At 72.1% G+C, this 56,706-nt stretch carries 52 protein-coding genes and 1 pseudogene (2 of these 53 cut by a window edge); 19 read left to right on the top strand and 34 right to left on the bottom strand.

All coding sequences use genetic code 11. The features are described 5' to 3' along the window. A protein-coding gene (locus tag P8A18_RS28165) for a DUF2637 domain-containing protein (RefSeq protein ID WP_306058943.1) crosses the window boundary here: on the top strand, positions 1-466 show its 3' end. 614 nt of this gene lie to the left of the window's left edge; 466 of the gene's 1,080 nt are visible here — the last part of the coding sequence; its start codon lies beyond the left edge, outside the window; it ends in the stop codon at positions 464-466. A gap of 51 nt (positions 467-517) precedes the next feature. On the opposite strand, the gene P8A18_RS28160 is transcribed toward P8A18_RS28165, so the two are convergent. Together P8A18_RS28160 and P8A18_RS28155 are read right to left on the bottom strand one after the other, a co-directional pair. Then, positions 518-883 (bottom strand): ATP-binding protein, encoded by a 366-nt coding sequence (locus P8A18_RS28160; RefSeq protein ID WP_026250209.1) that lies wholly within the window; start codon positions 881-883, stop codon positions 518-520. A 156-nt stretch (positions 884-1,039) separates the two neighbouring features. Beyond that, positions 1,040-2,962, bottom strand: coding sequence for a serine/threonine-protein kinase (locus P8A18_RS28155; protein WP_306058941.1), 1,923 nt, complete (start codon positions 2,960-2,962; stop codon positions 1,040-1,042). Between the two features lie 220 nt (positions 2,963-3,182). Here P8A18_RS28155 and P8A18_RS28150 point away from each other — a divergent pair, with 220 nt between their 5' ends. The 3 genes from P8A18_RS28150 (at position 3,183) to P8A18_RS28140 (ending at position 4,790) form a co-directional block, all read left to right on the top strand. Next, complete coding sequence (locus P8A18_RS28150; protein ID WP_306058939.1) at positions 3,183-3,773, top strand: TetR/AcrR family transcriptional regulator; 591 nt, start codon at positions 3,183-3,185, stop codon at positions 3,771-3,773. Positions 3,774-3,925: 152 nt separating this feature from the next. Further along, positions 3,926-4,318 (top strand): guanyl-specific ribonuclease, encoded by a 393-nt coding sequence (locus tag P8A18_RS28145; RefSeq protein ID WP_306058937.1) that lies wholly within the window; start codon positions 3,926-3,928, stop codon positions 4,316-4,318. 82 nt (positions 4,319-4,400) lie between these two features. Then, positions 4,401-4,790, top strand: coding sequence for a barstar family protein (locus P8A18_RS28140; protein ID WP_306058935.1), 390 nt, complete (start codon positions 4,401-4,403; stop codon positions 4,788-4,790). Between the two features lie 16 nt (positions 4,791-4,806). On the opposite strand, the gene P8A18_RS28135 is transcribed toward P8A18_RS28140, so the two are convergent. The 10 genes from P8A18_RS28135 to P8A18_RS28090 form a co-directional block, all read right to left on the bottom strand. Further along, a complete protein-coding gene (locus tag P8A18_RS28135) occupies positions 4,807-7,221 on the bottom strand; it encodes a M9 family metallopeptidase (RefSeq protein ID WP_306058933.1) in 2,415 nt (804 codons plus the stop codon). A gap of 396 nt (positions 7,222-7,617) precedes the next feature. Next, positions 7,618-8,346 carry a GntR family transcriptional regulator gene (locus tag P8A18_RS28130; RefSeq protein ID WP_306058931.1) on the bottom strand — a complete coding sequence of 243 codons (729 nt, stop codon included), beginning with the start codon at positions 8,344-8,346 and terminating at the stop codon, positions 7,618-7,620. A gap of 69 nt (positions 8,347-8,415) precedes the next feature. Then, on the bottom strand, positions 8,416-9,420 hold the full coding sequence (locus P8A18_RS28125; RefSeq protein WP_306058929.1) for a proline racemase family protein: 1,005 nt from the start codon (positions 9,418-9,420) through the stop codon (positions 8,416-8,418). Positions 9,421-9,462: 42 nt separating this feature from the next. After that, positions 9,463-10,371: a dihydrodipicolinate synthase family protein gene (locus tag P8A18_RS28120; protein ID WP_306058927.1), complete on the bottom strand. Its 909-nt coding sequence runs from the start codon at positions 10,369-10,371 to the stop codon at positions 9,463-9,465. A 47-nt stretch (positions 10,372-10,418) separates the two neighbouring features. Further along, positions 10,419-11,858 carry an FAD/NAD(P)-dependent oxidoreductase gene (locus tag P8A18_RS28115; RefSeq protein ID WP_306058925.1) on the bottom strand — a complete coding sequence of 480 codons (1,440 nt, stop codon included), beginning with the start codon at positions 11,856-11,858 and terminating at the stop codon, positions 10,419-10,421. Continuing rightward, positions 11,839-12,177: a (2Fe-2S)-binding protein gene (locus tag P8A18_RS28110; RefSeq protein ID WP_306058923.1), complete on the bottom strand. Its 339-nt coding sequence runs from the start codon at positions 12,175-12,177 to the stop codon at positions 11,839-11,841. The genes P8A18_RS28115 and P8A18_RS28110 overlap by 20 nt, the downstream gene beginning before the upstream one ends. Positions 12,178-12,307: 130 nt before the next feature. Next, positions 12,308-13,555 (bottom strand): NAD(P)/FAD-dependent oxidoreductase, encoded by a 1,248-nt coding sequence (locus tag P8A18_RS28105; protein WP_306058921.1) that lies wholly within the window; start codon positions 13,553-13,555, stop codon positions 12,308-12,310. A 175-nt stretch (positions 13,556-13,730) separates the two neighbouring features. Further along, on the bottom strand, positions 13,731-16,286 hold the full coding sequence (locus P8A18_RS28100) for a phosphatidylinositol-specific phospholipase C domain-containing protein (protein WP_306058919.1): 2,556 nt from the start codon (positions 16,284-16,286) through the stop codon (positions 13,731-13,733). A 108-nt stretch (positions 16,287-16,394) separates the two neighbouring features. After that, positions 16,395-18,137, bottom strand: a complete 1,743-nt coding sequence (locus tag P8A18_RS28095) for a pyruvate dehydrogenase (protein ID WP_306058917.1) — start codon at positions 18,135-18,137, stop codon at positions 16,395-16,397. Between the two features lie 113 nt (positions 18,138-18,250). Further along, complete coding sequence (locus P8A18_RS28090; RefSeq protein ID WP_306058915.1) at positions 18,251-20,017, bottom strand: protein phosphatase 2C domain-containing protein; 1,767 nt, start codon at positions 20,015-20,017, stop codon at positions 18,251-18,253. A 371-nt stretch (positions 20,018-20,388) separates the two neighbouring features. Between P8A18_RS28090 and P8A18_RS28085 the strand changes: the two genes are divergently transcribed. Then, positions 20,389-21,390, top strand: coding sequence for a helix-turn-helix transcriptional regulator (locus tag P8A18_RS28085; RefSeq protein WP_306058913.1), 1,002 nt, complete (start codon positions 20,389-20,391; stop codon positions 21,388-21,390). 80 nt (positions 21,391-21,470) lie between these two features. After that, on the top strand, positions 21,471-21,953 hold the full coding sequence (locus P8A18_RS28080; protein ID WP_306058911.1) for a DUF456 domain-containing protein: 483 nt from the start codon (positions 21,471-21,473) through the stop codon (positions 21,951-21,953). On the opposite strand, the gene P8A18_RS28075 is transcribed toward P8A18_RS28080, so the two are convergent. After that, complete coding sequence (locus P8A18_RS28075) at positions 21,878-23,308, bottom strand: DNA-3-methyladenine glycosylase 2 family protein (protein WP_306061195.1); 1,431 nt, start codon at positions 23,306-23,308, stop codon at positions 21,878-21,880. The two genes, P8A18_RS28080 and P8A18_RS28075, sit on opposite strands and share 76 nt — an antisense overlap. Positions 23,309-23,397: 89 nt before the next feature. Further along, positions 23,398-24,579, bottom strand: coding sequence for a ribosome small subunit-dependent GTPase A (gene rsgA, locus P8A18_RS28070; protein ID WP_306058909.1), 1,182 nt, complete (start codon positions 24,577-24,579; stop codon positions 23,398-23,400). Between the two features lie 332 nt (positions 24,580-24,911). Here rsgA and P8A18_RS28065 point away from each other — a divergent pair, with 332 nt between their 5' ends. Next, positions 24,912-25,412, top strand: coding sequence for a DUF5949 family protein (locus P8A18_RS28065; RefSeq protein ID WP_018554721.1), 501 nt, complete (start codon positions 24,912-24,914; stop codon positions 25,410-25,412). Between the two features lie 141 nt (positions 25,413-25,553). On the opposite strand, the gene P8A18_RS28060 is transcribed toward P8A18_RS28065, so the two are convergent. The 6 genes from P8A18_RS28060 to P8A18_RS28035 all read right to left on the bottom strand — a co-directional run bounded on the left by P8A18_RS28060 (position 25,554) and on the right by P8A18_RS28035 (position 28,504). Continuing rightward, positions 25,554-25,964: a rodlin gene (locus P8A18_RS28060; protein WP_306058907.1), complete on the bottom strand. Its 411-nt coding sequence runs from the start codon at positions 25,962-25,964 to the stop codon at positions 25,554-25,556. A 119-nt stretch (positions 25,965-26,083) separates the two neighbouring features. Next, positions 26,084-26,263 (bottom strand): hypothetical protein, encoded by a 180-nt coding sequence (locus tag P8A18_RS28055; protein WP_306058905.1) that lies wholly within the window; start codon positions 26,261-26,263, stop codon positions 26,084-26,086. A 221-nt stretch (positions 26,264-26,484) separates the two neighbouring features. Then, complete coding sequence (locus tag P8A18_RS28050; RefSeq protein WP_136205654.1) at positions 26,485-26,895, bottom strand: rodlin; 411 nt, start codon at positions 26,893-26,895, stop codon at positions 26,485-26,487. Positions 26,896-27,061: 166 nt separating this feature from the next. Continuing rightward, complete coding sequence (locus tag P8A18_RS28045) at positions 27,062-27,352, bottom strand: hypothetical protein (RefSeq protein ID WP_018554725.1); 291 nt, start codon at positions 27,350-27,352, stop codon at positions 27,062-27,064. Between the two features lie 227 nt (positions 27,353-27,579). Further along, on the bottom strand, positions 27,580-27,813 hold the full coding sequence (locus P8A18_RS28040; protein WP_371933724.1) for a chaplin: 234 nt from the start codon (positions 27,811-27,813) through the stop codon (positions 27,580-27,582). A gap of 289 nt (positions 27,814-28,102) precedes the next feature. Next, positions 28,103-28,504 (bottom strand): rodlin, encoded by a 402-nt coding sequence (locus tag P8A18_RS28035; protein ID WP_306058902.1) that lies wholly within the window; start codon positions 28,502-28,504, stop codon positions 28,103-28,105. A gap of 382 nt (positions 28,505-28,886) precedes the next feature. On the opposite strand from P8A18_RS28035, the gene P8A18_RS28030 reads away from it, so the two are divergent. Next, positions 28,887-29,714, top strand: a complete 828-nt coding sequence (locus P8A18_RS28030) for a chaplin family protein (RefSeq protein WP_306061191.1) — start codon at positions 28,887-28,889, stop codon at positions 29,712-29,714. An 88-nt stretch (positions 29,715-29,802) separates the two neighbouring features. On the opposite strand, the gene P8A18_RS28025 is transcribed toward P8A18_RS28030, so the two are convergent. The 5 genes from P8A18_RS28025 to P8A18_RS28005 all read right to left on the bottom strand — a co-directional run bounded on the left by P8A18_RS28025 (position 29,803) and on the right by P8A18_RS28005 (position 36,396). Beyond that, a complete protein-coding gene (locus P8A18_RS28025; protein WP_306058900.1) occupies positions 29,803-30,738 on the bottom strand; it encodes a dihydrodipicolinate synthase family protein in 936 nt (311 codons plus the stop codon). Next, positions 30,735-31,742, bottom strand: a complete 1,008-nt coding sequence (locus P8A18_RS28020) for an oligopeptide/dipeptide ABC transporter ATP-binding protein (protein ID WP_306058898.1) — start codon at positions 31,740-31,742, stop codon at positions 30,735-30,737. The genes P8A18_RS28025 and P8A18_RS28020 overlap by 4 nt, the downstream gene beginning before the upstream one ends. Further along, the gene (locus P8A18_RS28015) at positions 31,739-33,712 is read right to left on the bottom strand and encodes a dipeptide/oligopeptide/nickel ABC transporter permease/ATP-binding protein (protein ID WP_306058896.1); all 1,974 of its coding nucleotides are present in this window, start codon (positions 33,710-33,712) and stop codon (positions 31,739-31,741) included. The genes P8A18_RS28020 and P8A18_RS28015 overlap by 4 nt, the downstream gene beginning before the upstream one ends. 1 nt (position 33,713) lies before the next feature. Beyond that, positions 33,714-34,664: an ABC transporter permease gene (locus tag P8A18_RS28010; RefSeq protein ID WP_306058894.1), complete on the bottom strand. Its 951-nt coding sequence runs from the start codon at positions 34,662-34,664 to the stop codon at positions 33,714-33,716. A gap of 136 nt (positions 34,665-34,800) precedes the next feature. After that, complete coding sequence (locus tag P8A18_RS28005; RefSeq protein WP_306058892.1) at positions 34,801-36,396, bottom strand: ABC transporter substrate-binding protein; 1,596 nt, start codon at positions 36,394-36,396, stop codon at positions 34,801-34,803. Between the two features lie 169 nt (positions 36,397-36,565). Here P8A18_RS28005 and P8A18_RS28000 point away from each other — a divergent pair, with 169 nt between their 5' ends. The 4 genes from P8A18_RS28000 to P8A18_RS27985 all read left to right on the top strand — a co-directional run bounded on the left by P8A18_RS28000 (position 36,566) and on the right by P8A18_RS27985 (position 41,513). After that, positions 36,566-37,285: a FadR/GntR family transcriptional regulator gene (locus P8A18_RS28000; protein ID WP_018554734.1), complete on the top strand. Its 720-nt coding sequence runs from the start codon at positions 36,566-36,568 to the stop codon at positions 37,283-37,285. 184 nt (positions 37,286-37,469) lie between these two features. Then, positions 37,470-38,456, top strand: coding sequence for an acetylxylan esterase (locus P8A18_RS27995; RefSeq protein ID WP_306058890.1), 987 nt, complete (start codon positions 37,470-37,472; stop codon positions 38,454-38,456). A gap of 241 nt (positions 38,457-38,697) precedes the next feature. After that, on the top strand, positions 38,698-39,996 hold the full coding sequence (locus P8A18_RS27990) for a GDSL-type esterase/lipase family protein (protein WP_306058888.1): 1,299 nt from the start codon (positions 38,698-38,700) through the stop codon (positions 39,994-39,996). 80 nt (positions 39,997-40,076) lie between these two features. Then, positions 40,077-41,513 carry an exo-alpha-sialidase gene (locus tag P8A18_RS27985; protein ID WP_306058886.1) on the top strand — a complete coding sequence of 479 codons (1,437 nt, stop codon included), beginning with the start codon at positions 40,077-40,079 and terminating at the stop codon, positions 41,511-41,513. 55 nt (positions 41,514-41,568) lie between these two features. On the opposite strand, the gene P8A18_RS27980 is transcribed toward P8A18_RS27985, so the two are convergent. Further along, positions 41,569-42,264, bottom strand: a complete 696-nt coding sequence (locus tag P8A18_RS27980) for an ABC transporter ATP-binding protein (protein ID WP_306058884.1) — start codon at positions 42,262-42,264, stop codon at positions 41,569-41,571. After that, complete coding sequence (locus P8A18_RS27975) at positions 42,261-43,376, bottom strand: ABC transporter permease (RefSeq protein ID WP_306061189.1); 1,116 nt, start codon at positions 43,374-43,376, stop codon at positions 42,261-42,263. The genes P8A18_RS27980 and P8A18_RS27975 overlap by 4 nt, the downstream gene beginning before the upstream one ends. Before the next feature lie 114 nt (positions 43,377-43,490). On the opposite strand from P8A18_RS27975, the gene P8A18_RS27970 reads away from it, so the two are divergent. Further along, positions 43,491-44,075 carry a TetR/AcrR family transcriptional regulator gene (locus P8A18_RS27970; protein WP_306058882.1) on the top strand — a complete coding sequence of 195 codons (585 nt, stop codon included), beginning with the start codon at positions 43,491-43,493 and terminating at the stop codon, positions 44,073-44,075. Positions 44,076-44,085: 10 nt separating this feature from the next. Here P8A18_RS27970 and P8A18_RS27965 read toward each other — a convergent pair whose 3' ends face one another. After that, positions 44,086-44,772, bottom strand: a complete 687-nt coding sequence (locus P8A18_RS27965) for a FadR/GntR family transcriptional regulator (protein WP_306058880.1) — start codon at positions 44,770-44,772, stop codon at positions 44,086-44,088. Positions 44,773-44,922: 150 nt separating this feature from the next. On the opposite strand from P8A18_RS27965, the gene P8A18_RS27960 reads away from it, so the two are divergent. The 4 genes from P8A18_RS27960 to P8A18_RS27945 all read left to right on the top strand — a co-directional run bounded on the left by P8A18_RS27960 (position 44,923) and on the right by P8A18_RS27945 (position 49,027). Beyond that, positions 44,923-45,882 carry a dihydrodipicolinate synthase family protein gene (locus P8A18_RS27960; protein ID WP_306058877.1) on the top strand — a complete coding sequence of 320 codons (960 nt, stop codon included), beginning with the start codon at positions 44,923-44,925 and terminating at the stop codon, positions 45,880-45,882. Continuing rightward, complete coding sequence (locus P8A18_RS27955) at positions 45,879-46,829, top strand: ROK family protein (protein WP_306058874.1); 951 nt, start codon at positions 45,879-45,881, stop codon at positions 46,827-46,829. The genes P8A18_RS27960 and P8A18_RS27955 overlap by 4 nt, the downstream gene beginning before the upstream one ends. After that, positions 46,826-47,506, top strand: coding sequence for an N-acetylmannosamine-6-phosphate 2-epimerase (locus tag P8A18_RS27950; protein ID WP_306058872.1), 681 nt, complete (start codon positions 46,826-46,828; stop codon positions 47,504-47,506). The genes P8A18_RS27955 and P8A18_RS27950 overlap by 4 nt, the downstream gene beginning before the upstream one ends. Before the next feature lie 63 nt (positions 47,507-47,569). After that, entirely contained in the window at positions 47,570-49,027 is a 1,458-nt protein-coding gene (locus P8A18_RS27945; protein WP_306058870.1) for a sialate:H+ symport family MFS transporter, read from the top strand. A gap of 55 nt (positions 49,028-49,082) precedes the next feature. Here the strand turns inward: P8A18_RS27945 and P8A18_RS27940 are convergent, their stop codons facing one another. From P8A18_RS27940 to P8A18_RS27915, 6 genes are all read right to left on the bottom strand, one after another. Further along, positions 49,083-50,309, bottom strand: coding sequence for an acetyl-CoA C-acetyltransferase (locus P8A18_RS27940; protein WP_306058868.1), 1,227 nt, complete (start codon positions 50,307-50,309; stop codon positions 49,083-49,085). Positions 50,310-50,460: 151 nt separating this feature from the next. Next, positions 50,461-52,662 (bottom strand): B12-binding domain-containing radical SAM protein, encoded by a 2,202-nt coding sequence (locus tag P8A18_RS27935; protein ID WP_306058866.1) that lies wholly within the window; start codon positions 52,660-52,662, stop codon positions 50,461-50,463. Beyond that, positions 52,659-54,026, bottom strand: a complete 1,368-nt coding sequence (locus P8A18_RS27930; RefSeq protein ID WP_306058864.1) for an MFS transporter — start codon at positions 54,024-54,026, stop codon at positions 52,659-52,661. Before P8A18_RS27930 ends, P8A18_RS27935 begins: the two co-directional genes overlap by 4 nt. A 27-nt stretch (positions 54,027-54,053) precedes the next feature. Beyond that, positions 54,054-54,647 (bottom strand): flavoprotein, encoded by a 594-nt coding sequence (locus P8A18_RS27925; protein ID WP_306058862.1) that lies wholly within the window; start codon positions 54,645-54,647, stop codon positions 54,054-54,056. Continuing rightward, positions 54,647-56,014, bottom strand: a complete 1,368-nt coding sequence (locus P8A18_RS27920) for a radical SAM/SPASM domain-containing protein (protein ID WP_306058860.1) — start codon at positions 56,012-56,014, stop codon at positions 54,647-54,649. The genes P8A18_RS27925 and P8A18_RS27920 overlap by 1 nt, the downstream gene beginning before the upstream one ends. 94 nt (positions 56,015-56,108) lie before the next feature. Further along, the gene (locus P8A18_RS27915) at positions 56,109-56,306 is read right to left on the bottom strand and encodes an aroma-sacti cluster domain-containing protein (RefSeq protein ID WP_018100617.1); all 198 of its coding nucleotides are present in this window, start codon (positions 56,304-56,306) and stop codon (positions 56,109-56,111) included. Positions 56,307-56,511: 205 nt separating this feature from the next. On the opposite strand from P8A18_RS27915, the pseudogene P8A18_RS34380 reads away from it, so the two are divergent. Both P8A18_RS34380 and P8A18_RS27910 read left to right on the top strand, forming a co-directional pair. After that, positions 56,512-56,670 (top strand): annotated as a pseudogene (locus P8A18_RS34380) (helix-turn-helix domain-containing protein); the annotation flags it as partial. Positions 56,671-56,676: 6 nt separating this feature from the next. Continuing rightward, on the top strand, positions 56,677-56,706 hold the beginning of the coding sequence (locus tag P8A18_RS27910; RefSeq protein WP_306058857.1) for an aroma-sacti cluster domain-containing protein. 345 nt of this gene lie beyond the right edge of the window; the window shows 30 of its 375 coding nt (coding positions 1-30); it begins with the start codon at positions 56,677-56,679; its stop codon lies off the right edge, out of view.

Here is a 56,706-nt window from a genome sequence, read left to right as displayed (position 1 = left end):
GGAGACCTTCGGCGCCTGGTCGCTGATGCTCCTCGAAGGCGTACGCTCGCTCGACGAGGCGGTCGACGAAGTACGTGAGGACCGCAGGGAGAAGGAGCAGAACCGTCTCCGCAGAAGGGACCAGGAGAAGCTGGACCGGGCGCACATCAAGGCCCTGAACCGGCAGAACCGGGCCTGGAGCCGGGTGGGCCGGGGCGGCGCCCCGGTGGACGTACAGGCGCTCGCGCCCGCGACGGCCTCATCGCAGTCCGTCGCGGAGCCCGCCATATCCGAGCCGGGTCAGCTGCCCCTGCGACCCCGGCCATCCCTGCGAGCCGCCAGCCACTCGAACTCGGCGAGCGTCCCTGAACTGGGCGCGAGTGAGCCGCAAGCGGTGGATCTCACCGCCGAGGACGACACCCAGGCCCTGCCCCGGCTCGATTCGCTGGAGCAGAAGCTGAAGGACCTGGAGCAGCAGTTCGGCTGACAGGCGGGACGCGGTGTTGCGGGAAACGGCCCTGACGGTCCGCGAGGGCTGTCAGGGCCGTCCGCCGTCCAGCTCGAACCAGACCACCTTGCCCAGGGCGTGCGGTCTGACGCCCCAGGAGTCGGCGAGGCTCTCCACCAGGATCAGCCCCCGGCCGTGCGTACCGTCGTCGGCGGGCGGTACGTGCGACTCGGGCGGCATTCCGGTGACGAAGTCCCGCACTTCGACGCGCAGGCGCCGCGGGGCCACGCTCACGGCCACGACCGCGCCGTCGCCCGTGTGCACCAGGGCATTGGTCACCAGCTCGCTGAGCAGCAGCTCGGCCACCTGGGCCGGCTCATCCCGCCACCGGTAGCGCAGTAACTCCCGTACGGCTCCGCGGACTTCGCCCACGGCTGCCAGGTCGGACCGGCCCACCCTGCGGTGCATCCGGGCCACTTCGTGACGCTCCATCGTTTCCCCCGCCCACATGGCCATTCGCCCCCTGTCTCGAAGGTGCTCACGCAATGCATGCCCCGCCTACGGGCTGTCACGCTTGCGGAGCCCCGTGGAACGGGGTGAATCCAGTGCGGCTCAGGGTCGCTTGTAGTAGTAGCCGTTGCCGTTCCCGTTGCCGTTGATGAAGTGGCGGACGCCGCTGCCGTCGATGTCGAAGTAGGACGCGGCGATCTGGCTGTAGCAGTAGCCGGGGTTGGGTCCGACGAGCTTGGGGGCACCCACGTTGAGGCGCCTGCCTCCGTTGGAGGTGGAGGTCACCTTGGCCTCGTAGGGGCAGTTGTTGTACGGATAGTCGTTCATGCGCACCACGCCGGACGTGGAGATGGTGATGGTGCCCGGCATCCCCACGTTGTACAACTCGCCGTACTTCCAGGTGCCCGCGAACGACGCCGGGACCTTGTTGCCGCCGCCGGAGCCTGCGGTGGAGCCGCCGGACGTGGTGGTCGATCCCCCGCCGCCCGAGGTGCTCGTGGACCCTCCCGAGCCGCTGCCGCCCGAACTGCCGCCGCTGGTGGTCGAGCTGCCCCCTCCGCTGCTCGAACTCCCGCCGCCGGAGCCGCTGGTACCGCCGCCGCCCGTGGACGAGCCTCCTGCGGACGAGCCGCCGGAACCGCCCCCCGCGTCTCCGGAGTCCCGGCCGTCCTTGCCCGGCTCCCCGTCCCTGCCGTCCTTTCCGTCCTTGCCGGCGCCGTCCTTCTTCTTCTTGCTCGGGGAAGCCTTCGGGCTCTTGTCGCCGGTGGGGGACGCGCTGCCGGCCGCCGACGGCTCCGGGGCGGCGGCCGTCGGGCTCGTCGCCGTGGCGGCCGGCGGCGCCGCGTGCGCTCCGCCGCCGTCATGGCCGAACGGCTGGAGCACGGCCAGCGTGCCGCCTCCCCCGCCTATGACCAGCACCAGCGGGACGGCGACCGCCCACGGGCGGCGGCGCCTCTCCCGTTTCGGCTTCGCAGCCGTCCCCTCGCCCGCCACCAGCGCCAGGGCGGCCTCCGGCTCCCCCCGCAGACCGAGCGTCGCACGGTCGCTCTCCTGGCGCAGCGGCTTCGCCTCGGCGTCGAGCAACTGCGCGGACTGGCGCGCCAGATGGCTCACGACGGCGGCAGGAAGCCATGCGGAGGCCGCGGGCCCGGCCTCGTACCCCGGCTCGGCGAGCAGCTCGTCCACGGACGGCCGGTCCTCGATCCGCTTGGCCAGAAGCCGCGTGATCAGGGTCTTCAGGCCCTCGTCCCGGACCCGCGAGAGGTCGGGCTCGGCCTCCACGATCTTGTACATGATCGCGTGCTGGTTGCTCACCCCCTGACCGAAGGCGAGCGTGCCGGTCGCCGCGTACGTCAGCACACAGCCGAGGGCGAACACGTCGCTCTTCGGCACCGCGCTCTCCCCGCGCACCTGCTCCGGAGCCATGAAGCCGGGCGAGCCGACGATCATGCTGGCGCTGGTGAGCAGGGACTCGATGGTGGTCCCGACAGCGCGGGCGATGCCGAAGTCGATGACCTTGGGGCCCTGAATCGTCAGCATCACGTTGGAGGGCTTGAGGTCGCGGTGGACGATGCCGGCCTCGTGGATGTCCTTGAGCGCGTGCAGCAGCCCGGTGGCGAGGGCCCGCACGGATTCGGCGGGCAGTGCGCCGTGGCCCCGGACCACCTGTTCCAGGGAGAGGCCGGGGACGTAACCCGTGGCCACCCAGGGGAATTCGGCGTCGGGTGCCGCGTCCAGGACGGGCGCGGTGTAGTCCTCGCCGACGCGCCTGGCCGCTTCGACCTCGCGTCGGAAGCGGGCCCTGAAGTGCGGGTCCGCGACGTGTTCCTCGTGCACGACCTTGACCGCGACCGTGCGGCCGCCGTCGGAGCGGGCCAGGTAGACCCGGCCCATGCCGCCCGCGCCGAGCCTGCCGAGCAGCAGATGGGGCCCGATGCGCGCCGGGTCGGCCGGTGTGAGCGGTTTGATGCCTCCGTCGAGGTAGTCCTCGTTGTCCGCGTGGTCGTCGTTGTTCACGCCGGTCATGTTCGAGCGCTCCCCGTATGTCCCGAACAGCAGTCCCCCGGACCGCCTCCGTCACCTGAAATCCCCCTGCCGCCGCGCGACTTGGCGCGGCGAACGTTCAGTGTGAGGCAGACCGGGCACCAATTGGAACAACTTCCGGAAAAAATTCCGGAAGTTTCTTCTACCCTGGTCCCGGCGGCACCATGAGGAGCCACCACTTCCGGAAGCTGGGGCGGCGTCGATGAGTCCGAAGCAACAACGCGGTGAGGCCACGGCCGCCCAGGTACTCGACCACGCCCTGGAGCTGTACGCGTCCCGCGGTGAGGCCGGTCTCACGCTGGGCGCGATCACCTCGGCGAGCGGGGTGAGCGCGGGAAGCATCTACCACCACTTCGGCAGCCTCCAGGGCGTCGTACTCGCCCTCGCGCAGTCCTGGCTGGGCCGCCTCCTCGAAGAGCTGGCCGGCGCGCTGGAGCCGGTGGAGGGCGCGCGCGACGGGGTCCACGCGGTCACCCGGGCCTACCTCCGCTTCGTACAGAAGCACCCCGACGCGGCCCGGCTCATGCACTCGGTCACCGCCGACCGCGAGATCACCGAGCACGCCCGGCAGATCCGCGGCGCCCAGGAGGCCCGGCTCGCCCCGCTCGCGGCCTGGCTCCACGCCCACCAGCAGTCGGGGGAGCTGGTCGCGCTCCCGCTGCCCGTGCTGGAGTCCCTGATCCTGGGCCCGGTGACCGGCATCGCACGCCGCTGGCTCTCCGTCGGGGACATCGACATCGAGGAGGCCGCCCGCACGGTGCCGTACCACATCTGGCGTTCCGTCAGCCCCTGAATCCGCGCCGGACTGACGTTCGAGCACCGCACTCCCGTGGGACCGCATCGCCCCCGGAAGGGGGATGTGTTCCCTCTCCCCGGTTAACTCTCGAAAAATTCACCCGAGTTGGCGTTGACGCGGCGGTGTCTACGCGCGTCATCATGATGGGTATGCGAATCCCCCCACGGATCACCACGCTGGGCGGTACGGCCGCCCTCCTGTCCGCTCTCGTCGTCGGCGGCCCCCTCACGGCGACCGCCACCGCCTCGGCCACCTCGGTCGGCAGCGTCTGTTACTCGGACCTGCCCTCCCAGGCCCACGACACCCTCGACCTCATCGACGCCGGCGGGCCGTTCCCGTACGACCAGGACGGCACCGTCTTCCAGAACCGCGAGGGCGTGCTGCCCTCGCAGAGCACCGGCTACTACCACGAGTACACCGTGATCACCCCCGGCTCGCCGACGCGCGGCGCGCGCCGCATCGTCACGGGTGAGGAGAGCCGGGAGGACTACTACACGGCCGACCACTACGAGACGTTCGACCTGGTCGACCACGACTGCTGACCCGCTCCCCCGGTCCGGTCCGCGCCGCAGTCCCCCACCTGCGGCGCGGATCACCGGACCGGCCGGCTTGTACGCTCGCCCCATGACCGTGACCTATGTGATCGAAGGTTCCCGGGTCACCGGCCCGGAGAGCTTCTGGACCGTGATCGGCGAGGCGGTGAACGGGCCCGGCGGCTACTTCGGCCGGAATCTCGACGCCTTCGCGGACTGCCTGGGCGGCGGCATGGGCACACCGGACGACGACGACTACGTCATCGAGTGGCGCGACCACGCCCTGTCGGCCCGCGCGCTGGGGCACGAGGAGACCGCCCGCTACCTGGACCGGCTGGCCGGTCGCGCCCATGAGAGCAACCGCGGCCGCCTGCGCGAGGAATCCGCGCAGGCGGCTCTGGGGCTCGGTCCGACCCTCTTCGACCGGCTCGTGGAGATCATCCGGGAGCGGACGGGGCCGGACACACTGCGTCTGCTGTGAGCCGCGCCCGGCCGTATCAGTACCGCGTGGAGACGCTCACCTGATCGAAGTCCTGCACGGCGTACAGGCTGATGTAGTGGGCGCCTTCGGCGGGGTGCTCGACCGTGAGCGTGTGCGCGTTGCCGCTGCCGGTGGCCCGGGAGGTGTACGAACCGGTGGTCGCCCAGCCGTCGGCGCTGTAGTAGAGATCGGCGTCGCCCGTGCCGCCGCTGGTGGTGACGGTGAGCCGGTCGGTGCCTGCGGGTATGTAGACGTAGAGGTAGGCGTAGTTGCCCCGGGTGGCCCGCTGGCCGTCGCGGGCACAGTCCTGGCCCAGCTCCCGGACGTCACTACCGGTGCACTGGGTGGTGGGGTCGGTCGGGTCGGTGGGATCGGTGGGGTTGGTCGTGGTGCCGCAGCTGCCGGCCGCGCACGCCGTCAGCCAGGTGTTCCAGTCGGCGTCGTAGCGGCTGCCGATGGTGGAGGTGAGCAGGGTGCGGGCGCCGTTCCAGTCACCTGCGCGGTAGAGGCCGAGGAGCTTGTCCACGTCGGCGCGGTGCGACTGGAGCATGTAACGCACGGCCAGATAGCCCCAGTTGTAGACGCGGGTCTGGTCGGCGTTCTCGTAGGTGGTGTCGAACAGCGTGCGCAGAGTGTAGGTGTGCGCGGCGGCCTGGGTGACGGCGTCGTCGTAGGTGACATCCCGGTAGGAGTAGGAGACGTACTCCGCGAAGCCCTCGATCCACCAGATGGTCGGGGTGGTGACACCCGCCTCGAAGTCGCCCGCCATGTCGAAGCGGCCGTCGAGGTAGTGCGTGTACTCGTGGTTGAGGTTCCAGATCTGGAAGTCGGGCCGGACCCACTCGGCCTCGTACGCGATGAAGCGCGGCTGGTTGCCGGCCGCCGCCGGGTCGCCCTCCAGGTACATGCCGCCGTTGTTGGTGTCGATGCCGTAGATGGCTCCGGCGTAGGTCTGGTAGTCGGTGCTGGAGTCGAAGACGACCACCTCGATGGTGGTGTTGTGATCGTTGGCCACGGGCCCGTTGTCCTTGGCGACCTGGTGGAAGTAGGCGTCCTGGCCGCGCAGGCTGGTGCAGGCCTTCGTCAGGTCGGCCGACGTCATCTGCTGGGCGAGGATGCGGATGCTGTCACTGCATGTGTACGAGACCGGCAGGACGGCGCTCTTGAGGCGTGCGGCCAGGTCGCAGGTGCCGTACGCGGAGCAGTTGGCGCTGTCGTAGTAGTCGGCCATCTCCGCGAGGCCGACCCACAGCGGTGCGGTGCGCCCGGTGAGGGAGCTGCGGCCGAGGAGGTCGGTGACCAGCGGCCGGACCTTGGAGCGCAGCGCGTCCTCCTGGAGGAAGCGCGCGAGTTCGCGGCCCGCGTTCGAGGTCAGGTACGACTGGTCGGTGCCCAGCAGGTCGAGGTGGTCGCGGGCGAAGCCGGCGAGCGCGTCGAGCAGGCTCGGGTCGGCCTCGACGGCGCTGACGAACTCGGGCAGCTGGTGGCCCCGGAACGTCACGGTGTAGACGTTGTTGACCGCGTTGAGCATGTACCAGGAGCTGTTGTACGAGGAGTTGTAGCCGGCCAGCAGCCGCTTCACGACGTCCAGGTAGCGGGCGTTCTGCTCCGCGCTGTCGATGAGGATGACGGCCTCGGCCAGGGTCTCGCCGTTGGCGTCCGTGACGTCACGGGAGTGCGCCGAGGCGAAGAAGGCGTCCAGGCCGCCCTGGATGGCGGTGCGCAGCGGCGCCCCGTAGCTGCCGACGGTGCCGGGGTCGTAGTACTGCACGTAGTAACCGGCCCGCAGGAAGAGCACCAGTTGCGGCATGCCGGTGCTGCTGTCGCCGGGGTAGGCGGCCGATCCGTCGCGCAGGGCGTTGGCGACGCTGACCATCTGCGCCTCGCGGAAGGCGAGGTAGCCGTCGTTGCCCTTGACGGCGAACAGGGTGTTGACGCAGTCGCTGGTGGAGGCCTTGATCTGCTGGACGAGTGCGCTGCCCGTGCGGCTGGTGAAGTCGGCCACGGAGCAGGCGGCGGCGGTCCCTGCCGCCTCCGCCGTGGTGCGGGCCTTGGCCTTGGTCCGGGCCTTGGCCTTCATCGAGGGGGCGGGGTGGCTCGGCGCCGCGGCGCTCGGGTCGTCGTAGTCGCGTTTCAGCGCGTCCTTGGAGGCGCTGAGCGGGGCCCGGTCGGCGGGGCTCAGTGCCGCGTCGCCCAGGTGGGCGGCGTCCTGGACGGGCGCGGTGAGGGCCTGCGCGGTGGGGCCGCCGGGCTCGGGGGATCCGGCACCGGCCGCCCGGTGCTCGAACGCGGTCGCGCTCGCGGCGGCCGGGGCGGAGGGCCGGGGTTCGGCGGCCCGGCCCGGGGCGGCGAGCATGCCTACGCCCAGACAGGCCGCCAGGGCCGCGGTGGATAGTCCGGTGACTCTCTGTCGGACCGTACGGTTCTTCACGTGCCGCCTCCCAGCGGTGTGGTGGCCGCGCGACGCTGCGCGGCCGTGGGGGATGGTGCGCGGAGGGGCCGGTGGGGATGAACGAACCGCCGGCCGGAGTGGCCTGGCATGAACACGACCCCATCCGCGACCGCCTGTACAATGGCACATGTCACATGTTCTTAGGAAGGCGTGGTGCCCACATTCATTTGCCCGTCAACTCCGTGCGGGCCGGAAGGACGTGACATGACGACATATACGGCTGAGGGCCCGCGTCCGGGTGGACGCGGGCCCTCAGCGGTATGCCGGGCGGTGAGCGGGCTTGTGAGCAGGTGCCTTCCGGGCGGGGGCCTTCGGGGCGGAAGGCTTCGGGGCGGGGGGGGCCTCCCCGGCGGGGGGCCTTCGGGCGGGCAGGCCCTAGCCCTGGACGCCCCCGTGCGTGGCCCGTTCGATCGTGAGCTGGGCGGGTACGTCGCCGCTCCGGTTGTCGCCCGCCCACAGGGAACGGACATGTGACATATGGGCGAGCATGCACGACTCAGCACCCTCGGCGTCACCCGCGACCACCAGGTCGAGCAGCTGTACGTGTTCCTCGGCCGAGGCGGTCAACTGGCCGGACTCGGCGAGGCGGTTCAGCCCGAAGAGACGGGAGCGCTTGCGCAGTTCACCGACCTGCTCGACCAGCCGGCGGTTGCCGGCCAGCCCCAGCAGGGCGAGGTGGAAGCGCCGGTCGGCCTCCAGGTAGCCCAGGATGTCGTGGCGTCCCGCGGCCTCGACGATCTCCAGCGCGACCGGCCGCAGCGCCTCCAGCTCGCGCGTCCGGCCCATCCGCGCGATCCGGCCCACGGTGGGGACCTCGATCATCGCGCGCAGCTCGGTGAAGTCGTCCAGGTCCTGTTCGGTCAGCTCGGTGATGCGGAAGCCCTTGTTGCGTACGGCCTCGACCAGGCCCTCGCGGGCCAGGTCGAGCATCGCCTCACGGACGGGTGTCGCGGACACACCGAATTCGGCGGCGAGCGCGGGCGCCGAGTAGACCGTGCCGGGTTCCAGCTCGCCCGAGACGAGTGCCGCCCGCAGCGCGTGCGCCACCTGGTCGCGCAGGTGCTCCTGCGCCGAGATCACGTTGAGCGACGTCAGGCGGGCCATGTCTGTTCCTCCAGCACCGTGCGGAGCCCCAGACTACAATGTCACGTTGCCTGCGACGGGCGTGCGGGCTCACAGCAGGAAGCCCTCCGGGAACGGGTCGGCGGGGTCGAGGAAGTACTGCGCGGTCCCGGTGATCCAGGCGCGCCCCGTGACCGTCGGGACGACCGCCGGCAGCGTGCCGACCGTGGTTTCCCCGACCAGCCGGCCGGTGAACCTGGTCCCGATGAACGACTCGTTGACGAAGTCCTGGTCCAGGGGCAGTTCTCCCCGGGCGTGCAGCTGGGCCATGCGCGCGGAGGTGCCGGTGCCGCACGGCGAGCGGTCGAACCAGCCGGGGTGGATGGCCATGGCGTGCCGCGAGTGGACGGCGTCGGATCCGGGCGCGATCAGCTGGACGTGTTTGAGCCCGTGGATGGCCGGGTCCAGCGGGTGGACCGGCCGGTCGCCGGACGCGTTGACCTCCTCCATCAACGCCAGCCCCGCCGCGAGCAGTTCGTCCTTCCGTGAGCGGTCGAACGGCAGCCCCAGGTCCTCCAGGCGCACCATCGCGTAGAAGTTGCCGCCGTAGGCGAGGTCGTAGGGCACGGTGCCGTGTCCGGGGACCTTCGCGGTGAGCCCGAGTCCGGCGCTGAACGCCGGGACGTTGGTGAGGGTGACGGAGGTCGCGGCGCCCGCCTCGACGCGGACGTCGACCGTGACCAGTCCGGCGGGGGTGTCCAGCCGTACGGTGGTGACCGGTTCGGTGACCGTGACCATGCCGGTCTCCACCAGTACGGTGGCCACCCCGATGGTGCCGTGCCCGCACATCGGCAGGCAGCCGGAGACCTCCATGAACAGGACCCCGAAGTCGGCGTCGGGGCGGGTCGGCGGCTGGAGCACGGCACCGCTCATCGCGGCGTGGCCGCGCGGCTCGTACATCAGCAGGGTGCGCACCGCGTCCCGGTGCGCCATGAAGTGGGTGCGGCGCTCGGCCATGGTGGCGCCGGGGAGCGTACCGATTCCGCCTGTGATGACGCGGGTGGGCATGCCTTCGGTGTGCGAGTCGACGGCGTGGAAGATGTGGCGGCTGCGCAAGGTGGGCCTCCTACGGCTTCGGTGCGGGGTGGCCTGCGGGATTCAGTCCAGGCCCTCGGCGAGCGCCTTCTCGGTGGCGGCACGCACGGCGGCCAGGGCGTCCCCGCCGAGCGGCAGGCGCGGCGGCCGGGTGGGGCCGCCGTGTCTGCCGGCGATGTCCATGGCCGCCTTGATGGCCTGGACGAACTCCGGTTTGGAGTCCCAGCGCAGCAGCGGGTGCAACTGCCGGTACAGGGGCAGCGCCGTGTCCAGGTCCCCGGAGACCGCCGCCCGGTACAGGGTGACGCAGCCGGCCGGAAGCACGTTGGGGCAGCCGGCGATCCAGCCCACGGCCCCGGCCAGCGCGAGTTCCAGCAGGACGTCGTCGGCGCCGGCGAGCAGGTCGAGGCCGGGCGCCTCCTCGGCGATCTCGTACGCCCTGCGCACGTCGCCGCTGAACTCCTTGACGGCCACGATCGAACCGTCCGCGTGCAGTTGGGCGAGCAGCCGGGGCGTCAGGTCCACCTTGGTGTCGTACGGGTTGTTGTACGCGACGACAGGCAGGCCCGCCCCGGCGACCTCGGCGTAGTGGGCCCGGACGGCCGCGTCCCGGCAGAGGTAGCCGTTGGGCGGCAGCAGCAGGACGGAACCGGCCCCGGCCTCGGCGGCCTCCTCCGCCCGGCGCCACGACTGTGCGCTGTCGTACGAGGAGACCCCGGGCATCACCCGGGCCCCGTCCCCCGCCGCCTCGACGGCGACGCGCACCACGTCCCGGCGTTCCCGGTCGCTGAGGGTCTGGTACTCACCCAGCGAACCGTTGGGCACCACGCCGTCGCAGCCGGCGGCGAGCAGGTCCTGGACATGGGTGGCGTACGCGTCGAAGTCGATGGACCGGTCCTCGCGCAGGGTGAGCGGGGTGGCGACCATGACACCCCGCCAGGGGGCCGTGCTGCCGGTGGAGGTGGTCGTCATGAGAGCTCCTTGAGAGATGGGGTGCGGGGTGCGGGCGGTGTACGTGCTCACGCGTCCTCGGGCCCGGCGGCCCGCGCGAGCGTGGAGAGGGTTACGGGGCAGGCGAGCGGGCGCCGGTCGGGGGCGGCGCCGTCCGTGGCCCCGCCGGCGAGTTCCCGGACGGCGAAGCCGCAGGTCCGGCCCTGGCACCAGCCCATGCCGGCGCGGGTGAGGAGCTTGGCCGTACGGCTGTCGCCGGCGCCCAGCTCGTCCACGGCGGTACGGACGGCGCCGGCGGTGACCTCCTCGCACCGGCAGACCTCGGTGTCCGGCGCGAGCCACGCGCTCCACCCGGGGCCCGGCCGGTGCACCGCGCCCATCAGCCCGGCGAACCGGCGCATCCGGCGCCGTGCGCGGCGCAGCCGGGCCACCCGGGCGGTGGTCCGGCCGGGGCGGCCGTCCCGGGCGTCCGCGATCACCGAGAGGGCCGCCAGCTCGCCTTCGGCCAGGGCCAGCCGCACGCCGCCGATGCCGCCGGTCTCACCTGCGGCCCAGACCCCGGGCACGGTGGTGCGCAGTTCCTCGTCCAGGAGCAGCGCGGCCGAGCCGTCGGTACCGGGCCGGGTGGAGCAGCCGAGCCCGAGGGCGAGGTCCAGTTGCGGGACGAGGCCGTGACCGACGGCCAGGGCGTCGCAGTCGACGCGCCGCCCGGTCCCCGGCACGGGGCGCCACGCGCGGTCGAGCCGGCTGACCGTGACACCTTCCACGCGCTCGGTGCCGTGCACGGCGGTGACGGCCCGGTGCGTAAGCATCCGCACCCCGTGCCGGGCGAGGCCGGCGCGGTGGCGTACCCCTTCCCCGAGCCGGTCCGGGTTCGCGGCCAGGACCAGGGGCGCGCGGGCGTACGCCCCGTACCCGGCGGCCTCCACCAGCGCGGGCACCTCGGCTCCGGCCCGGGCCAGGGAGAGGGCGACGGCCTGGAGCAGCGGCCCGCTTCCGGCCACGACGACGCGCCGGCCCGGCAGCACCAGGCCGGACTTGAGCATGGCCTGCGCCCCGGCCGCGCCCACCACTCCCGGCAGGGTCCATCCGGGGAAGGGCAGTTGGCGTTCGTGGGCACCGGTCGCGACGACGAGGCGGCGTGCGCGCACGGCGGCACCACCTCGGCCGTCGGGTCCGGTGACCAGGTGCAGGGTCCAGTCCTCGCCGGTCCGCCGCACCGCCCATACCTGGTGACCTGTGACATGGCACAGGCGCCCGGCCTCACGCTGCCGGCCGAGGCGCGCGGTGAGCGCGGTGAAGGCGGCCCAGCCGTGGTGCAGGGCTTCGGGCCGGGTGGCGCCGAGGCCGGGGGCGGGCGCGCGGTAGAACTGGCCGCCGGGGGCGTCGGCCGCGTCGATCAGGACCACGTCGAGACCTCCCTCGGCGGCGGTCACGGCGGCCGCGAGCCCGGCGGGTCCGGCGCCGATCACCGCGAGTCCGGCGCGTTCAGGGGCGGGGGGCGGCATGTCCGGTCCCTTCCTGGGTGGTGACGGCGTCGCCGGGGCGGGCGGGCAGCAGGCAGGCGCGCAGGCCGGGTTCCCCGTTGACGGTTGCCAGGCAGTCGAAGCAGGAGCCGATGCCGCAGAAGGCGCCCCGGGGGCGGCCGTTGACCCGGGTGGTCCGCCAGCTGAGGACGGACGCGGCCCACAGCGCGGCCGCGATGCTCTGGCCGGGCAGCGCGCGGACCGGCCGGCCGTCGAAGGTGATCTCGAACCCGGACCCCGGCTCGGCGCCGGCCAGGCCTGCCGGGGTTCGTGCGGGACCACGTCGGCGTGCTCGTCTCACCGGGGCTCCTGTCTCGTCGGTCGGTCGGGGCGAGGGGGTGCGGGGGTGGTGGGTGCGGGGCGGCGGAAGGCGCGGCGAGGGCGGAGCTGTGCCATGTCGCATGCCACGAAGGGGGCGGCCGGGGGCCGGTTCAGTCTGGGGGCGGTTCAGCCGGATCCGGTCCGACCGGCGGCCCCGCCCCGCCCGCCGACGGCGCCCCGCCCAGCGGCCGCGCCCCGCCCGGTCCCGCCTCGCCGAACCGCCCGGGGTTGAAGGGCGTCGGGTCGAGGGGTGGTTCCTCGCCCCGGATCGCCGCCGTGACCAGGACAGCCGTCGCGGGGGCGAGGCCGATGCCCGCGCCCTCGTGACCGCAGGCGTGGAAGAGGCCGGGGACGCGGCGGTCGGGGCCGATCGCGGGGAGGTGGTCGGGCAGGTAGGGGCGGAAGCCGTGGTAGGCGCGCAGTACCCGGGTGTCGCCGAGGACCGGGAAGAGCGCGGCCGCCGCGGCCGCCAGCCGGCTGATCACCGGCACGGACAGGGTGCGGTCGAAGCCCACCCGTTCCCGGCTGGCGCCGATCAGTACGGGCCCGGACGGGGTGCCCTCCACGACCGGCGACGTCTGGAGAGCGGCCGAGGCGCTGGACACATCGGCCACGTACTCCGCGGCGTAGACCTTGTGCCGGATCAGGGGCGGCAGGGGCTCGGTCACGAGGACGAAGCCGCGCCGGGGCAGGACCGGGAGTTCCACCCCGGCCAGTGCGGCGAACTCCCCGCCCCTGACCCCGGTCGCGTTGACCACGGCGGGCGCGAGCAGGTCCCCCGCCCCGGTGCGCACGCCGCGCACCTCGCCCGCCGGGCCGGTGAGTACAGCGGTGACCGGCGTGCCCAGGCGCACGATCGCCCCGGCGTCACGGGCCGCGCGGATCAGGTGGGCGGCCGCCAGGGCGGGCTGGACCTGAGCATCCTGGGAGTAGAGAACACCGCCCGCCAGTCCGGACGCCAGGTGCGGTTCGACCTCGGGCAGTTCGTGCGGGGCGACGGCCGTGACACGCACCCCTGCCCGGCTCTGACCGGCGGCGGTCGCGGTCAGGGTGGCCAGGGACGCCTCGTCCGCCGCGACGACCAGTCCGCCCTTCTGCTCGAACTCGACAGCCCTGGGCAGTTCTTCGGACCACTCGCGCCAGAGCGAGGAGGAGAGCAGCGCGAGGGACAGCTCCGGACCCGGTGGCTTGTCGGAGACCAGGAGGTTGCCCTCCCCTGCCCCCGTGGTGCCGCCGGCGACCGGTCCACCGTCCACCACAGCGACCGAGAGTCCGGACCGGGTGGCGTGGTAGGCGCAGGCGGCGCCGACCACTCCGGCTCCGACAACGACGACATCCAAAGGCTGTCTCGTGAACACGCCAGTAATATGTCACATGGCGCCGAGGGTGCCAAGAGGCCGACTGTCGCGCACAGATGACGCTCCCTCACTCCCGAATCGCACGCACGTGCCCCACCGGAATTCCGGTGGGGCACGTGCGTATGGGGGCGATATCTCCGGTCAGAAACGGATCGGGACCGGGGCTGGGCAGGATTCAGATGTGGACGCGGAAGCCGGGTGCCCCGGTACCGGTGGCGATCACCCCTTGGTCGGCCCACTTGACGGTCCCATCCGTGCCGGCCGTGTGGAGGTAGGCGCGGACGGCGCCGTTGTCGTCGAGGACGAGGTAGTCGGCGCGGCCGTCGCCGTTGATGTCGGCGAAGCGGACCTGCCCGGCGAGCCAGCCGGCGGAACCGGTGGCGATGACGCCGTTGTCCTGCCAGCCGCCGTGGCCGTCGCCGCCGTTGTTGACGTAGGCGTGGACGGCGCCCTGCGCACCGACGACGAGGTAGTCGGCCCTGGCGTCACCACCCACGTCGGCGAAACGGACCTGGTCGCCCGTCCAGGCGCTCGAACCGGAGGCGATGACCCCCTGATCGGCCCACTTGATGGCGCCGGTGGAAGCGTTGGTGGTGTTGAGGAGGGCGCGGGTGGCACCGTTGGGGCCGACGACGAGGTAGTCGGCCCTGGCGTCCCCGCCCACGTCGGCGAAGCGGACCTGGTCACCGGTCCACGCGCTGGAGCCGGTGGCGATGACGCCCTTGTCCTGCCAGCCGCCGCGGCCGTCGCCGCCGGTGTTGATGAACGCGCGGACCGCCCCGTTTCGGGGGTCCACCACCAGGTAGTCGACGCGGGCGTCGCCACCGACGTCGGCGAAGCGGACCTGGTCACCCGTCCAGGCACTCGAACCGGAGGCGATGACCCCCTGATCGGCCCACTCGACGGCGCCGGTGGTGGGGTTGGCGGTGTTGAGCCAGGCACGGACCGCCCCGTTGTCCTCCACCACCAGGTAGTCCGCCCGGCCGTCGCCGTTGATGTCCACGTCGTAGTCACCGTGGTTCGGTGCCTGACGCGGCGGTGCGGGCTCGACCTCGACCGTCTCCTTGATCCAGCCCCTGTCGGCGACGGTCGCGATGCCGCCCAGGAACGCGTCCGCCATCTTGGTGTAGCCGTTGTTGTTGGGGTGCAGGTTGTCGTTGAGGTCGCCGGTGGTCAGTGCGTCCATGCTGACCCAGGAGATCTTGTAGCCCCGCCCGACCCGGTCCGCGACGATCCCCGGGATCGCCTTGTTGTAGGTGTCGACCCGGGCCTGAACCGCCGCGTCGGTGGCGGGCACCAGTGAGGCGACCACGACGACGGTATCGGGCGAGGCGGCGTGAATCTGGTCGATGAGCGCACCCAGTCGCTGCGGTGCCGTCGCCACCTGGTAGTCGCGGTTCATGTCGTTGGTGCCGATGTGCAGCGTGATCAAATTGGGTTCGGCGGCCGCGAGCCAGGTCTCGATGTTCGCCTGCAACTGGTCGATGAGCCAGCCCGAGTGCCCCTCGTGGTGCGTCACACCGTCGGCGTCGGTCTGCGAGCCCACGAACTCCAGCGCGCCCGTGTGCTGGGCGAGGCCGCCCGCCAGTGCGGGCCGGTAGCCGGTCCGGGTACTGCTGCCCACACCCAGGGTGATGGAGTCGCCCAAGGGCATGACCGCGATCCGCGGAGTCTGCCATGAGGGGGCGGTCCATGGCCGGTTCGCGCCGATGATGGTGTTGATCATCGCGTAGCCGGGATAGTCCATCAGCACTTCGCCGGTACGGGACCTCATGGCTCCGAGCAGGGGAAGGACCTTTTCGTTCACCCGGTCCGCGACGGCCTTGGGATAGGCCCACATGCTGGAGCCGCTCGTGTAGTTCAGGTACATGTGCCTGGGGTCGGAGTCCAGGTCGGCCGCAGTGAGGTGGTCGACAACCTTCCGGACCTTGTCATTGATGGCCCCGTCCAGGATGTTCGCCACGTTGTAGTCGTCCTGAATGAAGTAACTGTCGCCGGTGAGACCGTACTTGCCGCTGTACTCGCCCACGTTCCGGAAGCGCTCCAGGACGATCTTCTTGCGCACGTCACCCAGGTTCGGAACATCCGCCTGGCGTTCCCCGCTGACCGAAGGCCCCCAGAAGAACTGGGCGTTGGGGTCATCCGCGAGGTACTTGCGGAACGTGTCGGCGCGGTCCTTGTCGGTCGTGCTGGTCGGCTCGTCCCTGCAGTCGAAGCTCGTGGAGGAGCTGTTGTTGTCGCACTCGGCCCGCAGATGCATCATCACGGTCTCGCTGGGATGCGCGGTCAGGAACTCGCCCAGCACGCGCAGGACATCCGCGAAGTTCGCGTCCTGGTACACCTTGCCGTGGTGGATCGTGAACGAGCCGCCGATGACCCGCACCCGGATGTCGATGGCCCTGATGCCTGCCTGGAGCTGAGCCGCCAGGGTCCGGGCGCTGGGGCCGCCGTTCTGTTGCGTGTAGGTGCTGTCGCCGCCTCGGATCGACAGCGTCTCGTGCGTTCCGGGCACGGACAGCCGGCCGAGTGGGGTGCTGTCGCCGATCCCGCTCATCCAGTCGGGGTTGTCCGCCTTCCCGAGCGACCGGTACGCCGGATTGTCCGTGTCGTCATCCAGCGCCCAAGCCGGCCCGGGGCTCAGGGCGGTAAGGACTGCGGCCATGGCTATGAGTGCGGTGAGCAGAGCGGCGACTCTGCGCCACCCGGTCTTCTCCGCAATATGATGTCTCACGCAGGGTCTCCAAGAGAGTCTTCACACGTTTCCTCTCATGAGCCTCGCGTGTCGTGCTGCCGTCTCCATAACGCGCCGCTAACCCCGTCCACGTTAGCGGTGTCCGGATCAAGGCCGGGGCATGTTACGGAGGTTGGAGCGGGCCATCTGGACCATCCGGCCCACCCCGCCGTCCAGCACGATCTTGCTGGCGGACAGGGCGAATCCGGTCACCATGTCCGCGCTGATCTTCGGCGGGATGGACAGGGCGTTGGGGTCGGTGACGACGTCGACGAGCGCCGGCCCCTTGTGCTTGAAGGCGTCCTTCAGGGCGCTCTGGAGCTCCTTGGGCTTCTCGACGCGCACGCCGTACGCGCCGGCCGCGCGGGCGACGGCGGCGAAGTCCGGGTTCTTGTTGGTCGTACCGAAGGACGGCAGGCCGCCGACCAGCATCTCCAGTTCGACCATGCCCAGCGAGGAGTTGTTGAACAGGACGACCTTGACCGGCAGGTTGTACTGGACCAGGGTCAGGAAGTCGCCCATCAGCATGGTGAATCCGCCGTCGCCCGACATCGAGACGACCTGCCGGTTGCGGTCGGTGAACTGCGCGCCGATCGCCTGCGGCAGCGCGTTGGCCATCGAGCCGTGGCTGAAGGAACCGATCACCCGCCGCTTGCCGTTGGGCGTCAGATAGCGGGCCGCCCATACGTTGCACATGCCGGTGTCGACGGTGAACACCGCGTCGTCGTCGGCGATCTCGTCCAGCACCGAGGCCACGTACTCGGGGTGGATCGGCACGTGCTTCTCGACCTTGCGGGTGTACGCCTTGACCACGCCCTCCAGGGCGTCGGCGTGCTTCTTGAGCATCCGGTCGAGGAACTTGCGGTCGCTCTTGACCTTGACCCGGGGCGTCAGACAGCGCAGCGTCTCGCGGACGTCGCCCCAGACGGCCAGATCCAGCTTGGTGCGCCGGCCGAGGTGTTCGGGCCGCACATCGACCTGCACGATCTGCACGTCGTCGGGCAGGAAGGCGTTGTACGGGAAGTCCGTGCCGAGCAGGATCAGCAGATCGCACTCGTGGGTGGCCTCGTAGGCGGCGCCGTAGCCGAGCAGCCCGCTCATGCCGACGTCGAACGGGTTGTCGTACTGGATCCACTCCTTGCCGCGCAGGGCGTGCCCGACCGGGGCCTTGACCCGCTCGGCGAACTCCATGACCTCGGCGTGCGCACCGGCCGTGCCGCTCCCGCAGAACAGCGTCACCCGTTTGGCCCCGTCCACCATCCGGCAGAGTTTGTCGATCTCGTCGTCGCCCGGCCGTACGGTGGGCCGCGAGGTGACCAGGGCGTGTTCGACGGCCTTCTCCGGAGCGGGCTGCCCGGCGATGTCGCCCGGCATGGTGACGACGCTGACGCCGCCCTGGCCGACCGCGTGCTGGATGGCGGTCTGGAGCAGCCGGGGCATCTGCTGCGGGTTGGAGATCATCTCGTTGTAGTGGCTGCACTCCTGGAAGAGCAGCTCGGGGTGGGTCGCCTGGAAGTAGTTGAGGCCGATCTCGCTCGACGGGATGTGCGAGGCGAGCGCGAGCACGGGGGCCATGGAGCGGTGGGCGTCGTAGAGGCCGTTGATGAGGTGCAGGTTGCCGGGACCGCAGGACCCGGCGCAGGCCGCCAGGGTTCCGGTGATCTGTGCCTCCGCGCCGGCCGCGAACGCGGCGGTCTCCTCGTGCCTGACCTGGATCCACTCCACGCCCGGGTGGCGCCGGATGGCGTCGACGACCGGGTTGAGACTGTCGCCGACGACTCCGTACAAGCGTTTGACGCCCGCCCTGGCGAGGATGTCGACGAACTGCTCCGACACGTTCTGCTTGGCCATGGGTGTCGCACTCCCTCTGCCTGGGCTCCGTGCTCGTCCGGCTGTCCGGAACCCGGGGCGCGAAACCCCGGACGGACGGCTCTTCGGAGTCCATCAACCCATGGTGTGCGCGGTTACGCCTCCCAGACGCCGACCGCCGTACGGTCGTCGGCGTACCCCGTCACCCGGATCTGGGTGTCCGCGAGAAACGCTCCGAGGCCGGGCGCCGCCACGGGCGACCAGCGCGCGGCGAGTTCGCCGGCGAGGGCCGGTTCGCCCCGCATCGGCTCGGCGAGGCCCGTGCCGCACAGCAGCAGGGTGTCGCCCGGCCGGGCGACCGAGGCCCGGAAGCGGAACGGTTCGGCGGGCGGGGGCAGCGGATTCTCGACGTACGGGGCCGGCCCGGTCGGAATACCCAGGTCCATGGTCAGCCGGTCGCCGTCGGGCCCGCTCTCGGGCACGGGCGAGCCGAAGCCGACCACAGGGTCCCCGGCGAGCCGGTCCGGCGCCGGCACGGCCGGTTCGAGGTCCTGCCAGTTGCCGTCCCGCAGCCGGAAGAGACCGCCGTCGCCGACGCCGAAGAAGACCCGGGTGCGGCACTCGGGATCGGCGGACAGCAGCAGGCAGCGCAGGCTCGCGGTGTACGCGCCGGGTCCCAGGCCGAGTTCGGCGGCGCGGGCGCGCAGCTTGCCGTAGCCCCGGTCGGTGAGCCGGTGCAGCCCGGACTTGAGGTCGGCGCGGCGGCCCGCCCTTATGTCGTCGGAGAGCCGGCCGTGGCTGCGCCCGACGGCTTCGCCGATCCAGCGGCAGGCGTCGGCCGCCGCCGTGTGCACCCCCTCCGCGCCCCGGGCGGCTCCGGCGACGGCGACGAGGACCAGGGCGTTGTCCCCGGTCCCGAAGCGCACCGTCAGCAGCGCGTCGCGGCGCGGCTCGCCCCGGAACCGTGCGGAGTCGCCGCGCACGGACGCGGCCCGCAGGGTGTACGTGCCGTACCGGGCGCCGTCCAGCACGGTGTCGGGGACGAGGCTGTCCAGCTCGTACGGGTCGGTGGCGGGCAGCGCGGTGGGCTCGGCGTCGTAGGTGGGCGGCCGGGGGCCCACATGGGCGACCAGGGGCCGGGGCGCGAGGGCCTCGTCGGCGGCCGGCCCGTCATCGGCACGCGCCCCGGCCTCCGCCGGCCGGTCGGCGAGGGGACGCCCGGCGGCCCCGGCGACGCGCGGGTCGGCGGGCGGCTCGGGCTCCGGTTCGGGTTCGGGAGGCGGCGGGCCCGGGAACGTACGCGGCTTCACCGGGCCGGCCTGCGGCTCCCAGGGGGCGCGCACGGACTCCGTCCGGGAGCCGTCCGCCGTCCGGGTGACGAGCGGCGGCGGCACGGACGCGGGCGCGACAGCCCTCGGCGCGGGCGGCGCCGTCCTGGGCCCGGGTCCCGTCTCCGGCACGGGTACCGCCCCGGACTCGGACGCCGACCACGGCTCGGGCTCGGGTGCGGCGGCCCCCTGCGCGGGCGCCGACTCCGCCTCGGGCACCGCCCCAGGCGCGGGCACCGTCCCGGGCCCGGAACCCCTCCACGGCTCGGGCACCGTCCACGGCTCGGGCACCGGCTCCGACTCCGGCGCAGACTCCGCCCCGGCCTCCGGTCCCGCCCACGGCTCAGGCGTCCCTCCCACCTCCGGGTCCGGCGCCTCCCTCGGCTCCGGCACCTCCGGGGCCGTCTCGTAGGCCGGGCCGGCCGTCTCGTAGGCCGGGCCCCCACCGGGTGCCACCGTGCCGGATGCCGAGTCGAAGCGGTCGTCGAGGCTGTCGGCCGTCCGGCTCGCCCCGGTGTCCGGCGTGGATTCGTCGTACAGCCTGCGCCACCAGTCGTCCTCGTGGGCTGCTGGCCTCTCCCCCTGCTGGCTCATGCCTCTATTGTCCACCGCACGGGCCGCGCGAAAACGGGCATCGGGAAATTGATCCGCCGGGCGGCCCCACCCCCCACGGGAAGGACGCCCGGCGGACCGGTCGGTGATCCGGCGTCAGCACCCGGCGAGAGCAGCGGCCCTGAGGCGGGCGAACGTATCGGATTCCTCTTCCCGAACCGGGCGAGGCAGGCATAAACGCGCGCGTTCCCGGGGTTATTGGGGCCACCGTGCCGCCACTTTGGCAGAGTGATGGGTGGTACGGGAATGATGGGCCACGGCGGGTTTGCGCCGTGGCCGCTTTCCGCCACGGGCGGCGGACCTGCCGAGGGCATGCCATCACAGGGGAACACTGCGTCCGGGAGGGGTCGGGGATGCTGGGAGCCATAGGTCTCGACGAGAGGCAGGAGTCGGCCTACCGCGCGCTCGTGGCGCTGGGGGCGGCCGAGGTCTCCGATCTCTCGCACCGGCTGGCGCTGCCCGAACGGGAGACGGAACGGACGCTGCGCCGGCTGGAGCAGCACGGCCTGGCCGCCCAGTCATCCGCCCGCACGGGCCGGTGGGTCGCGGCGCCCCCGGGGGTCGCCCTGGGCGCGCTGCTCACTCAGCAGCGCCACCAGCTGGAGCAGGCCGAGCTGGCGGCGGTGCTGCTGGCCGAGGAGTACCGGGCGGACGCCGCCGAACCGGCCGTCCACGACCTGGTCGAGGTGGTCACCGGGGCGAGCGCGGTGGCCCACCGGTTCCACCAGCTCCAGCTGGGGGCGACGAGCGAGGTGCGCGCCCTGGTCACCGGCAAGCCGATCGCGGTCAGCGGTCTCGACAACGAGTCGGAGGAACAGGCGGCCACGCGCGGGGTGACGTTCCGGGTGGTGGTCGAGCGCGAGGTGCTGGGCCTGGAGTCCGGAATCCTGGAACTGTCGGCGGCGCTCAGCCGCGACGAGCAGTGCCGGGTCGTCGACCGGGTCCCGACCAAGCTGGTGATCGCCGACGGGGCTCTGGCCATGGTGCCGCTGACCGGCCGGGGCGCGGAGCCCGCGGCGCTGGTCGTGCACGGCTCGGGGCTGCTGGAGTCGCTGGCGGCGCTGTTCGAAGCGGTCTGGCGCGAGGCGATGCCGCTGCGGCTCGGCGAGAGCGGGGCGGTGCTGGCACGGCCGGGCGGCCCGGACCCGACGGACCTGGAGATCCTGTCCCTGCTGCTGGCCGGCCTGACCGACGCGAGCGTCGCCAAACAGCTGGACCTCGGGCTGCGGACCGTGCAGCGCCGGGTCAAGGGCCTGATGGAGCTCACCGGCGTCTCGACCCGCCTCCAGCTCGGCTGGCATGCGTACGAGCGGGGCTGGGTCGCCCGCGAACCCCGCCGGCGCCCGCTGCCGTAACAGCCTCTGAGCTGCGCCGACGGCCGCGAGTGCGGCTGCGCGGACGGGCGGGACCGGCCGGTCTCCGGCAGGCTGGTCAAATGGGTGTGTGGCAGCTCGTCGTCGTCGCACTGGTCATGCTGCTCGGCCTGATCGGTGTGCTGGTGCCGGGCGTGCCCGGACAGGCGATCGTCTGGGCCGCCGTCCTGTGGTGGGCGCTCACCGACATGACGCCGCTCGCCTGGGGTGTCCTGATCGGGGCGACGGCGCTCCTCCTGCTCAACCAGGCGCTCAAGGCCCTGCTGCCGCCGCGCAGGCCCCGCGAGTCGGGGGCACCGCGCCGGACGCTGCTGCTGGGCGGGCTCGGCGCGATCACCGGCTTCTTCGTCGTCCCGGTCGTCGGCGCGGTCATCGGCTACGTCGGCGTGATCTACGGGGCGGAGCGGCTGCGCCTCGGCAGCCGGGGAGCGGGGTGGGCGTCGGTCCGCTCGGTGATGCGGGCGACCGGCTACTCGGTGCTGGTCGAGCTCTTCGCGTGCCTGCTGGTGACGGGTGCGTGGCTGGGCGCGGTGGTCTGGGGCTGACCCCTCCCCCGCCGCGCCCTGCGTACGCCGTAGGAGCGCCACGGCCGCCAGCGGTGCGCGCCGGGTGTGGCGTACGGGTCGACGTCGGGGTCGCCGAGGCCACGCATCCGGATCAGCGCGGCCTCGGCCGGGCCGATGCCGGGCAGCCGCAGGAGTGCCTGTTCGGCCTCGTCCCGGTCGGCGCCCGCGTCGAGACGTACGCCGCCGTCGGCGAGCGCCGCCGCGAGCGCGCGCAGCTCCCGGCCGACATCCGCGCCGGCGAGCGCGCCGGGCTCGGGGAAGACATGGGTCAGCCCGCCGCACGGCACGTCCAGGGCCTTGCCGTAGGCGGCGGCCAGCTCCCCGGCGGCCGCCTCGCCCACCAGGACCCGTACGGCGAACTCCTCCGCGTCCGCGGCCCCCGGCGAGCGCACTCCGGGCCGGGCCGCGACGTCCGGTGCGAGCCTCGGATCGGTGGCCAGCAGCTCGTCCACGGCGTACGGGTCGGCGTCCAGGTCGAAGAGGCGGCGCAGTCGCTGCACCGCCGTGGTCAGGTCGCGCAGGTCGGTGAGGTGGATGCGGGCGTCCAGCCAGTTCCCGGCGGACCGCTCGTCCACGGAGGCGACGGCGGTGCCGTACGGGAGGCGCAGCGTACGCCGGTAGGTGCGGGCGCCGGGCTCTCCGCAGACCTCCTCGACGCGGGCGACGGTGCCGGCGGCGAGCAGGTCGAAGACGTCGCCGGCCGCGTACGGGCCCCGGTGGGCGAGGCGGAGCGGGACGCCGGCCGTGCGGGCCTCCCGGGCGGCCGCGCCGAGCCCGGTCCCGGCCTCGGTGCGCAGGGCGCTCGGGGTGCGGGCGTAGATCTGCCGGACGGTGTCGTTGAACTGCCTGAGGCTTCCGAAACCGGCCGCGAAGGCGATCTCGGTGACGGGCAGCGCGGTGGTCTGGAGCAGGACCCGGGCGGTGTGCGCGCGCTGCGCGCGGGCCAGTGCCACGGGCCCCGCGCCGAGTTCGGCGTTGAGCTGGCGCTGCACCTGGCGGGAGCTGTAGCCGAGCCGGTGGGCGAGGCCGGGGACGCCTTCCCGGTCCACCACACCGTCACCGATCATGCGCATGGCGCGCCCGACCACATCGGCCCGTACGTTCCACTCGGCGGAGCCGGGGACTGCGTCCGGGCGGCAGCGGCGGCACGCCCGGAAGCCGTTGCCCTGGGCGGCCGCCGCCGTCGGGTAGAAGCGGATGTTCTTCCGCTTGGGCGTGACGGCGGGGCAGCTCGGCCGGCAGTAGATGCCGGTCGTCTCGACGGCGAAGAAGAACTCGCCGTCGAAACGCGCGTCGCGGCTGCTCACCGCCTCGTACCTGGTCTCTTCGTCCATCACACCGTCCAGTGTGCGCCCGCCGGGGCGTGCTCACTCGCGGTTTTCGGACGTCGACCAGGTCGCCGCGGACACGGCCCGGACAGGCCCTACCGGATCCGGCCGCGCTTGGCCTCCATCGCGGCCCGGCCCTCGGCCCCCTTGCGCTTCCAGTCCCGCCGCATCTCGGCCCGGACGCGGGCATCGGTCTTGGCGACGATGCGCTGGTTCTCGCGCAGCAGCTTGCGGTAGCTGTCGAAGCGACGCTCGGGCAGTGTGCCGTCCTCGATCGCGGCCAGCACCGCGCATCCGGGCTCCGCCTCGTGGGCGCAGTCGTGGAACCGGCAGTCCTCGGCCAGCTCCTCGATCTCGGAGAAGACCTGCCCGACGCCGACGCCCGCGTCCCACAGGCCGACCCCGCGCAGGCCGGGGGTGTCGATCAGGACCCCGCCCGACGGCAGGACGAGCAGGTTGCGGGTCGTGGTGGTGTGCCGGCCCTTGCCGTCGACGTCCCGGGCGGCCCGCACCTCCATCACCTCCCTGCCGAGCAGTGTGTTGGCGAGGGTGGACTTGCCCGCGCCGGAGGCTCCCAGGAGCACGCTCGTACCGCCGGAGACGATCGCCGAGAACACGTCGACGCCCTCCCCGGTGGCGGAGCTGACCGGCAGCACCTGCACCCCGGGGGCGATGTGCTCGATGTCCTGGACGAGGTGGGAGAGGGTGACCGCGTCCGGGACCAGGTCGGCCTTGGTCAGGACGACGAGCGGTTCGGCGTACCGTTCCCCGGCCCCGGTGGCGTCGCCGAGCAGCGCGTCGCCGCCGGCGCTGGACATGGCCAGGGCGAGGAAGCGCTCGACCCGGCCCAGGTCGAGCTCCACGGCCAGCGAGACGCAGATCGCGATGTGATCGATGTTGGTGGCCAGCACCTGGCCCTCGGAACGCTTGGACGAGGTGGAGCGGACGAAGGCGGTGCGCCGCGGCAGCAGCGTACGGACGAACCGCGGGTCGCCTTCGGCGTCCACGGCGGCCCAGTCGCCGGTGCAGATGATCCGCATCGGGTCACGGGGCACGACGAACGCGGTGTCCGCCCAGACCGTGCCCTGCGGGGTGACGATGTCGCACCGGCCGCGGTCCACCCGCACCACACGGCCGGGCACCAGCCCCTGGGCGGCGTACGGGGCGAACTCGGCCGCCCAGTCGTCGTCCCAGCCGTACGCGGCCAGCGGATGCGAGGCGGTGGAGGAAGCGGAGGAAGAGGAGAAGGAAGAAAGGGAGGAGGACGGGAAAGACAAGGGAAACCCTTCACAGGGTGGCCCGGCGGTGCGCACGTCGGCGCGAAAAGGTCCCGAAGGAGGAGGTCAGCCGGTGGCCACGGGGGTGAAAACAGGGAACTTCGGCTCGTGGGCAGCGCCCACCACAACGACCGTCGCCAATGTCCTCACCTCCGCACTCTTGCGTGTCCGGCACCGGCAGCCTGTCCGCCGTCCGTCTCGTCGCACACGATATCCCCGGTCCTCCGGCGGCTCAACGCATTATTCGGCCCGATCCGGGTTGCCACCGGTCATCCCTCGATCGGGTGATACGCATGGAGTTCGACCGGTCACGGGCGGTTAGGGTGCCGGACATGACCTCCCCCCAGACAGCCACCGGCACGTTCACCCAAGCCCAGTTGGGCACCCTCACCCTGATCGGCTGGAGCGGCGAATACCAGCAGAGCGGCCGTGACGCCGCCTTCCTGCTCGCCTACTCGCTGGGCGACGGATCGGACGGCCCGGCGGCCGGCGAGCACGCCATGCACCTGGCGCTGCGGCGCAGCGGGCTCACCGTCGGCGGCGCCCCGGTGCGCGCCGACGAGACGCCCGGTCTGCCCGTGAAGCTCCTCGTCCAGGCCGGCCAGGCGGTCCTGACGCTCCCCCACTTCACCGCGCAGTACCCGGTGCCGCCGGAGTGGCTGGCGGCGGCGCGCGAACAGGGCGAGGTGCACGCGATGTTCGCCACCCGCCCGTGGCCGCAGGGCGCCCCCGGCCTCCCGATCGGCGAGGCGGAGCTGCGGGCCTACGCCGGCGACCCGGAGGTCATCGCGACCTCCGCCCACTGCGTCCTCCCGGTCCGCAGCCTCGGCTGACCTCCGGCCCCGTCGAAAAGGCCCACCACCCGCGAAGGGTGGTGGGCCTCGGTCATGCCGGATGTACACACACGTCGCACAGGACGGACGACGCGCGGCGGGCGGCCCGGAGGCCGGACCGCCCGCCGCAGGTGTACGGAATCAGTTGTTGCCGATGCCGTTCCCGGAGAGGACCGGGATGTCGTCCACCAGGTGCGACAGGGGCTCGTCGCCCTTGGCCTGGGTGGAGTTGTCGGCGCACTGCTGGTTCTGCGGGTTGGACAGGACGTTGACGTCCTGGACCGCGACGGGAACGAGCAGGCCCACGAGCGAACCCACGTTGGCCTTGACCGGGGCGCCCACGCACAGCTTGTTCAGCGAGCCCTGGATGAGCTGCGCCTGCGGGCTGCCGTCGCCCCGGGTCACGCTGTTGCCGAACGAGCTGGCGGCGCCGTTGCCGTTGACCGACGTCGTGCCCCCGTCGTTACCGATCGCCATGGCCGCGGGGGCCGCGGCGGCGGACAGACCGACCAGGGACACGGCCACAGCCGCGCCGGCCATCATCTTCTTCATCACGCTTCACCTTTCGGAGCGTTCCGTTCTGGAACGTACTGATCAACCCCGTGCGGACGTTTCGGTTCCGCTGATCCACTCAAATGGGTTCGATCCCGCATGAGTTCGACGGGCTTCCGTTACCTTCGGCCCGCCTCGCCGGAGCTTCGCGCCGCGGGCACGAACCCGCCCGCACGGGAGGGGCCGGGCACCTCGCGCTCCTCCGCGACCGGACCGGCCCGTGCGGCCCGCCAGTCGGCGAGGAGCCGGTCGTAGATCGGGGTGGAGCCTTCGGGGTGCCGGCTGTCGTGCTGGTCCATGAGGAGGCCCTACCCGTTACGGCGGAGACCGGCCGCCCCGGCTACGGCAACCGGCCCAAGGGCCGTCCCGTACGGGCGAGCGGACGGCCACCGTGTCCGGGCGCGCGCGTGGGGCCGGCGGGTCGGGGCGGCCGGCGATGCGGCTGCTCGGGCCCACCGGCCCCACAGGTGCGTCAGGAAGGGCGTGGCACTCGGGGAACTACCCGTGCGTCAGGACCCGTTCAGTTGTTGGCGGCACCGTTGCCCGAGAGGATCGGGATGTCGTCCAGGATGTGCGAGAGGGCCTCGTCACCCTTGGCCTGGGTGGAGTTCTCGGTGCACTGCTGGTTCTGCGGCGAGGACAGGACGTTGATGTCCTGGACCGAGATCGGGACGACGCCGAGCAGCGAACCGACGTTGGCCTTGGCCGGCAGGGCGATGCAGGGCTTGTTGAGCGAGCCCTGGATGAGCGCGAACTGCGGGCTCCAGTCGCCGTGGGTGGCGGAGTTGCCGTACGACTGCATGGCACCGTTGCCGTTGACCGTGGTGGTGCCCTGGTCGTTACCGATGGCCATGGCCCCCGGGGCGACGGCGGCGGAGACGCCGACGATCGATGCGGCGACGGCTGCCGAGGCCATCATCTTCTTGATCATGAAACTGCCCTTCTGGTTTTCTCTGTGTTGCCCGCCGGTGCCGAGCGCACTGATCAACTCGGTGCGGCGGGAATGGTTGTGGCACGTCACTCGAAAGGTGCGCGCACAGTCGAAAGGTGCGTACGCACTCGAACGGCGCGGGTGCCACGGCGCCGTCGTGGCGGGGTCAGCGGGCGAGCGGGAGGCCGCCCAGCAGGGGCGCCGCGTCCTTCGCCGCTCCGGTGGCCTGGTCGGCGACCTTGGTGACGGTCCCGTTCCGGTGCAGACTGTCGGCGGCGCCGCTGACGGTGTCGAGGACCGGGTCGACCGCCTGCGGGGCGGCCTCCACCACCTGGTTGACACCTGAGTCGAGGCTGAAGCTGGGGGCCGTGGGCGTGGTGACGGCGAAGGCGGGGGCAGCCGTACCGAGCGCGACCACGGAACCGGCGACGAGCGCGGCGGACTTCGCGTACTTCACTTTCGGGTTCCCTTCTGCAGCGGCATCTGTTTCGGTCGCGTCCCCGCGCCGCACGAGCCTTCTTTAGCCGTGACTTCTGCCGCTTTCCCACTGACTAACGACGCGATTGCGGCCGGGCAACTGGGAGGGCCAGTCTTTCTCGGAATCCCGACCGCACGGGAAAGCCCCGGAGCGCGGGGAGTGCGATCCGGGGCTTTCTGTGCCGAGAGGAATTCGGCGGTGGTGAATCAGGCGTTGACGCAGGCGTTGCCGAAGGCCGGGTTCAGCAGGCCGATGACGTCGATGGTGTTGCCACAGACGTTGACCGGGATGTGAATCGGAACCTGGACGACGTTGCCGGAGAGAACGCCCGGGGAGTTGACGGCGGCACCCTCGGCACCGGAGTCGGCGAAGGCCGGGGCAGCGGCGCCCATGGCCATGAGCGTACCGGCGGCGACGGCGGCGATCTTGGTGTACTTCACTTGAGACCCTTTCTTCGGCGGGGTCCGGAGCGGCCACGGCTTTCGTGCCGCACGAGCGCGGATTCCGATCACTCGTAACCCCACCTTGTCATTCGTAACGATTTCGGACGGTATGCGAAACTCTTCGACGCGAAGATTCCGCCAAGACCGCCCGAATGGTGCAGTTTCGTTCAGCACACGCCGTTCCCAGCGGAATCAGCCGATTCCACTGGTCACGTGCGGAGGGCAGCAACAGGCCCGGCCCGCTCGGAGGAGGAACGCCGGCGGGCCGGGCCTGGTGACGGCCGGATCAGCTGTTGCCGGCGCCGTTGCCCGACAGGACCGGGATGCCGTCCAGGATGTGCGACAGCGGCTCGTCGCCCTTGGCCTGGGTGGAGTTCTCGGTGCACTGCTGGTTCTGCGGGTTGGACAGGACGTTGACGTCCTGGACCGCGATCGGGACGAGACCGATGAGCGAACCGACGTTGGCCTTGAGCGGCAGGCCGACGCAGGGCTTGTTCAGCGAGCCCTGGACCAGGTCGAACTGCGGGCTGCCGTCGCCGTGCGTCTCGGCGTTGCCGAACGACTGCGAGGCGCCGTTGCCGTTCACGGAGGTCGTGCCGCCGTCGTTGCCGATGGCCATCGCCTGCGCGGCGCCGAGACCGAGGATGGAGGCGGCGACGGCACCCGTAGCCAGGACCTTCTTGATCACGATGAACCCTTCTCGTACTGGAAGCCCCGTACCGGAGCCCCCTGCCCAACTCGTCCCCGGGCGTTTGGTTATTGCCATTCACTCGAATGCCGGGAAGTGGCGGACGCCCGTGCGAAAGCGATCGAGACATACTGACGGAAATCGACAACTCGACCCCTGTGGGTCCCTCGTACGGGTGGTCACAGGAAATTCACTGGTTTCACGTTTCTCACGCACCCAGGCGTCGTTATGGGTGTCGTCAAGCTCGCCCGCCGGAAGTCTCACCCAGCACCACGGTCGGACCCGACGGCTGCTGCACCGCCTGATGTATGAACTGCGGGCCGCGTGTCCGCGAGAAATGTCCCAAGGAAGGGCACCAATGCGAAAAGCCTTGAGTAAAAGCATGCTCGTCATGGCGGCGGCGTCAGGCATCCTGACCGCCTCCGGCGGCTACGCCTTCGCCGATGCCTCGGCCGACGGCGCCGCGATCGGTTCGCCCGGCGTCGGGTCGGGCAACGTCGTGCAGGTTCCCGTGCACGTCCCCGTCAACATCTGCGGCAACACGGTCAACGTGATCGGCGCCCTGAACCCCGCCTTCGGCAACGAGTGCGAGAACGAGAGCGGCGGCGCGGCCTCCGGCGACGCACAGGGCGCGAGCGCCGAAGGGGTGGCCGTCGGCTCGCCCGGCGTGCTCTCGGGCAACGTGGTCCAGGCCCCGGTCGACATTCCGGTGAACGTCTGCGGCAACACGGTCAACGTGGTCGGCCTGCTGAACCCGGCCGCCGGCAACAAGTGCGAGAACGAGAGCGAGGCCGAGACCCCGCCGACTCCGCCGACCCCGCCGACGCACAAGCCCCCGCACCACAACGGCCACCACAAGCCGCCGACGCACAAGCCCCCGACGCACCACCACAAGCCGCCGAAGGGCCACGACGAGGACTGCCCGCCCGGCCACCAGCACAAGCCGCCGACGCCGCCCGTGCACCACAAGCCGCCGAAGCACCACAAGCCCCCGACGCACAACCCGCCCACGCACAACCCGCCGACCCACGTGTCGCACCCGCACAAGCCGCCGACCCACACCTGGCACCACACCCCCAAGCACCACAAGCCGCCGCAGATGGCGCACACCGGTGCCAACCGCAACCTGGGCATCGCCGGTGGCGCCAGCGCCGCGATGGTGCTCGGTGGCGGCCTGCTGATGCGCCGCGCCCGCGCCGCGCAGAAGTGACCTGACGCTCCCTCACGCACCAGAGGTCCGGCCGGACGGCGTTCGCCGTCCGGCCGGACCTCTGTGTGTGTCCGGTGGCGTCGCCCCGTCAGACCGTGGCGATCCCCGCGCGCTCCAGGCAGGCGGCGACCGCGGCCGTCTCCTCGGCGTCGAGCCGGCGCATCGGCGGGCTCATCACGTTGGTGGCGATGATGCCGCGCAGCATCAGCGCCGTCTTGAACGCGCCGAGACCGGCCGCCGTGGCGGAGGCCGTGCCGGGGCGGGCGGCGCGGATGATGTCGAACAGCGTCACCAGGCGGTCCTGCTCGGCACGGGCGGTGGCCCAGTCACCGCGCACCGCGGCCTCGTGGAGACGTACGTACCCGTGCGGGTCGACGTTGCCGAGCCCCGGCACGGAGCCGTCGGCGCCGCCGAGCATCATCGCGTCGACGACCAGCTCGTGACCGGTGAGCACGGAGAAGTGCGGCAGCTCACGGGCGCCGATGGCCAGCCGCCGGAACGAGCCGTCGTCGCCGCTGGAGTCCTTCACACCGGCCAGCACACCGTCGGCGGCGAGCGGGAGCAGCAGTTCCGGGTCGAGCTTGCTGTGGACGCAGACCGGTACGTCGTACGCCAGGACCGGCAGGTCGAGGGCGGCGGCGATGTCCCTGAAGTGCCGGTCGATCTCGGTGTCGTGGGTGCGGGTGTAGAAGGGCGCGGTGACGACGACGGCGTCGGCGCCCAGCTCCGCGGCGCGGCGGGCGCGCTCGATCGCCCGGTTGGTGGTGGTCTCTATCGCGCCGACGAGGACGGGCACCTGGCCGCCGGCGGCCGCGGTGATGGTCTCGATGACACGGTCCTGCTGTCCGGGCGTGAGGTAGGCGGTCTCGCCGGAGCTGCCGAGGGCGAAGAGACCCGTGACACCGCCGTCGATGAGGTGCCCCACAACCCGCTCCAGGGAGGGGACGTCGAGCTCGCCGTCCGCGGTGAGCGGGGTGACGACGGGCGGGATCACTCCCGTGTAGCGGGGGGTTCGGGCGGTCATGCGGTGCTCCTTGCGGACGGTACGGGGGACGGGTCCCCGGAGGGGGACGCGGGGGTCTGGGGGTGGACGCAGTGCCAGCGGTGCTCGCGGGGTCCGAAGGTCTCCACCGGGAAGGCGGTGGCGCACGCGTCGTCGGCCTTCCAGCAGCGGGTGGTGAACGGGCAGCCGGGCGGCGGGTTGGTGGCGGAGGGCACCGGGCCGGTGAGCACGATGCGTTCCGTCGCCTCCATCAGACTGGGCGTGGCGGAGAGCAGTGCCTCGGTGTACGGGTGCGAGGGGGCGCCCGCGACGTCGGCCGCGCGGCCCTCCTCGACGATGCGGCCGAGGTAGAGGACGGCGATGCGGTCGGCGAGGTAGCGCACGGTCTGGATGTCGTGCGAGATGAACACCATGCCGAGGCCGAGGCGCTCACGCAGGTCCACCAGGAGGTTGAGGACCTGGGCGCGGACCGAGACGTCGAGCGCCGAGGTGGGCTCGTCGGCGACGATCAGCTCGGGTTCCAGGGCCAGGGCGCGGGCGATGGCGACGCGCTGGCGCTGGCCGCCGGAGAGCTGTCCGGGCAGGGCGGCCAGGGTGTGGCCGGGGAGGCCGACGAGGTCGAGGAGTTCCTCGACGCGGGCCTCGCGCTCCTCACGGGTGCCGCGGCGGTGCACGTCGAGCGGGTCGCGCAGGATCTGGCGGACCGTGAGCCTCGGGTTGAGCGCGGTGGAAGGGTCCTGGAAGACGACGCCGACGGCGGAGCCGAATTCGTCGCGCCGCTGGGCCGCGGGCATCTCCCACAGGTCCTTGCCGTGGAAGGTGACGTCGCCCTCGGTGGGCTTCTGAAGGCCGGTCAACACCCGGGCCATCGTGGACTTGCCGCAGCCCGACTCGCCGACCAGGCCGACGATCTCGCCGCGCTTGACCTCCAGCGTGGCGTCGGTCAGCGCGTGGACGGCGTCGCGGCTGAAGATGCCTCCGCTGCGTGCCTTGTGGCGTACGTGAACGCCGTTGAGCCTGATCACAGGGCGCTCCCTTCGAGCTTCTTCGCGGCGGCCTCGGCCGGGTGGTGGCAGGCGAAGCCGTGGTCCTTCGCGGTGCCGCGTCCCGTGATGACGGGGGTGGTGGTGCGACAGAGTTCGGTCGCCGCGCCGCAGCGTCCGGCGAAGCGGCAGCCGGCGCCGAAGCCCTGGGGGGCGGGGACGACGCCGCGGATCTGGTGGAGCCGCTCGGCACCGGCCTCCAGGGAGACGACGGAGCCGAGGAGGCCGCGGCTGTAGTGGTGGGCGGGGTCGGTGAGGACCGCCCGGGTGTCGCCGACCTCGGCGAGCCGTCCCGCGTACATGACGGCGACGCGGTGCGAGAGGTCACCGACGAGGGCGAGGTCGTGCGAGACCAGCACCATGGCGAAGCCCAGCTCGTCGCGGAGCCGGATGAGGAGTTCGACGACCTGGGCCTGGACGGTGACGTCGAGGGCGGTGGTCGGCTCGTCCGCGATCAGGAGGCGGGGGCTGCGGGACAGGGCCATGGCGATGAGCACGCGCTGGCGCTGGCCGCCGGAGAGCTCGTGCGGGTAGCTGCGCAGGGTGCGCTCGGGCGAGAGGCCGACGAGGTCCAGGAGTTCAGCGGGGGTCTTCGTACCGCCACGCGAGGTCAGCTGCTTCAGCTGGGTGCCGACGAGCACGGAGGGGTTGAGGGAGGAGAGCGCGTCCTGGTAGACCATCGCGATCTCCGGTCCCATCAGGGCACGGCGTTCCTTGGGCGGGAGCTTCAGCAGGTCCCGGCCGCGGTAGAGGATCTCGCCGCTGACCTCGGCGTTGCGGGCGAGGAGGCCCATGACGGCGAGGCTGGTGATGGACTTGCCGCAGCCGGACTCGCCGACCAGGCCGAGGGTCTCGCCCTCGTGGACGGTGAAGTTCAGCCGGTCGACGACCGGGGTCTCGCCGTAGCGGTCCGGGAAGCGGATCGCGAGGTCGCGGACGACGAGGAGTTCGGCGGCGTCCTCGCGTACCGGTGTGATGGTGGGCTCGGTGGCGTTGATGTGCCGGGCGAGCTTGGCGAGTGCGGCGTCGATGTCGACGGTGGCGGCGGCCTCGACCGGGTCCGGTGCGGTGGCGGCCGTGGGGTCGACGGCGGCGCGGGCGCTCTTGGGCGCGGCGGAGGCGTCGGTGAGGCCCTCGGAGAGGATGTTGAGGGCGAGGACCGTGATCAGCAGGGCGAGGCCGGGGAAGAAGGTGGCCCACCAGCCGCCCGCCAGGAGGATCTGCCGGCCGTAGGCGAGCACGCTGCCCCAGCTGGGGTCGGGGTCCTGCACACCGGCGCCGATGAAGGAGAGGCTCGCCTCGAAGATGATCGCCTCGGCGACCATGACGGTGGCGAACACCATGACCGGGGCCATGCAGTTGACGGCGACGTGGCGCAGGACGATGTAGCCGCGCCGGGCGCCGATGACCTTCTCCGCGGCGACGTAGTCCTCGCCGTACTGGGAGAGGACGTTGGCGCGGACAACGCGGGCCAGCGAGGGCGTGTAGACGAAGGCGATCGTGAAGATGATCACCGGGATGCTGGTGCCGAACACGGCGACGAGGACGGCCGCGAGCGCGATCGGCGGGAACGACATGATGACGTCGAGGGTGCGCATGACGGACTCGTCGCCGAGCTTGCGCGAGGTGGCGGCGAGCGAGCCGAGGACGGCTCCGGCGACCAGGGCGCAGGCGGTCGAGCCGAGGCCGATGATCAGCGAGTAGCGCGAGCCGTGCACGACGCGGGCGAACACGTCGCGGCCGGCCCGGTCGGTGCCGAACCAGTGCTCGCCGCTCGGGGCCTGGACGGGGTTGCCCGTGGCCAGTGGGTCCTGGGTGAGCAGGGGGGCCAGTACGGCGCCGAGCAGGACGAGGATCAGGACGCCGAGGGCGACGCGGGAGGTTACCGGGAGGGCGCGGAAGGCGACGCCCGGTCGGGAGAGCTTCTTGGCCAGACGGCCCGTGGCGAACATGTCACACCGTCCTGATGCGCGGGTTGACCAGCAGGTAGAGCAGGTCGACGATGACGTTGACCACCAGGAACGCGATGGCGATGGTCAGTACGGTGCCCTGGACCAGGGCGATGTCGCCTCCGGTGACACCTTCGAGGATGAGCTTGCCCATGCCGGGCAGGTCGAAGATCGCCTCGATGACGACGGCGCCGCTGAGCAGGTAGCCGACCTTGACCCCGAGCACGGTGAGCGGGGTGACGAGGGCGTTGCGCAGCACCGAGCGGATGACGAGGAAGACCGGCAGGCCGTTGCCCTGGGCGGTGCGCACGTAGTCCCGGTCGAGTTCGGTGACCATCGCGGTGCGGATGAGGCGGGCGAGGGACGCGGCGACGGGGACGGCGAGCGAGACGGCGGGCAGGAACATCGTCCGGAGCCACCCGCCGAACGAGTCGGCGATGTTGGTGTATCCGCCCGTCGGGAAGATCTGGCTGTTCAGGGCGAACTGCTGGATGAGCAGGACGCCGAGCCAGAAGGACGGGACGGCGACGCCGGCCATGGACAGCACCCGGAAGAGCTGGTCGGGCCAGCGGTCGCGGTACATCGCGCCCAGGACGCCGCCGGCGACGGCGAGGACGATGGCGATGATGAGCCCGAGAATGGTGAGCTGGAGGGTGAGCGGGAAGGCGGCGGTGATCCGGTCGGCCACGGGCTGGCTCGGCGGGACGGTCGAGCCGAGATCCAGGTGGATCAGCCGGCCGAGGAAGTGGACGTAGCGGATGGGCAGCGGGTCGTTGAGCCCGTTGGCCTCGGCGAAGGCCTCCCGGGCCTCCGGGCTGGCGCTCTCCCCGAGCGCGTTGTAGGCCGGGTCGACCGGCGAGAACTGCAGCACCACGAAGACGAGCAACGCGATACCGAGGATCATCACCGGCATCATCGCGACGCGGCGCAGCGCGAGCCGGAGAAAAGCAACCATCGTCGGGTTCCTTGCGGTTGGGCGGTCGTCCGGTCCGGGACACCGGGGTGGTCGGTGTCCCGGACCGGGGTGTGGGGCGCGGGCGGGCCGCGCCGTTCGGGTGGCCGGGGCGCGGTGGCCGCCGGCCCGGCGCCGGTCAGGCGGGGCCGACGTCCAGGAAGGACAGACCGGTGGTGGGCAGCGGCTTGAAGCCGGGGAGCGCCTTCTCGTTCCAGGCCGTGGGCAGCTTGCGGTGGAGGATCGGGTAGAGCGGGACCTCGTCGGAGAGGAGGTCGGTGATCTGGCCCCACAGCTGCTTGCGGTCCGCCTCGTCGGCGGCCTGGGCGGCCTTGTCGAGGAGCTGCTTGACCTTCTTGTACTCGGCGGTCCCGGACCAGCCGTAGCGGTTCTCCGGCCAGAAGCCGTAGTAGAACCAGCGCAGCAGCAGGTCGACGTCGTTGCCGAAGACCGAGGGGTCACCGGGGGCGACGAGGACCTCGAAGTCGCCCTTGTCGACCTTGGCGTACTGGGCGGCGGACTGGGCGATGCCGAGGGTGGCCTCGATGCCGGCGGCGGCCCAGCTCTCCTTGATCAGCGGGGCGATGTCCTTGACCCAGCCGGTGTCCACGGTCAGGACGGTGAACTTGAGGTTCTTGATCCCCGCTTCGGCGAGCAGCTGCTTCGCCTTGGCCACGTCGTGCGTGTAGACCGTGGCGGCCTTCTGGTAGTCGGGGTGCGTCGCGGGGACGTAGCCCGTGGCGGCCGTCGCGTTGCCGACCATGGCGGTCTTGATGATCTTCTCGGTGTCCAGCGCGTAGTGCAGGGCCTGGCGGACCCGCTTGTCGGCGAACCGCTTGTCGGCGGTGTTGAACATCAGGAAGAGCAGGCCGAAGGACTGCACGGACTCGGTCTTCGCGGAGCCCGAGAGTCCCTTCACGTCGATGTACGGGACGTCCTCGATGGCCTGGACGCGACCCGACTGCATGGCGCTGACCCGGGCCGACTGGTCCGATATCAGGCGCCAGATCATCTGCTTGGCCTTGGCGGGGTGCGAGCCGTTGTACTTGTCGTACTTCTCGAAGACGATCTTGTCCTCGCGGGTCGCCGAGACGAACTTGTACGGGCCCGAGCCGACGGGCTTGGCGTCGAAGCCCTTGACGTCCGCCTCGACGATCTTCTTCGGCACGATCCGGGCCACCGCGATACGGGACGGGAAGAGCGCGAAGGGGTACTTGAGCTTGAACTCGACCGTGCCCGCGTCGACGGCCTTGACGGTGTCGATGAAGGGCACGAACTGCGCCATGAGCGAGGCGTTCTTCTCGTCCAGGATGCGTTCGAAGCTGAACACGACGTCGTCGGCGGTGACGGCCGATCCGTCGTGGAAGGTCGCGCCCTTGCGCAGCGTGGCGCGGTAGGTGGTGGCGTTGATCTTCTTCGGCATCTCGGTGGCGAGAGCGGGCCGTGCCACGAGCGTTGCCGGATCGAGATCCACCAGGCCCTCGAAGATGTGCATATTGGCGGCGTACGGGGTCGCGCCCGAGGTGATCATCGGGTCGAAGCCGGTCGACAGGGGGTAGGACAGACCGGCCTCGATGAGGTCGCTGCCGCTGCCCTTGCCCGTCGAGCCATTGGCGGTCGAGGACGGTCCGCCGCACGCGGACAGGCCTGCCGTGATGGCGGCCGCGGCGCCGACGGCACTGGTGTAACGCAGGAAGGTGCGGCGCTCGACACCGGCTGATCTCAGCTCGGGCACGGGTCCTCCAGGGACTTGAGGTGGGGCGTTGTGGACGGGAACAGGGGGCTGGCGCAGGTTCACGGGGGGCCGCGGAACCTGAAGCGTCAGACGTCAGATGTCTGATGCCTTGATAGCGTGGGAACGTAGCTTGACAATCGAGAGGGGTCAAGAGGTGGGGAGTTCACATATGTCCGGAACGAGGCCCGGCCGGCAGCTGCTCCGGCAGGAAGTCGTCGACGGCATCAAGCGGTACATCCTTGAGGAAAGGCTCCGTCCCGGGGACCCGCTGCCCACCGAGCCCGCCCTGTGCGAGGCGCTCGGAGCCAGCCGTTCCAGCGTCCGCGAGGCGGTCAAGATCCTCAACGCGCTGGACATCGTGGAGGTCCGCCACGGCCACGGCACCTACGTCGGCCGGCTGAGCCTGTCCGCGCTGGTGGAGAGCCTGACCTTCCGGGGCCTGCTCTCCCCCGACGACGACTTCCAGGTGATGGCCGACCTGGTCGACGTACGCGAACTCTTCGAGCGCGGGATGGCCGACCGGATCGTCTCGCGGCTCAGCGCCGAGCAGCTGGACGCACTGGACGCCCTGGTGGCCACGATGCGCGAGACGGGCGCCCAGGAGGGCCACGGCTTCGTCGACGCCGACCGCGCCTTCCACGCCCTGCTCGTCGCCCCGCTGGGCAATGAGCTGATCGGCCAGCTCTCGATGGCCTTCTGGGACGTGTACTCGATCGTCGCACCACACCTGGACGGCTTCACGCAGGCCGACGAGACCGAGACGATCACCGCCCACCAGAACATCGTGGACGCCGCACGGGCCGGCGACATCGCCGGGTTCCTCAAGGCGCTCGGCGAGCACTACGCGCCCGTGCGGCGCCGGATCTCCGAGGCCCGCGCCCGCCGCTGAGCCGCCGACCGGCTCCTCTCACGGCCGGCGCGGCCCACGGACGGACCCTGGAGCGACCCTTGACGGCCGCCGCAGGCGGTGCCTAGGGTCCGTGTGCCGAGAGGACATCTGACGTCAGCTGTCTGATGTCCGGTGCGCGACTCGCACATGGCACTTCCCACCGCGCCCCCAGGAGGGCACCCCCATGCCGTTGACGGACCTCTCGCTCGCCGACTGCCGCGACTACCTGCCGCCGCTGCCCGTTCCGGCGGACTTCGACGCCTTCTGGCTCCGGACGCTGGAGGAGGCCCGCTCCCGCGCGACACAGAAGCCGGTGTTCACCGAGGTGGAGACCGGGCTCACCCAGGTCCGCACCTACGACGTGACCGTCCCCGGCTTCGCCGGACAGCCGGTGCGCGGCTGGCTGCGGATGCCGGCCGGAGCCGCCGAACCGCTCGGCTGCGTGGTGGAGTTCCTGGGGTACGGCCGCGGCCGGGGCCTGGCGCACGAGAACCTGCTGTGGGCCTCGGCCGGCTACGCGCACCTGCTGATGGACACCCGCGGCCAGGGCTGGTCGGCGGCCGGCGGGGACACCCCCGACCCGGACGGCGGAGCCCCAGGAGTGGTGCCCGGCTTCCTGACCCGGGGCATCGAGAGCCCCGAAACGTACTACTACCGGCGGCTGTTCGCCGACGCGGTGCGCTGCGTGGACGCGGCGCGCGAGCACCCGGAGATCGACCCGGACCGCATCGTGGTGACCGGGGTCAGCCAGGGCGGCGGCATCACCCTGGCCGTCGCCGGACTCGTGCCGGGGCTCGCCGGGGTGATGCCGGACGTGCCGTTCCTGTGCAACATCCCCCGGGGCGCCCGGATCACGGGCCGCCCGCCGTACACCGAGATCGCCGAATACCTCAAGCTGCACCGGGACCGCACCGAGTCGGTCTTCGCAACCCTCTCGTACTTCGACGCCGCGCTGCTCGCCACCCGGGCGACGGCCCCCGCGCTGTTCTCCATCGCGATGATGGACGACATCTGCCCGCCCTCCACGTGCTTCACCGCCTACAACGGCTACGCCGGTCCCAAGGACGTACGGGTCTACGAGTTCAACGGGCACGAGGGCGGTGCCGAGCACCAGCAGCGGGAACAACTGGCCTGGGTGGCCTCGCTGTTCGCGGGCACGGCCGCGGTCTGACGGATACGCCGCGGCGCCGGCCGGGTGCGCGCGCACCTCTTGACGGCCGCCCGGGGCGCTGCCTAGGGTCCGTTTGCCGGTAGGACATCTGACGTCATCCGTCAGATCACTCGGTGTTCCACTCGCTCCGCCGGTGGGCCGGCGGAACACCTCCATGCCTTGCCGGACCTCTCGCTCGCCGACCCCCCGCGACCGCCTGCCACCCGGGCAGGCCGGCCACTCCCGACCGGAGGCACCTTCCGTGCGCAGACGATCCATGCTTTTCGCCGCGGGCGCGGCAGCGCTGAGCACGCAGCTCGGCGGCCGCGCCTTCGCCGCTGCCACGGGCAGCGGTCCGATCCTGGACCACACCACCCCGGTGGACCTGGACGGCAGCGAGTACGTCGACCTGTCGAACCGGGCCGGCGTACTCGCCCCGCTCACCGCGGGGACCATCGTCGTCACCTTCCGCACCACCAGCCACAACCAGGCGATGACGCTCATCAGCGCGTCGGACCCGACCGCCCCCTCGTCCAACATCACGCTCAACCTGAGCGGGGGCGCCCTTCAGTTCTCCGTACGCGAGAACGGCGCCGTCCTCGTGAATGTCATGACCCGGACACGGTATGACGACGGGGAGCTCCACACCGTCGCCGTCACCGTCGATGCCTCGGGCACCCGCCTGCACGCCGGCGGCCGTACGGTCTTCGAGACGGCCGCGCACCCCTTCTTCGGCAGCGTCTCGAAGCTCACCGCCCTGTCGCTGGGCCGCAACACCGACAGCGACCACCCCGGCGGCGAGTGGTTCTGCACCGGCACGATCGAGCGGGCCGCCGTCTGGGACCGGGTGCTGAGCGAGAGCGAACTCGTCGCGCAGTGCCCGCGCCCCGACCTCGCCGACCTGGGCCGGCTCTCCGTCGTCCTCAACAGCGACACCCCGGCCACCTGGGTCATCACCGGCGACAGCATCACGCACGGCGCGCTGCACACCAACGGCCGGCGCAGCTACCCCGAGCACTGGACCGAGCGGGTCCGCTGGGAGCTGGGCAAGCCGAAGAACCGGGACTTCGTGATCGACTCCGGGGTGAGCGGCGCGACCAGCGCCGAACTCGTCGCGCAGTTCGCCCAGCGGGTCACCGCGTTCGCGCCGCACGTGGTCTCGATCATGATCGGCACCAACGACATCGCGACCTCGGGCCTCGGCCCGGACACCTACCGGTCCAACCTCGTCTCGCTGGTGCGCTCGGTGCGCGCCCTGCCCGGCTCACCCGTGCCGGTGCTCCAGGCACCCAACCCCGTCGACCCGGCGAAGTGGCCGGGGCGGGTGGAACTCTCGGGGTACGCACGAGTGATGGGCGAGGTCGCGGCCCAGGAGAACACGGTCTTCGTCGACCACTACAACGACTGGCTGACCGGCAACGGCGGCCAGGTCCCCCTGTCCCTGCTCAGCGACGGGCTCCACCCCAACGAGCGGGGCCACCACCGCATCGTCCTGAAGATGATCAGGGCGCTGCGGATCTTCGAGGCGGACAGCCGGGTCTGCTCCCTGAACATCCCCTAAGGGCTGTCCCGCAGCCGTCGAGTCCCCAGCAATCTCCCACCCTTCGAGAAGCAGCAACCTTCCGAGAAGAGAGATCGTCCATGCAGCGAACCGTCCCAGTCGCACTGATCGGCGCCACCCTGATGGTGGTCGCCGCGACCGGTACCGCGCAGGCCGCCACGCCCGCCCCCGGCACGCTCACGTCCCAGGACCTGACCGTCGACGGAGTCGGCTCCCCCCACTACCGCATCCCCGCCCTGACCACGTCGAACAAGGGCACCCTGCTCGCCGCGTACGACGCCCGCCCCACCCTGGGCGACCTGCCGTCCCACATCAGTGTCGTGCTGCGGCGCAGCACCGACGGCGGCACCACCTGGCAGGAGCAGAAGGTCGTCCGCTCGGACGCCGCGCCCAAGGGCTTCGGCGACCCGAGTCTGCTGGTCGACCGCACCACCGGCCGCGTCTTCCTGTTCTACGCGGCCGGCGAGAACCAGGGCTTCTTCGGCTCGGCCACCGGCAACGACGAGAGCGACCCGAACGTCCTCCAGGCCGACTACAGCTACTCCGACGACGACGGGCTCACCTGGACCCACCGCCGCATCACCAAGCAGATCAAGAACCCGGCCTGGGGCGGCATGTTCGCCGCGTCGGGCGAGGGCATCCAGCTGCGCAACGGGCCGTACAAGGGCCGGCTGATCCAGCAGTACGCCATCCGCGACAACGGGGCCAACTACGCGGTCAGCGCGTACAGCGACGACCACGGCGAGACCTGGAAGATGGGCACCCCGGTCGGTCCGGGCGGCGACGAGAACAAGACCGTCGAGCTGAACGACGGCAGGATCATGCTCAACAACCGCTCGGCGCCCTACCGGACGATCGCGTACTCCTCGGACGGCGGGGTCACCTACACCCCGTTCGTCCAGGACACCCAGCTCCCCGACCCGGCGAACAACGCCTCGGTCATCCGTTACGCCCCCGACGCCGCGGCATCCGACCCGCAGTCCTCCTGGCTGCTGTTCAGCAACACCGAGGCCACGTCGCGGAAGAACCTCACGGTCAAGATGTCCTGCGACAACGGGAAGACCTGGCCGATCAAGAAGGTGGTCGACTCCGGCGCGGCGGCCTACTCGACGCTGACCCGGCTCCCGGACGGCCGGCTCGGCCTGCTGTACGAGCGGGGCAACGCCGAGCACATCACGTACGACTCCTTCGACCTGAAGTGGCTCGGCGGGACCTGCGCCGACATCACGATCACCCCGCCGGCCGCCCTGAAGGCCGGCACCACCACGGAGGTCACCGTCCGGGTCGTGAACCGGATGGACGTCACCCGCAGCGCGGGCACCCTGGACCTGACCGTGCCGAGCGGCTGGACGACCGAGCGGGTGGCGTTCCCGGCGACGCGTCCCGGCGAGGGCGCCAACATCAAGGTGCCGGTCACGATCCCGGCCGGTGCCTCCGGTGACGCGACGCTGACCGCGACCTTCCGGTCGGACGGCAAGGCGGCGTCGGGCAGCAGGACGGTGACGGTCACGCCGTAACCGCGGGGGCGGTGCGCGCCGCGACGCCGTCCGCCTCCGCCGGCCGGCCGGGCGCTCAGGCGGGCAGCGCGCCCGTCAGCGTGGCCATGTCCACGACCCGGCCGGCCGCCTCGGCCACCACCGGGTCGTGGGTGGCGACGACGGTGACGCAGCGGTCCTCGCGGGTGCGCGCGGCCAGCAGCCCGGCCAGGTCGCCGGCCTGGGACCGGTCGACGGCCGCGGTCGGCTCGTCCACGAGCAGCAGCCGGGGCGACAGGAAGAGCGCGCGGGCCAGGGCGACGCGCTGGCGTTCGCCGCCCGACAGCTGCTCGGGGCGGTGGCGCAGCCGGTGCCCGAGACCGACCGCGCCCAGCGCCTCCTCGGCCCGCGAGCGGTATCCGCGGGGGCGCCGGCCGCTGATGTACGCGGCGGCCAGGAGCTGTTCCACCGCGGGAAGCCCGGAGAGCAGGTTGCCGCTCTGGAACATGTAGCCGATGCTCTCGCGGCGTACCCGGGCGCGCCCGGCGTCGGTGAGGGCCGCGAGGTCCTCGCCCCCCAGCAGGACCCGGCCCGCCTCGGGCCGCAGCAGGGCGCCCGCCACGGCCAGGAGCGAGGACTTGCCGGAGCCGGACGGGCCCACGAGGGCCGTCATCACGCCCGGTTCGAAGGTGAGGCCGAGGCCGTCGAAGACGGTGGTACGGGTGTCGCCCCGCCCGAAGGAGACGGTGACGCCGTCCAGTTCGAGGGGCCCGGGTCGCGTCGGCTCGTTCATCGGTTGGCTCCCAGCATGGTCAGCGGGTCGGCGGAGGTGACCCGTCGCAGGGTCAGTGCGGTGCCGGCGAGCCCCACGGCCGCGACGGTGCACATGGTGGTGACGAGGGTGGTGGCGGGAAGGCTGAACGGCACCTGCTCCCCCACCAGGAGCCCGACCGCCGCGGCGAGGACGGCGCCCCCGGCGGTGCCGGCCACCACGACCAGGGCCGCCTGGGCGACGGTGTGGGCGAGCAGCCGCCTGCGGGAGGCCCCGAGGGCGCGGAGCAGTGCGAGTTCGGGGCCGCGCTGTACGGTCCACACGGCGAAGAAGGCGCCGACGACGAGCGGGGCGATCAGGTAGAGGAAGACCTGGATCGAGCTCATGGTGACCCGTTCGCCGGTGTAGCCGGGGGCCGCCTCGTACGCCTCTTCCTTGGTGAGCGTGGTGGTGGAGTGGCGCTCGTCCAGGTCCGCCGCCGATGTGTGGGCCGGTGAGCGCAGGGCGAGGGCGCTGAACTGGTCGGGGACGGCGGTGGCGGCGGGTGCGCCGGGGGTGCTGAACCGGATGCGCTGCCAGGTCTTCAGCGGGACGTAGGCGGCGGGCACATGGCCGTAGCTGAGGCGTCCGGTGGCCCCGACGACGCGCAGTTCGATGCCGAGCCGGTCGATGACGAGGGTGTCGCCCACGGCCACTCCGTCGTCGGCGAGGGCGGCGGAGATCACGACGGTGCCGGCGTCGGCCGCGGTGAGGCGGCTGCCGCTGGTGACGTCGGGGCTGAGGAAGCCGGTGGGCTGCACGCCGAAGGCGGCGAGGTCGACCTCGGTGCCCCGGTCGGTCGTGCCGCGGGTGATCGAGACGCCCAGGGGCGTGGCGTCGGTGCCCGCGTCCTCGCGCCAGGCGTCGGCCGTCTTCGTGTCGAGGAGGCTGCGGGCGAACTGGTCGGACCGGGCGTCGGACGAGAAGACGAGGTGCGAGGCGGGCAGGCCGCGCAGGGCGGAGACGGTGTCGTCGCCGAGGCCGGTGGTGAAACCGGAGACGATGCCGACGAGTGCGGCGACGAGCACCACGACGGATCCCATGAGTGCGAAGCGCCCTCGGGCGGCACGCAGCTCCAGCAGAGCGAGGAACACGGCGGTTCCCTTCATGGAAGGTTTAGGGACGGTGCGTCGCTAACTTAGATGATGGGGACACCGCGTCCCCAAGTGGGGGGTCCTTGGGGCCGAAGGGGCTTCTAGACTGGGCGGATGCCCCGGATCAGCGCCGCCACGGTCGCCGAGCACCACGCCCAGCAACGGCTGGCTCTGGTGCGGGCGGCGCGCGAGCTGCTGGAGGGCGGCGACGCCGACGCGGTGACCTTCGCGGCGGTGGCCCGGTCCACCGGCCTGGCGCGCAACAGCGTCTACAAGTACTTCCCCGGCCGGCCCGAGCTCCTCGCTGCCGTCGTCGAGGACGCGATGCCCCGCTGGACCGACGCGATCCGGGCGGGCATGGCGGCCGCGCACACGCCCCGGGAGCGGATCGCCGCCTATGTGACCGCACAGCTGGAGCTGGTGCGGACCGGTGAGCACCGGATCGCGCAGGCGCTGGCCGGGGTGCGCGACGCGAACCTGGTCCGGGAGAGCGCAGGCCGGGCCCACGCGGAGCTGCTGACCCCACTGATCGGCGCGCTCGCCGAGCTGGGCGAGGACGATCCGCGCCGCACGGCGGTCCTGCTCCAGGGCATCGTGAACGCCGCCACGACGGCGATCGAGGCGGGCGACGACTACGCGGCGGTGTCCGGGCGCGCGGTCCGGATGGCGGTCACGGCGGTCACGGGCACCCCCGCCTGACGCCGCCCGCTCAGCCGGCGTTCAGCCGGTCGCGGATGCCGTCGAAGTGGGTGCGCATCGCCCGTACCGCGCGGTCGCCGTCGGCCGCCGCGACCGCCTCCACGATCTCCCGGTGCTGGGAGCAGGTGACCCAGGGGTCCTGGTGGCCGTCGTCGAAGTCCTCGCGCACCCGGTCCATCGCCGCCCAGAACGCGTCGAGCACCTCGCTGAGCAGGTGGTTGTCGAGCGAGGCGTAGAGGGCGAGGTGGAAGGCCCGGTCCGTGGCGCGTGCCACCCGGCCGCCGCCCGCGTCCGCCTCCATCTTCTCGACGAGCCCGCGCAGCACGTCGATGTCCTCGTCCGGGACGCCGGCCGCGACGGTCCCGACGAGTCCGGCCTCCAGCGCCTCGCGCACCCTCATCAGCTCGGCGAGGCCCGGCTCGCCCTGGCGGTGGCGGACGGCCGCGCGGAAGGCCAGCCCCTCGGCGAACGGTGACAGCGAGAGCGAGCCCACGAAGGTCCCGTAACCCCGGCGGATCTCCACGACATTGACCGCCTGGAGCGACTTCAGGGCCTCCCGCACGGAGACCCGGCCGGCCTCGAAGAGGTCCATCAGCTCGGCCTCGGTGGGCAGGGCGTCGCCCGGTGCGAGGCGGCGCTCCAGGATGAGTTCCTTGATTCTGCGCTCGATGTCCTGAGCCATGGTGGGCCGCGCCACAACGTCCTCCCGAGGTGCCTTTGCCCCTTGACCGGTCGCAGGAGCATCTGATTAAGGTGAAGCAGACATAGGACATCTTACGTCTCACGTCTCGATCCGGGTAGCCGTTCGGCCCCGGACCGGCATCCCGAACAGCTGGAGCCTTCCACCATGTCTCTGACCGCACCGCTGCGCGGCGTCGTCCCGCCGGTCTGCACCCCGCTCGACCCCCGGGGGGAGGTCGACACCGCGTCCCTCGTCCGGCTCGTCGAGCACCTCATCGGCGGCGGCGTGCACGGACTGTTCGCGCTCGGCTCCACCAGCGAGGTCGCCTACCTCACCGACGAGCAGCGTGCCACGGTCCTGGAGACCGTCGTCAACGCCACCGACGGCCGCGTCCCGGTCCTGGCCGGAGTCATCGACACCACCACCCCCCGGGTCACCGAGCACGCCAGGGCCGCCGCCGCACTGGGCGCCGACGCCCTGGTCGCGACCGCGCCGTTCTACACCCGCACCCACCCCAGGGAGATCGCCGCCCACTTCCGCCGGCTGCGCGCCGATGTGGACCTGCCGCTGTTCGCGTACGACCTCCCGGTCTCCGTGCAGAGCAAGCTCTCGGCGGCCCTGGTCCGTGAGCTGGCCGAGGACGGCACGCTGGCCGGGCTCAAGGACAGCAGCGGCGACGAGGGCGGGCTGCGCAGGCTCGTGGTGGAGCTCGGCGGCCGCGAGGGCCGCGCGCACGGCCCGGTCCCGGAGTTCAGCATCCTCACCGGTTCCGAACTGACCGTGGACGCGGCCCTGCTGGCCGGCGCCGACGGGGTCGTCCCCGGTCTCGGCAACGTGGACCCGGCCGGTTACGTACGGCTCTACGACGCCGCGCGCGCCGGGGACTGGACGCCGGCCGCCAAGGAGCAGGAGCGGCTGACCGAGCTGTTCGCGATGGTCGACGCCGGCCCCGAGGCGGACATGGGCCGCAGCTCCTCGGCGCTCGGCTCGTTCAAGGCGGCGCTTCAGCTGCTCGGCGTCATCGCGTGCGGCGACACCGCCTTCCCGCAGATCCAGCTGTCCGCGGAGTCCGTCGCGTTCGTCTCCGGACGGCTGCGCGACGCCGGTCTGCCGCCGGTCCGATGACGCGTCCGGCACCGGGCCCCGTCGTCGGCCTCGACCTGGGCGGTACGAAGATCGCCGCCGCGCTGTTCGGCGCGGACGGCGCGGTCCTGGCCCGGCACAGCAGGCCCACCCCGGCCCAGGAGGGCGCCGACGCGGTGCTCGACGCGCTGGCGGCGGCCGCCGCCGAGGTCGACCCGGGCCGCCGCGCCGCCGTGCTCGGCATCGCGGCGGCCGGGGTGATCGACCCCCGCAGCGGCATGGTCACCAGCGCCACGGACTCGCTCCGCGGCTGGGCCGGCACCGCGCTGGGCGCCGGCCTGGCCGACCGTACGGGCTACGCGGTGGCCTGCGACAACGACGTACGCGCCACCGCGGGCCCCGAGCTCGACGCGCTGCGCGCCGAGGGCAACGAGCACGCCTCCCTGCTGTTCGCGGCCATCGGCACCGGCGTCGGCGGCGCCCTCGCGTCCGACGGGCGGATGCTGCACGGCGCCTCCGGCATCGCCGGGCACCTCGGCCATCTGCCGAGCCCGGAGGCGGCCCGGCTGCCCTGCACCTGCGGGGCCACCGGCCATCTGGAGGTCATCGCGTCCGGGCCGGGCATCGCCGCCCACTACGCCCGGCTGACCGGTGCCCCCGTGGACCGTCTGGAGACCGTCGCCGCCCGCGCCGCCGAAGGCGACGCCGACGCCGTCACCGCCATCACCACGGGCGCGGCGGCCGCGGGCCACGTCCTCGGCGGGCTCGCCAACGCGCTCGGCCCCGACCGGGTCGTCGTCGGCGGCGGCGTCCCGCGCATCGGCGCGCTGTACGAGGACGCCCTGCGCGCCGCCTTCGCCGCCGAGCTGATGGGGCCGCTGCGCGGGCTCGTACCGCGCGCCCCGCTGTTCGGCCACGACGCGGCCGTGCTCGGCGCCGCCGCCCTCACCACCACCCTTCCCCTCCACCACCCGGGAGCTCTCCGATGAGCGCACAGGAACTGGCCACCACTCTCCAGGGCAAGCTGATCGTGTCCTGCCAGGCGCCCCCCGGCGACCCGATGCGGGAGACCTCCACGCTGGTGCGGCTCGCGCGGTCGGCCGTCGCCGGCGGCGGCGCGGCGATCCGCGCCAACGAGCCGGAGGTCGTCGCCGCGATCGTCGCCGCCGTCGACCTGCCGGTCATCGGCCTGTGGAAGGACGGCGACGTCGGCGTCTACATCACCCCGACCGTCCGGCACGCCCTGGCGGTCGCCGAGGCCGGCGCGGCCGTGGTCGCCGCCGACGCCACCGACCGGCCGCGCCCCGACGGTTCGACCTTCGCCGAGCTGGTCGAGGCGGTCCACGCGGCCGGCGCCCTCGTCATGGCCGACGTCTCCACCCTCGCCGAGGGCGTCACCGCCGCGGGGCTGGGCGCGGACTTCGTCTCCACGACCCTGTCCGGCTACGTCCCGGGGCAGCCGAAGCAGACAGGCCCCGACCTCGACCTGGTCGCCCGGCTCGCCGCCGCCATCGACGTACCCGTCGTCGCCGAGGGGCGCGTCAACACCCCCGAGGAAGCGGCCGAGGCCCTGGCGCGCGGCGCGCACAGCGTCGTCGTCGGCACGGCCATCACCGCCCCCACGGCCCTGACCAGCCGCTTCGTCGCGGGTATCGCCCGGCCCTGATCTGCGCCCACCCAGCGGGGCGGCTGTTCAACGACGAGCGCCGTCCCGCATCCTGGAGTCACCGTGCACACCACCACACCCCCCACGCTCCCCTGGTACCGCCAGGTGAGCCGCACCCAGTGGAAGTCGTTCTTCGCCGCCTGGATCGGCTACGTCCTGGACGGCTTCGACTTCGTGCTGATCACCCTCGTCCTGACCGAGATCAGTGACGACTTCGGGCTGAGCACGGTGCAGGCCGCCAGTCTGATCTCCGGCGCGTTCATCACCCGCTGGCTCGGCGGTGCCGTGCTCGGCGCCCTCGGCGACCGCTACGGCCGCAAGCTGTCGATGGTGGTGAGCATCCTGCTGTACTCGCTGGGCACCTTCGCCTGCGGATTCGCGTGGAACTACCACAGCCTGTTCGCCGCCCGGCTGGCCATCGGCATGGGCATGGCCGGGGAGTACAGCGCCAGCTCCACATACGTGATGGAGAGCTGGCCGCCCGCGCTGCGCAACCGGGCCAGCGGCTTTCTGATCTCCGGCTTCTCGGTGGGTTCGGTGCTGGCGGCCCAGGTCTACGACTGGGTGGTGCCCTCGCTCGGCTGGCGCTGGATGTTCTACCTCGGCCTGATCCCGATAGCGGTCGCGCTGTGGATGCGGCGGGCGCTGCCGGAGGCGGAGGAGTGGACGGAGTCGGTCGCGGACGAGGGTGCCAGGCCCAACCCGTTCCGGCCGCTGTTCCTGACCCCGCGCCGGGCCACCGCCAACACGGTCCTGGTGGCCGTCGCCACGCTCTCGCTGTTCCTCGTCTTCACCCCGGGCGGCTCCGGCATGGTCCCGGTGCTCTCGGTGGTCGCCGGGCTCTCGCTCGCCGCACTGGCCGTGCAGCTGGGCGGCAGGCGCGGCTGGGTGCTGTACCTGTCGATGATCGTGACGCTGTTCTTCGCGTTCCTGTATTCCTGGCCGATCCAGGCTCTGCTGCCGACGTATCTGAAGACGGAGCTGGGCTACACGACGGGGCAGGTCACCGACGTCCTGTACTTCGCGGGCTTCGGCACCATGGTCGGCTGCTGGACGGCCGGCTTCCTCGGCGACCGGATCGGTACGAAGAAGGCGTACGCGCTGACGCTGCTGGCCTCGCTCGCCTTCGTCTACCCGGTCTTCGCGGTGGAGAACAACCTGCTGCTGCTCGGAGTCCTGCTCTTCCTGCTCCAGGCGACGAGCTTCGGCATCTCCGGCCTGCTCCCCCGCTACATCGGCGGCCACTTCCCGACCCGCAGCCGGGGCGCCGCGCTCGGCTTCACGTACAACGTGGGTGCTCTCGGCGGGGCCGTCGCCCCGGTCCTCGGGGCGCATCTGGCCTCCGGCATGGACCTGGGCCGGGCGCTGGCGGTGCTGACGTTCGCCGGCACGGTGATCGTGGTCCTGCTGGTCGGCTTCGACGTACCGGCCCGGCTGAACCGGCTGGCCGACCCGGACGCCCGGGACGACCACCTGGCGGCGGGTCCGGCGGCGGACGGGCCGGTCGCCGTGGAGCGGTAGGGCCGGCCGGTCCGGGCGCCGCCGGGGCCGTCCGTCCCGGCGGCGTCCGCGGGTCTCAGACCGCGACGCGCTCGAAGACCGCGGCGAGGCCCTGGCCGCCGCCGATGCACATGGTCTCCAGGCCGTAGCGCGCCTCGCGGCGGTGCAGTTCCCGGGTGAGGGTGGCGAGGATGCGGGCTCCGGTGGCGCCGACGGGGTGGCCGAGCGAGACGCCGGAGCCGTTCACGTTGATCCGCTCCTCGTGGTCCTTCTCGCCGAGGCCCAGCTCCCGGGTGCAGGCCAGCACCTGGGCGGCGAACGCCTCGTTGAGCTCGATCAGGTCGAGGTCGGCGAGCGTGAGGCCGGCGCGGCCGAGCGCGGTGCGGGTGGCGGGGACGGGGCCGAGGCCCATGGTGGCGGCGGGGACTCCGGCCCTGGCGAAGGAGACCAGCCGCGCCAGCGGGTTGAGGCCGAGGCGTTCGGCGGTGGCGGCGCTCGTCACCAGGCAGGCGGCCGCCGCGTCGTTCTGGCCGCTGGCGTTGCCCGCGGTGACGGTGGCCTCCGGGTCGGACTTCAGCATGACCGGGCGGAGCGCGGCGAGTTGTTCGGCGGTGGTGTCGGGGCGGGGGTGCTCGTCGGCGCCGACCACCGTCTCGGCCTTCCTGGTCCTCACCGTGACCGGGACGATCTCGGCCTCGTACCGGCCCTCGGCCGCCGCCCGGCCGGCCCGCCGCTGCGAGCGCAGGGCCAGCGCGTCCTGGTCGGCTCGGCTGATGCCGTACGCCCGGCGCAGGTTCTCGGCGGTCTCGATCATGCCGCCCGGTACGGGGTGGTGGAGGCCGCCCGCGGTGACCCGGCCCCGGGCGAGCGCGTCGTGGAGCTGGAGTCCGGGGCCCTTGATGCCCCAGCGCCCGTCGTGCGTGTAGTAGGGGGCCGCGCTCATCACGTCCACGCCGCCCGCGATGACGACCTCGCTGAACCCGGCGCGGATCTGCATGGCCGCGTCCAGGACCGCCTGGAGCCCGGAGCCGCAGCGGCGGTCGGTCTGGATGCCGGTGACCGTCTGCGGGAGCCCGGCGTCCAGGGCGGCGACCCGGCCGATGGCGGGGGCCTCGGCCGAGGGGTAGGAGTGGCCGAGGATCACCTCGTCGACCCGGTCGGGGTCGATGCCGGTGCGGGCGACGACCTCGGCGATGACACGGGCGGCGAGGGCGGCCGGCCGCTGCCCGGCGAACACCCCGCCGAAGCGGCCGATGGGGGTGCGCAGGGGTTCGCAGATCACGACATCGAGAGGGTCGGGCACGGCGGGGGCCTTTCCGGGGGCGGCGGGGCGTCGGTGGACAGGGGTCCGGCACGACCCTCGCACCCGGCGACCGAGCCGGTCCAATACCCAGTTTCCCTGGCATCGAGACGCCCGGCGTCTCAATCGGCCGGCCCGGCCGCCGCGGACGGCCTCAGGCGCGGACCTGCGTCGCGAGCATCAGGCGCAGGGCGCGGGTGAGGGCGTTGTCCGCGGTGAAGTCCACGCCCGCGGGCACCTCCACGAGGTCGCCGTGGGCGAGGACGAGGACCCCGCAGGAGCCGGGGCGGGCGGTGCCGGTCCCGTCGAGCCATTCCCCGTAGCCGCCGGATGTGGTGTCCAGGTGCTCCCGGCTGCGACGGCTGACCTGCGCCATCAGGTCGTCGACACCGGTCAGCCCCTCGATGGAGGCGAACGGGATGGTCACCACCGGTTCCTCGACCAGGCGGACGCGGGGTTCTTCGTCGCGGCCGGGGCCCTCGGGGGCCTCGGGCATCAGTCCCCGGCCGAAGCGGGCGTGGTAGAGCAGGGTGTGCGCGGCGTCGATGCCGCCGACGAAGGGGCGGTCGAAGCTGGTCCTGCGGAAGCCGGCGCTGTGTTCGCGCGGGACGCGGGGGTCCTCGGACTCCGGCCAGTGCACCTCACCGGACGTCCGGTCGCGCCAGGGCACATAGCGCCGGATGTCGTCGGAGGCGGAGGTCGGCAGGAGGTCGATGCCGAACCGGCCGGGGTCCTTGGCGACGATGGAGCCGGGGGTCAGCGCGAACAGGCCGATGCCCGCCGTCGTCCACAGCTTCTCGTGGTCCTGGAGGAACTCGTACGTCGCGAGCGCCTCGTCCCGGGTCTCGGTGGGGAAGCCGGTGAAGCCCATCATCTGCGCGGCGATGCCGTTGCGCGCCAGCTCGGCCAGGACGTCCGGGACGGCGTCGATCTTCACCCCCTTGTCGATGAGGTCGAGGACCCGCTGGCTGCCCGACTCGTAGCCGAAGGAGACCGCGACGCAGCCGGAGGCCGCGAGGAGTTCACCGACGGCGCGCTTGGGAAACGTCCGCTCCAGCCGCAGTTCGGCGGACCAGCGCAGGTCCAGGGAGGATTCGGCGAGGGCGGCGGCGAGGGTGCGCAGATAGCGCGGGGACATGGCGTCCACCGCGAAGTAGAGGGTCCTGCCGTAGCGGCTCACCTCCCGCAGGTCCTCAAGGACGGCGGCGACGGGGCGTTCGCGCGAGGGCGAGGTCGGCCGGTCGGTGTTGAGGCCGTAGTCGCAGAAGGTGCACTTGTTCCAGTAGCACCCCCGGGTCGGGCTGTAGAGGATCACCGGTTCGGGCGCCCAGTACCGGTCCCAGTCCCACACGTCGTACGCCGGGGAGTCGAGCGTGTCCACGCTGCCGTACGCGATGACGGGGTCGGGCCGTTTCCTGGTCATCACGCCGCCGATGCCCTCGAAGGCGTCACCGCCCCGGACCGCGCCGTTCCCGACCGCGTCGAGGATGCCGATGAGGGCGGTCTCGCCCTCGCCCGGAACGATCAGGTCGGCGTCCTGGAAGACCCGCCACGCGGCCGCCGGGTCGGAGGCGTACTTGACCACGTCGCCGACCTCGGTGCCGCCGAAGACGATCACCGTGTCGGGCAGTGCGGTCCGGATCAGGCGGGCCATCCTGAGGGCGACGGGCAGCTGACTGGTGTAGTTGACGGAGAGTCCCACCACAGCCCAGGGGCGTTCGCGCAGCCTGGGGACGAACTCGTCGGCGAAGTAGCCCTCGAAGGGGCGGGCCACGGCCGCCGGGACCTCGGGGTCGGACAGGTCCGCCGTGCTGCACAGGTTGACGGCGGACTTCACCCGCATCGAGAAGCCGTCCGCCGCGCCGGGCGGCATCTCCAGGGCGATGAGCTCCCACCACCGGCTCGTCACCGCGACCGCCTGGGCGTAGGTCGGGGGGTGGTAGAAGAGGTCGGGGTCCTGGAACACACGGATCGCGTCGCGCGCCGATGTCGCGGTCAGGCCCTCGGCGGCCAGGGCCTGCCGGTAGCGGATCTCGTCGTGGCGGCGGGGGGCGGCGGACCTGGCCTCGATCTCGGCGCGCAGGGAGCGGGCGGCCGCGAGCGTGGCGCCGAAGCGCAAGGGGTCGGCGAGGTGGGTGAAGGCGTCGAGATTGGCGTCCACGCAGGCGTACTCGGTGTGGCCGGCCGCCCTGGCGGCGCCCACCAGGTACGGGATCGAGTGGTAGGCGGTCGTCGGGTCGGTCACGGGCGGATTGACCAGCAGGTACGCGGTGTTGACTGTGCCCCGGCCCGGCCGCGGGCCGTGGTCCGGTTCGCCCTCGAACCGCGGCATGCCCAACGGGACGAACACGCTCATCGCTGCGACTCCTGACTGTCGTCCTGCCCGGGATGTGTGGAGCGGGCGGCCGGTACGCCGGGTGCGGGCCCGACGGCCGGGGCCGCGGCGGGTACGGGCACCGGCGGGGCGTACTCGGTGTCGGCGCGGTGGTCGCGGAACACCCGCTGGGTGAGTGCGCCCAGCACGGTGAGGGCGATGGCCCCGCCCGCCACCGGGAAGAAGGGGGCCGCGCCGAGGTGGCGGACTCCGAAGCCGGCCACCGCGACGGAGATCGGGAAGGTGCCCATGACGGCCAGCATGACCAGGCTCATGACCCGGCCGATGAGCGCGGACGGCGCCCAGACCTGGAGCATCGTCACCACGACGATGTTCTGCCAGCCGCTGGCCAGGGCGTAGACGCAGACGCACACCGCCGCGCCGATCAGGCCACCGGCGTACGGGACGGCGCCCAGGGCGATGCCCATGACGACCGCGAGCGTGGCGAACAGATAGGCGGGCGACTCCACCGGACGGCTGCGGGCGGCGACCAGGGAGCCGGCCAGACCGCCCAGGCTCAGGCAGGTGAGCAGAATTCCGTAGCCGGTGGCGCCCATGCCCTGATGGGCCAGTTCGGGCAACGCCACCTCGATCGTGCCGTTGAAGCCCAGGTTGCAGACGAGGGCCACCACCAGCACGATGTGCAGCAGCCTTCCGTGGCGCAGAAGTTCACGGAAGGACGTCTTGCGGACCGCGGTCTCGTCGGTGGCGACGGGCCCGTCGTGTTCCGGCGCGTCCGCGCCGGTGCGTATTCGGGCGAGGACCAGCGCCGACACGAGGAAGGACGCAGCGTCGACCGTGAGCGCAGGACCCGCGTCGAAGGCGGCCACCAGGGCGCCGCCCGCGGTGGGTCCGAGGAGTCCGCCGACCTGGTTGACCATGGTCGACAGGGCGTTGCCCCGGCCGAGGTCCTCCTTGCGCAGCAGGGCGGGCAGGAGGGTGTACGAGGCGGGGATGAACATGCCGGAGCAGGCGCCCAACACGACGGCGATGGGGGCGAGCTGACTCAGTGTCGGTGTTCCGGCCGAGGCGAGCACCGCGAGGGTGCCGACGGCCGCGGCGCGCACCAGGTCGGCCATGAGCATGACGCGCCGGCCGCCGATCCGGTCGGCCACCACCCCGCCCAGCGGAATCGTGACGACGCGGGGGATGCCGTAGCAGGCCAGGACCGTGCCGAGCAGGACCGGGCCGCCACCGCCGGAGAGGATCAGCCAGGGCAGCGCGACGGCGTAGCAGTAGTCGCCGACCGTGGAGGAGAGCTGCCCGGCGAGCAGCAGCCGGAAGCCGCGCACCGACATGGGTCCGCCCGCCAGTGCCGTACGGAGCCGGTGTCCGGCTGCTGCCACGTCTCCCCCTTGTGCTGGATGGTGTGCTCAGCCCCCGAGCGGGCCGACCGGCAGGTCCAGGAACTCGCCGATCACCGCCGTCACGGTGGCGGGCGGCGGCAGCCCGAGGTTCTTGCGTACGTCGCCCGCGGCGATCAGCCAGCCGGTGGCGGGCACCGGGTCCACGACGGCATGCCCGTCCGCGCGCAATCGGTCCACGTTGCGGCGGACGGCGGGGCGCTCCCACATTAGGCTGTTCATGCTCGGAAAGAACACCACTGGACGGTCATGGGCGAGCAGCGCAGAGCTGAGGAGTCCGGAGGCGAGTCCGTTGGCGGCCTGGCCGAGCATGTTGGCGGTGGCGGGCAGGACGACGAAGCGGTCCGCCCAGACGGCGGGGGCGACATGACCGGTCGTCAGTTCGTCCTCGCCGTCGCAGTACACGTCCCGGCACAGTAGCCGCATGGTCGCGGCCGGAATGAGCGCGGCGGCGGAGCGGGTCATGGCCATACGGATCTCGACGCCGGGTCCGAGGCCGGTGCGCAGAGCCATGAGGTACTGCGGAACGGCGAGTACGTTGCCGGAGCCGCACACTCCGATGAGCAGCCGGCGCGGGGCGTCCGGGCCGGTCCGCGCCGTCATCAACGGGCTCCGGCGGGCTCACCGGCCACGTCGCGCAGGCCGCACTGGGCGGCGATGAGATCGAGCCTGTCCTGGACGTTGTACTTGTAGCCGGGGCAGGGCGGGTGGCCCTCCTGCCATGCCTTGGGGCAGGAGCCGCCGCAGGTGGGCATGAAGACGCAGCTCTTGCACCAGGTGGTGCCCTCGGCGATCTGGTCGTTCCAGCCGTCGAAGGGGCCCAGCGGCCGGACCGGTTCGGTACCCGCCCGGTCGATGTGCGTCAGCGCGAGGGTGCGCTCGGCCTCGGGGACGAGGGGGTACTCGCTGCACGAGAAGATGTTGCCGGTGCTGCTGATGATCTCGGACGAGCGGGTCGTGGCGGGGCAGAGGACCTTCCGCGCGGTGGTCGGCAGCAGTTGGGTGTGCAGCCCGTGCTCGGAGAGCAGCCGGAGCCACCCCGTCTCGCGCTCGGCGAACTCGTACTTGGACACCTCGATCGCCGATACGTCGTTTCCCCACGAGTGGACGGGAGCGATCGAGAAGGACACACGTGGGTGGCTGAAGCCCAGCTCCGCCATCAGCTCGACATAGCGGGGTACGGAGTCCTGGTTGTGCACATCGACATTCGTCCGGAACGCGAAATGGGTGGGACCGAGATCCGGTTCGTCGAGTACGGAACGCACGGCGCGCACGATGTTCCAGAAAGATCCTCGTCCGCTTTTCAGCGGCCGGTGTTCATTGTGTATATCCGGCGGTCCGTCGATCGTGATCTCGAAATGGGTGACCCCGCAGGAGCGGATGAGCGTGTTGATTTTCGCGGGGGTGAGGAGGGAGCCGTTGGTGACGATCACCGAGGAGTAGGCGACCCCGTGCTCGGCGGCGGCGGCGACGAAGCGGGGGGCGAGGTCGCGGATGACCGCGTAGCCCATCATCGGCTCGGCCCCGAACCAGTCGATCCGGGCGCTGCGGGTCCCCGGGGCGGTCACGGCGCGCAGCACGCGGTCGCGGACCCGGCTGCGGTGGTCGCGGGACAGGCCGCCCCGGGTGTGTTCCTGGCCGCAGTAGGCGCAGCCCATGTTGCAGTAGGAGGTCGGCAGCAGAGCGATGTGCACCGCCGAACGGTCCGCGGACGCGCGCCGGTTGCGGTCGAGTACGGCGGACAGCTCGTCCTCGCCGGCCGGTACGAGCAGCTGGGCCGCGCGCAGGGCGCCGGTCCAGGCCGGGGCGAGCGCGGCGGCGTCGCCGGCCTCCAGTGCCCGCGCGGTGGGGAGGTCCACCGCGACGGTGCTCGCGGTGCGGGTGCTGTAGGCGAGCCGTACCGGGACGCCGGTGGTGTCGGCGTACGCGCGGTCACTGAGCACCAGGTATCTGCTGACTTGGTCCATCATCACGCTCCCACTGGGTGTCCGGACGCACGGCGGTCCGGCGCGTCCCCTCCGGCGGGCCCGACGGCCGGTGCCGCCGGACCCGCCAGGGCCGTTATCAGCAGAGGACGTTGACCTGGTTGTCGTTCACCTGGCCCTCGACCGCGGCGGACACGGCGTTGAGCCGGGCCTGGATCGAGCCGAGGACCGCGACCTCGTCCGGGCTGAGGCCGTTGAAGATCTCGCGCTCGGAGTCCGACAGCAGGTCGACCGGGGTGCCGGCGCTGCGCAGCGCGTCGAGAGGTGCTTGCGACATGGGTCACTCCTTCAGGGAGACAGTCACGGGCTGGTGCAACGGCAAGGCTGCTCCGGCGCCCCCCGGCTTCATATCCCCCGATCGACTATGAATCCAGTGGTCCTGTGATCCCGTTCGCGGCGTTCTTGTCCGGAACATGCCCCGCAGCTACTCTGACCCCCGGGAGTGAGGTATTTCCCTGCCGGCCCACGCTTCGCTCACCACAATGGGGGTAAAGGGTTTGACCAGGCGTGAGATTCTTATCGCTTCGCTCGTGGCCGCCGGCTCCTCGAACCGGGATATCGCCGAAGCTCTCTGCATCAGCCCTCACACGGTGGCGGCCCACTTATGCAACATGCTCCGAAGAACGGGCGCGTCGAACCGTACGGAAATGATTGCGCGGCTGTACGCCCAGGGCGTT

Source organism: Streptomyces sp. Mut1, assembly GCF_030719295.1.
GTDB lineage: Bacteria > Actinomycetota > Actinomycetes > Streptomycetales > Streptomycetaceae > Streptomyces > Streptomyces castrisilvae.
The sequence above is the reverse complement of the archived record's forward strand: the minus strand, read 5'-3'. Positions and strand labels throughout refer to the sequence as shown.

Coding starts and splice junctions, on each gene's coding strand:
- P8A18_RS28155 (WP_306058941.1), bottom strand. CDS start 2,962: ATGACCGGCGTGAACAACGACGACCACGCGGACAACGAGGACTACCTC.
- P8A18_RS28150 (WP_306058939.1), top strand. CDS start 3,183: ATGAGTCCGAAGCAACAACGCGGTGAGGCCACGGCCGCCCAGGTACTC.
- P8A18_RS28145 (WP_306058937.1), top strand. CDS start 3,926: ATGCGAATCCCCCCACGGATCACCACGCTGGGCGGTACGGCCGCCCTC.
- P8A18_RS28140 (WP_306058935.1), top strand. CDS start 4,401: ATGACCGTGACCTATGTGATCGAAGGTTCCCGGGTCACCGGCCCGGAG.
- P8A18_RS28130 (WP_306058931.1), bottom strand. CDS start 8,346: ATGGCCCGCCTGACGTCGCTCAACGTGATCTCGGCGCAGGAGCACCTG.
- P8A18_RS28120 (WP_306058927.1), bottom strand. CDS start 10,371: ATGACGACCACCTCCACCGGCAGCACGGCCCCCTGGCGGGGTGTCATG.
- P8A18_RS28115 (WP_306058925.1), bottom strand. CDS start 11,858: ATGCCGCCCCCCGCCCCTGAACGCGCCGGACTCGCGGTGATCGGCGCC.
- P8A18_RS28095 (WP_306058917.1), bottom strand. CDS start 18,137: ATGGCCAAGCAGAACGTGTCGGAGCAGTTCGTCGACATCCTCGCCAGG.
- P8A18_RS28090 (WP_306058915.1), bottom strand. CDS start 20,017: ATGAGCCAGCAGGGGGAGAGGCCAGCAGCCCACGAGGACGACTGGTGG.
- P8A18_RS28085 (WP_306058913.1), top strand. CDS start 20,389: ATGCTGGGAGCCATAGGTCTCGACGAGAGGCAGGAGTCGGCCTACCGC.
- P8A18_RS28080 (WP_306058911.1), top strand. CDS start 21,471: ATGGGTGTGTGGCAGCTCGTCGTCGTCGCACTGGTCATGCTGCTCGGC.
- P8A18_RS28075 (WP_306061195.1), bottom strand. CDS start 23,308: ATGGACGAAGAGACCAGGTACGAGGCGGTGAGCAGCCGCGACGCGCGT.
- P8A18_RS28065 (WP_018554721.1), top strand. CDS start 24,912: ATGACCTCCCCCCAGACAGCCACCGGCACGTTCACCCAAGCCCAGTTG.
- P8A18_RS28060 (WP_306058907.1), bottom strand. CDS start 25,964: ATGAAGAAGATGATGGCCGGCGCGGCTGTGGCCGTGTCCCTGGTCGGT.
- P8A18_RS28055 (WP_306058905.1), bottom strand. CDS start 26,263: ATGGACCAGCACGACAGCCGGCACCCCGAAGGCTCCACCCCGATCTAC.
- P8A18_RS28050 (WP_136205654.1), bottom strand. CDS start 26,895: ATGATCAAGAAGATGATGGCCTCGGCAGCCGTCGCCGCATCGATCGTC.
- P8A18_RS28030 (WP_306061191.1), top strand. CDS start 28,887: ATGCTCGTCATGGCGGCGGCGTCAGGCATCCTGACCGCCTCCGGCGGC.
- P8A18_RS28025 (WP_306058900.1), bottom strand. CDS start 30,738: ATGACCGCCCGAACCCCCCGCTACACGGGAGTGATCCCGCCCGTCGTC.
- P8A18_RS28015 (WP_306058896.1), bottom strand. CDS start 33,712: ATGTTCGCCACGGGCCGTCTGGCCAAGAAGCTCTCCCGACCGGGCGTC.
- P8A18_RS28010 (WP_306058894.1), bottom strand. CDS start 34,664: ATGGTTGCTTTTCTCCGGCTCGCGCTGCGCCGCGTCGCGATGATGCCG.
- P8A18_RS28000 (WP_018554734.1), top strand. CDS start 36,566: ATGTCCGGAACGAGGCCCGGCCGGCAGCTGCTCCGGCAGGAAGTCGTC.
- P8A18_RS27995 (WP_306058890.1), top strand. CDS start 37,470: ATGCCGTTGACGGACCTCTCGCTCGCCGACTGCCGCGACTACCTGCCG.
- P8A18_RS27985 (WP_306058886.1), top strand. CDS start 40,077: ATGCAGCGAACCGTCCCAGTCGCACTGATCGGCGCCACCCTGATGGTG.
- P8A18_RS27980 (WP_306058884.1), bottom strand. CDS start 42,264: ATGAACGAGCCGACGCGACCCGGGCCCCTCGAACTGGACGGCGTCACC.
- P8A18_RS27970 (WP_306058882.1), top strand. CDS start 43,491: ATGCCCCGGATCAGCGCCGCCACGGTCGCCGAGCACCACGCCCAGCAA.
- P8A18_RS27960 (WP_306058877.1), top strand. CDS start 44,923: ATGTCTCTGACCGCACCGCTGCGCGGCGTCGTCCCGCCGGTCTGCACC.
- P8A18_RS27955 (WP_306058874.1), top strand. CDS start 45,879: ATGACGCGTCCGGCACCGGGCCCCGTCGTCGGCCTCGACCTGGGCGGT.
- P8A18_RS27950 (WP_306058872.1), top strand. CDS start 46,826: ATGAGCGCACAGGAACTGGCCACCACTCTCCAGGGCAAGCTGATCGTG.
- P8A18_RS27935 (WP_306058866.1), bottom strand. CDS start 52,662: ATGAGCGTGTTCGTCCCGTTGGGCATGCCGCGGTTCGAGGGCGAACCG.
- P8A18_RS27925 (WP_306058862.1), bottom strand. CDS start 54,647: ATGACGGCGCGGACCGGCCCGGACGCCCCGCGCCGGCTGCTCATCGGA.
- P8A18_RS27920 (WP_306058860.1), bottom strand. CDS start 56,014: ATGATGGACCAAGTCAGCAGATACCTGGTGCTCAGTGACCGCGCGTAC.
- P8A18_RS27915 (WP_018100617.1), bottom strand. CDS start 56,306: ATGTCGCAAGCACCTCTCGACGCGCTGCGCAGCGCCGGCACCCCGGTC.